The sequence below is a fragment of the Massilia violaceinigra genome (genome assembly GCF_002752675.1).
Lineage (GTDB): Bacteria > Pseudomonadota > Gammaproteobacteria > Burkholderiales > Burkholderiaceae_D > Telluria_A > Telluria_A violaceinigra.
The window spans coordinates 4,598,214-4,655,884 of record NZ_CP024608.1; the positions used below are offsets into that span (position 1 = coordinate 4,598,214).

A 57,671-nucleotide genomic window follows, 5' to 3' on the forward strand; every position below is an offset into this window, starting at 1 on the left:
CCGAGCAGGCGTAGCCGGCCTGGTTCAGCAGGCCATCGAGCGCGCCCACGGTCTGCATATCGAGGAAGTCCTCGAACGCCGCTTCGTAAGCCGAGGCGCGCAGGTCGACGTCGATCGTATGGCTGGCGGCCGCCTGCAGCGGGGCGGCCGCGTCGGCCGCGCCGATCACGCCGGCGCTGAGCGTCTCGAGCCGGTTCCACAGGCGCGAGAGCACCAGCGGCGCGTCCGGCACGAAGGTGGCCGGATCGGGCACTTCCATCGCGCTCATCATCAGGAACGGGAAGCGCCGGTTCGACTGGTCGCTGCTGGCCACGATATGGCCGGCGATGGCATTCCTGCGGCGCGGGCCGATAAAGGCGAAGTGCAGCGGCGCGACCGCGTCGTAGCTCAGTTTCCAGCGCGCGTCGGCGCTCATCAAGTCCATGGCCTGGGCCAGCCAGTCGTCCAGCACCTTGATCAGGCCTGGGTTGTCGCTACCCTTGACGAAGTCGCCCCGGCTGGGGATCTTGCCGAAATAGCCGACCGGAATCGGCGTGACGGCGCGGTTCATGGACGCACTCCCGCACCGGCCGTGACAGCGGCCGGCGCTGCCGCAGCTGGCGCGGCCGCTGGCACGGCCGTTGGCGTGCTCGAACTAATGATCGTGTCTGGCAGGCGCATGCGCTTGAAGCCGCTGCCCGGCTGTGGGGCCGCCGCGGCCGGCTTGGCGCCGGCCGGGATGATCTTCAGGTTGGAAGTGACCTTCACGCCGCTGTTCTCCCAGCTCAGCTCGAATACGCCGCCATCCTTGCGCTTGCGCTGGGCCGATTCGACCATCTTGCGCAGGCCGAAGTGACCCGGTTCGTTGAGCAGCACCACCGTCTGGCCCTGTGGCGTGATGGCGGTGATGCGCGAGCCCGGCGTACCTTGCGGGTTCGGCCAGACCATGTGCACCCACGGCTGCGGCTGGCCTTTCCAGCGCAAGGTCTGGCCATCGATCTCGATGGTGAATTCGGTGGCGCCGGTCGCGCCCAGCGCCTGCAGGTCGAACTGGGTCTGCGCTTCGCCGCTGGCGCTGCTGGCCGCGGCGGCGGCCACACCGCCGGCCGACAGCGGCGCGATCCAGCCGGGGAAGCTCGACACCGCCGATGGCGACAGGCCGATACCCATATTGGCCCAGGTGCGGGCCGCCACCACATCGCCGCGGCGCACGACCAGCGGGCCGATGGTGGTGTCGAAGAACTTGGCGATTGCGCCCGAAGGCCCGAACACCAGGCCGATTTCCTCGTTGGTCGCTTCCGAGCGCGAGTCGGCCGCGAACGGATACTTGGTGGCCAGGTTCTGGCGGAACGGCTGCAGCACCTGGGCCGCCCAGACCTTGTCGATCTCCGCTTCGGTCGGACGCACGATCACCGAGAAGGTCTGCATCAGCGGACGCACCAGGATCGGACGGATGGCCTGCTTCTGGATGTCGCTCATCCCGGTCAGCATCTGTTCATCGACGTACTTGAGCGCTTCGGCCAGTTCGGAACCGCTGCCATCCAAGGTTTGCTGCATCAGCTGCTTGGCGCCCGGACCCGGGTCGCCCTGGTTCTTGATGGTGTTGAAGCGGCTGCGCAGTTTCGACAGGTGCTCCATGTAGCCGCGCATGAGCGAGGCATCCTTGTCCTTGGCGACCACCAGCCGCGCCACGCCGGAAAATTCGCGTCCGACGGGGCCCAGCGGCAGCGGCGCGATACTGCTGCCGCTCTGCGTTGGGGGCAGGTCGACGGTGACGTGCGACGGTTTGCGGCGCAGGATCACTTCGCGGAACCAGCCCATCATGTCGCGCTTGGCGCTGGCCATGCCCTTGTCCACCAAGGACGGGTTGTCCCACGAGGTCTGTTCGTAGACGGTGGTGATCAGCTTCTGGATGGGCGAAGTTTGCGGGTCGCCCAGGCGGTTCATGGCCGCTGCCGCCGCTTCGAAGCCATTGAGGTCGCGGATGGTCACGCCCTGCACGAACTTTTGCCACTCTTTGGCGTAGTCGTTCTTGTACATCTCGACCAGCGCCTTCTGGATCTGTTCCGGGCTGCCTTCGAGTGTCAGGTCGTCCTTGGAGGCGGTTTTGAGCACCCAGTCGGCGCTTTGCAGTTCCTTGTTGGCGGCGTCCTTGAAGGCGCCCTGCACGAAGCCTTCCCAGGCTTCGCGCGTGAAGCTGCCCGGTACGGCGTAGCTGCCCAGGACCAGTTCCTTGTCCTGGTCGCCGACGATGCGGCCCACCGTCATCGACGGGAAGCGGGTGGCGGCGCGCGCCTTGACGTCGGCGTACACGCGTTCGCGCGCCGGCATGCCGCGCACCACCAGGCGCAGGGTGTCGCGGGTCTGGTCGACCAGGGCCAGCTTGCTGTCGATCTGCGGCCAGGACACGTCTTCCACCTGCGCCAGGTAGAACGAAATGGTGCGTTCGGCGCTGCGGATCATCTGCTCGCGCGGCATGGCGCCGCGGTTGGCGTCGAGCCACACGCGCCAGAAGCGGGTCAGCTGGTCGTTCAGGTGGCCGCCTTCGAAGCGCGATTTATCGCCCAGCATCAGGTAAGTCTTGAGGGCGTTGTAGGCGTCTTCGGTGCTCGTCGGCGAAGCATCCTTGAACTGGGTCGCGGCCGGCGCGGCGGCTGCCACAGCCACGGCCGGGGCGGCGGCTGGCGTGGCCGGTGTGCCCGCGGCAGCCGTGGTGGCGTCGGCGGCGGCCGGCTTGACGCCGCCCTGCAGCGCGCTGGCGTTGCTGTTGACTTCCGTGAGGAAGGTTTCGAGCGAACCGGCCACCGGTTTGAGCATGATTTCGCGCACGCCGCTGAAGTATTCCTCGCGCAGCTTGCGTTCGAGCAGTTCGCCCTGGTACAGGCCGAGGGAGAGCGAGAGCGGACGGCTGTCGCGGTATTTTTCCAGCTGTTCGATGCGGTCCTGCAGGATCTGCAGCGCTTCGAAGCGCGATTGCAGGTCGATCTTGTTGGTCTGGATCTTGACGACCTGGTCCAGGTCGGCCTGGACGTTTTCAACCAGCTTGCGGTTGCTCATGTACGACCAGCTCCAGCCGCCCAGGGTCAGGCCGACCATGGCCGTGGCCAGGAAGAAGGCGGCGTAGCGCATGCGCGTCTTGCTCGGGCTGGCGTACTGGGCGACCAGGTCCTTGTCGGCGAAGATCACGTTGCGGAACAGGTTGAGCAGGAAGAAGCCGCTCTGGTTCTGGGTTTCGGCGTGGTGCTGCGGCTGCAGCTTGATGTCGAAGCGCTGCGCCACTTTCTGCGACGAGGCCGAGATCGATTCGCCTTCCTGCAGCGCGCTGGTGAAGTAGAAGCCGCGGAACACCGGCTTGAACTGGAATGGGTTTTCCTCGAACAGGGTGGCGATGAAGGTGCGCAGCGGCGCCTTGATGGTCGAAAATTCGAGCGGGAAGGTGAATACGCCCGGCGGCATGCGCTCGCGCCACTGGAGCGCCATATTGGCCGCGCTCATGTCTTTCAGGCCGTCGTACAGCTCGTCGAAGCGGGCGTCGAACTGGGTCAGCACCTGTTCGCTGCCGGTGGCGTGGCTGTAGGGCAGGGTGGCGCCCCAGACACGGTCGCGTTCGGCGCGTTCGGTGTCCTGGAAGAATTCGTTGAAGCCGGCGATCAGGTCGGCCTTGGTGAAGACCACATACACCGGCGCGTGCACTTCAAGCCGTTCGGTCAGTTCCTGCACGCGCTGGCGCAAATTCTTGGCCAGGTTGATGGCGAACTCCGGACGGTTGCCGGTCAGTTCGGCCACGCTGACGGCGATGATGATGCCGTTGATCGGGGCTTTTTTGCGGTATTTTTTCAGCAGCGACAAAAAGCCGAACCACTCGGTGCGGTCTTCGTCGACCACCGAATAGCGCCCGGCGGTATCGAGCAGGATGCCGTCGGTGGTGAAGAACCAGTCGCAGTTGCGGGTGCCGCCCACGCCCTGGACGATCTTGCTGTCGGCGAAGGGGAATTGCAGGCCCGAACTGGCAATGGCGGTGCTCTTGCCGGCCGCCGGGTTGCCGATGATCATGTACCACGGCAATTCGTACAGGGCGGCGTCACCGGAGAGCTCGCCCAGCTTGGAGCCCTTGATGGTGGCGATCGCATCGAGCATGCGTTTCTTGATGGTCTCGTGTTCCTGGCGCTGGGCGGGATCGGCACGCACCGGCGTGTGATTGACCTGCTGTTCGAGCATCTCGCCCAGGTTGCTGGCGGCGCGCTGGCGCTTGTGGCGGCGCCACAGCCAGACCAGCAAGCCGAAGAACAGCGCCACGCCGAGCACGGCGAACGCGTACTCGGCCGGGAGGTCCAGCACCGCCGCCCCGATCAGCAAGACGGCGGCAAACGCCACCCACCCGACGACGATCAGGGTGCGACGGCTTGTCAGAAACTGCCAGATTGATTGCATCATTATCAGAAACTCAGTTTAAAAAACATTTACGACGGGACCGAAGCTGGCCGAATCAGGGCGGCGCAGCGACGGAAGGGGTCTTCCTTGTTCAGGCAACAGCGCGCGACATGCACAGTTGCTGCCGGGTGCGCATCAGCGGCGCTTCATCACGCCGGGCAGGCGCAACTCGGTATGTCCGAAATCCATCATTTTCCAGCGTCCGCCCCAGGTCAGCCCGAGCGATTCGGCGACTTCGCCGTACAGCTCGTAACCGCGCATGGCCCAGGGATCTTTTTCCGAAATTACAATTTTACCGTTACGCACGAAAGCGCAATCGGCCGCCAGTCCGTACTGGTGCCAGCTCTGGAACGCGGCCGCATTGGTCACCGACGAGCCCATCGCGGCGAGCTTGTTTTGGCGTTCCGGGCTGCGGTAGCCTTCCAGGATAGCCATATCGTAACCATGACGTTCTTTCATTATTTTAAACGCTTGGAGCAGGCGCTGGGTGTACGCCGGATTCATCAGTGACCAGTCGCGGCTGGCCGAGACGATCATCGGGCGTTCCTGCTCCACTTCCACGGTGGCGAACAGCATCGGCGGCAGGGGCGCGGGCGGCACCAGATTCTCGCCTTCGAGCAAGCCGGCGACCTGGGTATCCATTTCGCGCGTCGACTCCTCGAAGCCGCCGAGCGCCGTGCCGCCGCTGAACAGGGCCAGCAGCGGCGGCACCGACACCAGCACCAGCCCGCCGATCACCAGCAGGTAATGGCGGCGTAAAAATTGACTGGTGCCGCGCGCGGAGGCGCTGCCGGACTGTCGTATTGCCGCAACACTCTGTCCTTTGACGCGCGCCGCCTCTCCGAACCAGCCGCGCAGGCGCACGCCCGCACGTGCCAGCATCCCCAGCACGAACGCGCGGCCGGCCGGAAACAGCACCAGAAAGCTGATCGCGCACGCCAGCAGAAAGTACAGGGCTACTGCAAGGAACAGCACAGGGACCTCATCAAGACATTCAAAACAAAAAGTGCGATACTGACATAAAGGATTGCTTGGAAGTATATCTTACTGTTATAGCAATCCGACAGGTGATTCCACACTCTTTTGTGAGGGGCGCCGGGCTGTTGACATGGTAAAAAAGCTTCACGTTTTTTTTGAATAGCGTAAAGTTATGTAGAAATCAACAAGGAGCACCCTTTGCAACATGACGATCAGCCGCCGCCAGCCTACAGGCGGCCCAGTTTACTTTCCACAGAGCAACAAGAAGAAGCGGCGCGCGCGAGCGCCGACGCACGCCAGGCGTCGCAAGCGGCCTACAAGTCCACGCCCGACGCGGGCAAGGCCGGGCGCGGCAAGAAAGGCTGGCTGGCCGGCGGCGCCGTGCTGGTGGCCCTGTGCGCGGGCGCCGGCGTGTGGATGGCGCTCGACGCCGACAAGATGCCAGCCGTTGTGGCAGCCGGCCCGGCCGAACCGGTGCTTGCCGGTGCGGTGATGCCGGCGAGCGCGCCGGCGGCCGTGTCGGCTACCGCGCCGACGGCCGTGTCCAACCCGGCCGAGCCCGAGGTGTCCGCCGCCACCATCCTGGAGCAGGGCGCGCCCGCGCCCGCCGCGCCGCCGAAAGATCCTTCGCTCAAGGACATGCTCAACGCGCCGTCCGCGCCCAAGCCCAAATCCCCGGAAGAAGAATTGACCAAGCTGCTGGCCAGTTCGCCGGCCGAACCCAAAAAGGCCGCGCCCAAGGCCATTCCCAAGACGCCTGGCCCTGTGGCCAAACCGGCGGTGGCGGCGAAGGCGGGCGAGAAAAAGCCGGAGCCGCCGGCCAAGGGCGCAACCAAGGCGCCAGCCAAGCCCACCGACGACGCCAGCCTGCTGGCGGCGCTGGTTGCCCATTCGAAGGAGCAAAAAGGCGAGCAGCGCACGGCCGCCAACGCCGCCGCCGCGCCCACCTCGCTCAAGCAGTGCAAGCAGCTCAATGCGGCCCAGGCCGAGCAATGCCTGGTGCGCCTGTGCGCCGGCAGCGCCAAGGATGATCCGCAGTGCAAGTCGCGGCGCGCACCCCGGCCGGCGGAGGACTGAGCTTGGCGCCCGCGGCCTCCCGGCACGGCCCCGGCGGGCCGAGTGCAACAATCCTCGTCGGCAGCGTGATTTTCCTTCACAATAACGGCTTCACTTTCTGCAGGAGCATGACATGCTGAACAAGACCGTTTCCCGCCGCACGCTGCTGGCTGGCGCCACGCTGTGGCTGCTGGGAACATCGGCCACCATGGCCCAGACCGACAAGGTGCTCGATGTCGTGGTCTTCAATTATTCGAACCGCACCTTGCTCGACGTGACCGTCGGCGGCGTGCGCGTGGGCGGCGCCGGTCCGTATCCGTACAGCGGCCGGCGCAGCAAGATCGGCGCGCGCTTCAGCAACGGCCCGCACAAGGTCACCTGGCGCGTCGCCGCTACCCAGGGCGAGGAGGCGAGCGAGGTCGTGAACTCGTCCAACACACCCAATATGGGTGAGATTCCATCGGATGCGCGCTATGTGTCGGTGCACATCTATCCGGACGCCACGGTCGAGTTCATGTTCTCGCGCCGCGTGCCGGTTTTGAGCCGGCGCGGCGAAGGCATCGACGCCGATTACCGGCGCCGCAAGGCGGCCGAGCAATCGGAATCATGACCGGCCCCGTCGTTACGGCCGTCGTCAGCGGCCACACCCAGGGCATTGGCGCCGCCGTGGCGGCCGAGCTGATGACGCGCGGGATCGCCGTGCTGGGACTGGCGCGCGGAACGGCGCCCGAGCTGGCGGCGCGCTTCGGCCCGCTGCTGCGCGAGCACCAGGCCGACCTGGCCGACAGCGCCGCGCTGGCCGCCTGGCTGGCTACGCCGGCCTTGCGCGACTTTGTGGGCGCGAGCCCCCAGGTTTTGCTGATCAATAACGCCGGCACGGTGGAACCGGTCGGCGCGCTGCACGACCAGGACCCGCTGGCGGTCGCGCAGGCGGTGGCGCTGAACGTGGCAGCGCCGATGATGCTGGCCGCCGCCGTGGCCACCGCGGCCCGGCAAGCCGACTGCCGCATCCTGCACGTGTCGAGCGGCGCCGCGCGCAATGCCTATACCGGCTGGAGCGTGTACGGCGCCACCAAGGCCGCGCTCGACCACCATGCGCGCGCCGTGGCGCTCGATTATCCGCTCGAGCCGCAGGCACGGGATGCCGGTGCCGGCGTACGCATCTGCAGCCTGGCGCCCGGCGTCATCGATACCGCCATGCAGGCGCGCATCCGGGCCACGCCCGAGAGCCGGTTTCCCCAGCGCGAGCGCTTCATTGCCTTCCAGCGCGATGGTGCGCTCGGCTCGCCCGAGCAGTGCGCCGCCGGGATTGTCGATTACATGCTGGCAGCCGGGTTCGGCCACGCTGTCGTGGACGACCTGCGCGCCGCCGGCTCCCGCTGACGACCTTCCAAAAGCCTGCGTCATGGCAATGCGCGATGACGCCTTGACGTTGCATCGCTCATTGCGCCTGGCGCGCGTCGCGCCGAAACACCCCGCAGGACGTGTTCCCGGGCCAGATTGGCAGCCGGGAAAGATGAACCGGTACCGGGCGTTCAATCGGCGTTAAAAGCAGAACCGTCAATGATGTGCCGAAGCGCCGCGTCGATCAATCCTTATCCTTACGTCTGGAGATACAGTATTCCGGATGGCCGATGATTTAATTGGCTTATCTGAAAAATGTGACGTCGTGCAATTTCATTCACTGCGGAAGGATAAATCATGCGTGCACGTAATAATATGGAGCGCCACAGTCCGATCATATCGCGCCGGATGTGGAATCTGGTCATACGGTGTTCCGGTATGATGTTCGCGCTTGTGGCTGGCGTAAGTCACGGAAATGCCATCGCGCAAACCTTCCCCTCATCCAACGATAAAATTCCCGCCGGCTGGAAAGGTCCCGTATTCAAGCTCAGCCAGGATTATCCGGTAGCGCTCCCCCAGGAGGCACTGCCCTGGCAAGCGATCGATCCCACCAATGAGCCGGAGCAGTACGCAAAGACGGTGTACTCGTATGTCCTTGAAGGCAACATTCAGGCGGACTGGGATGTAGGGAATAACAAGGTACGCAAATGGTATCACGCGCCCTGGATGCATTATGGCGATACCGGTCGGGAATTCATTCGAGGCTTGACCCGGGAAAGGACCACGCCCGCTCCGGCCACGGCGGGGAGGGGTGAATTGGCGCCGACGCAGACGAGGTGCTTTCAAAACTGGGCGGTGGGATTCTATAATCCACCGGGAGGATATCAGGTCGGCAGAGTATGGGCCAAACCTGGCAGTCCGGACGCGGCATTGTCGCAATTTCCCAATGGAACGGTGATTGCAAAATTATTATTTACGACGGCGCCCGATGCCGAGGTTTCCTATCTCAAGGATACGATGGAATGGCGTGCCAATATCCACGTGTTTTCCGGTGCGACCTGTCCCAGCGGAGCGCTGGCCCGGCGGCCGCAAACTGTCCGCTTGATGCAAGTGGACATTGCCGTCAAAGATGCGCGCGCGCTCGAGACGGGATGGGTGTTTGCGACCTTGTCGTACAACGGCAACGCTGCCGGGGCCACGCCTTGGGAAAGAATGGAATTGGTTGGCGTGATGTGGGGTAACGATCTCGCCAAAAATCAGCAATGGATCAACAAGATGATCGGAACGCCGCAGCACCTGGGCGCGGATGGAAGACTCAACGGTCCAGTGGATAATCCCAGGTCATCGTGCATATCTTGCCATGCGACGGCACAAACCCCATCGAGGTCTCCCATGATTGCTCCCTCGCAAGCCGAGTCGGCGCGCTGGTTTGCCAACTACCTGGGGAGCCAGCCGTTTGATGCGGGCTCAACTCCGACAGATTATTCTCTGCAAATCGCCATGGGCATTCAAAACCTGAACCGCTCGAGAACGCCGGTAAGAAGCATGTCCGCCAAGGACCCCAAGCCGATGCTCATTCCCGCCGAAGACATCAAGCTCATGAACCGGGCGTTTGATTCCGGCAGGGATATACCGCTGCCGATTGTCATCGACAAGACCTTGGAATATCCGTTCGGACGCTGATCGAGCCCGTGCCTGCCGGTCGTGCCGCGCCAGAGGCTTGGCACGGCAGGGCGGGCAGGCAACGCGCCCGCCTCTGCGCTGTTGCTTTTTTAACTCCGCACAAAGTATCGTTGACATTGAAAAACATTGAGTGATATATTTTGCTCATCGATTGGGAGCGTTTCCAATCAGTGTGGAGGTGCCGGAACAGCCGATCATGGATGAGCTGCCCGAGGCGGCGGCAGGGTGTAGTGGAGTGCAGACGCGGCGCCGTCCCGGCCGCGGACTAAAAACGATAATCAAAAAAATCAACGAGGAGACGCAATGTTGTATCCGAAGACAAGAAGGACCCTGGTCAGCCTGGCCGTTGCCAGCGCGTGCGGGCTGATCGGTATGTCCGCCCATGCCCAGGCTCCGGAGCCGGCCCCGGCCAGCGAAAGCGAAAAGGAAGTCATTCCCGAAGTGAAGGTCACCGCCACCCGCTACTCGACCTCGTTGCTGAAAACCCCGCTGGCGGTCACCGCCTACAGCCAGGATAACCTGAACCGCATGGGCATCACCAGCGCCAAGGACCTGGCCAACGAAATTCCCAACGTAACGTTCCAGGCCACCGGCGACTCGGCGGTGCAGATCACCATCCGCGGCGTGACCTCCTCGAACACCACCGAAATCGGCGACCCCGCCGTCGGCTTTCACATCGACGGCCTGTACTCGCCCCGTCCGCAGGGCGCCCAGGCGCTCATGTTCGACGTCGACCAGGTCGAAGTGCTGCGCGGCCCGCAGGGCACCCTGTTCGGCCGCAACTCCACCGGCGGCAGCGTCAACGTCATTTCGGCCAAGCCTGATTTCTCGGGCAACTACGGCAAGGCCGAGGTCGACATCGGCAACTACCGCAAGAAGCAGGTCAACCTGATCCAGAACATCGCCGTCAACGACAAGCTGGCGCTGCGCGGCTCGTTCACCAAGGTCACGCGCAACGGCTGGGCCAACCAGATGTCGGACACGCGCGAAGCGAACGTGCCATTCAAGGGCTGGATTCCGGATGGCATTCCCGATGTCGACCAGCGCTACAACCACCCGGTGAGCGCCAAGGATTTCTACACCAACCAGGATGAGTACGCAGCGCGCCTGGCGGCCAAGTTCAAGATCACCCCGGACCTGACCCTCAACGCCGCCTACGAGCTGTTCCAGGACAATGGCGCCGGCAACACCAGTTTCCGCGACTGCGACCAGGCAGCCGGCACGCGCTACGCCTGCACCGGCGGCCAGTGGGACCTGCTGATCAACGTGCCCGGCAAGACTGACATGACCATCAAGTCGCTGCGCGCCGGAGTCAGCTGGAACGTCAACAAGAACACCAGCATCGACTACAGCTTCATGCTGGCCAACCAGCAGCGCTCGCAGCTGTACGACGCCGACAAGGGCTTGACCGCCGCGCTGCCGTTCCAGGTGACGGCCGACTACCCGAACCGTCCGGACGCGGCCAACTGGAGCACCTGGCCGCTGGACGACCGCTACCAGGCTACCTGGGACTCGAAATACAAGTCCTCGGTGCAGGAACTCCAGCTCAAGCAGCAGTTCGACACCCTGCAATACGTGGCCGGCCTGTTCTGGATGCATGAGAAAAACCAGATCAACTACGAAGTCGTCGATTTCTTCCGCAAGCCGCACGGCATCGCATCCGGCGCGTTTTACTCGCAGCCGGACCGCCAGGTCGACGCCAAGGCGGTATTCGCCCAGGCCGACTGGAAATTCATCCCGACCTGGACCGCCACCGCCGGCGCGCGCTACAGCGTCGACACCAAGGAAGACAAGAATGGCCTGAACCTGGGCGGCTGGGCCGGCGAGACGGCGTTCTACCGCGGCCAGTACAACGGCGGCATTCCGAACACGCCCGGCTACCGTTTTCCGCAAGCAAATGACCTGAAACCGGGCATGGGCGGCAGCGTCGAGGCGTATTCCGGCTACGGCCGGCCGTCGCCGAACGACCACAAGGAAGAATGGAAGAAAGTCACCTGGCGCCTCGGCCTGCAGAAACAGGTCACCGACAACCAGATGGCCTACACGGCGCTGTCGACCGGCTACAAGGCCGGCGGCTTCGGCGACAAGGTCGACAGTTGCGGCGGCCACACCTGCGTCGATGGCAAAAAGGGCGTGGAAACCTTCCTGCCTTACAAGCCGGAACTGGTCACCAATCTGGAATTCGGCTACAAGGGCAAGTTCCTGGAAAACCGCCTGAGCGTGTCGGCCGTCGCCTTCATGATGCGCTACAAGGACCAGCAGCTGACCAACACCTATTTCGTCTCGAAATACCGTCCGGACGACGGCAAGCCGTGCGCCAGCGACCAGCCCAAGTGCGATGTGTACGAAACCTGGCGCACCATTAACGTCGGCAACAACCGCATCTCGGGTATCGAAGTCGAGTGGGATTACAAGCCATGGAAGGGCGCCAAGGTCGGCGGCGCGTTCTCTAACCTGAACACCTCGATCCGCGACTACGGTTCCTACAGCGATGACTACCTGTGCGACGAGCGCATCGAATTCAACCAGGAGCGCTGCCCGGCGCCGTACGCCGGCGCCGGTCCGGACAACGGCAAGCGCCTGTACGACGTGACCAACAACCGCTTGCCGAACGCGCCGAAGTACACCTTCATGCTGCACGCCTCGCAAGCGTTCGTGCTCGACGGCGGCTACAAGCTGACGCCGTACTTCAAGGTCAACTGGCGCGACAAGGTCTACTTCGACGTGCGCAACGACGAGTTCGAGCACATCGGCCGCTTCCAGAAGGCCAATGCGGTCGGCGACGCCTCGTTCCGGGTCGACGCGCCGAATGGCAACTGGCATGCGGAACTGTATGTGCGCAACGTGACGGACAAGAAGGTGAAAACGTCCGGCAACAGCGGCCTGGGCGGGCAGATGATCGCCAGCTACAACGAACCACGCATGTTCGGACTGCGCGCCGGATTCAGCTACTGATGCGCTACTGACATTAACCGTTTGGCGAGCCCCGCGTGCCGCAAGGCGCGCGGTGGGCCGGTGTGTCCTGTCCCCCAGGCCACACCGGTTTTTTTGCATGCGCACTTATTTTAGTCGCACCCTTTGTCACAGCATCGACCGGAGAACCAGATGACAGACCAGCGCATCAAGCAGATCGTGATCGTCGGTGGCGGCACCGCCGGCTGGATGAGCGCCGCGGCGCTGTCGCAGCTGCTGCCCGTGGGCCACCACTACCGGCTGATCGAGTCGGACCAGATTTCCACCATCGGGGTGGGGGAGGCGACCATCCCCAGCATCCGCAATTTCAACCTGCACCTGGGCATCGATGAGAACGACTTCATCCGCGCCACCCAGGGCACCTTCAAGCTCGGTATCGAATTCGTCAACTGGGGGCAGCAGGGCAGCAACTACATCCACGGCTTCGGCTCGGTCGGGCGCGACCAGCCGACCGCCAATTTCTTCCACTACTGGCTGAAAATGCACCAGGCCGGACAGGCCGACAGCCTGGAGCCGTACTCGATCAACACCATGGCCGCGCGCCTGGGCAAGTTCAGCCGCGGGCGTCCGGACCTGCCCAATTCGCCGCTGGCGGACCTGTCCTACGCCTTCCATTTCGACGCCGGCCTGTATGCGCGCTACCTGCGCAGCTACAGCGAAGCGCGCGGCGTGCAGCGCACCGAAGGCCGCATCGTCGAGACCGTGCTGCATCCGGACGGATCGATCGCGGCGCTGATGATGGAAAATGGCGAACGCATCGCCGGCGATTTTTTCATCGATTGTTCCGGCATGGTGGGTTTGCTGATCGAGCAGGCCCTGCACACCGGCTATGAAGACTGGAGCCACTGGCTGCCGTGCGACCGCGCCATTGCCGTGCCTTGCGAATCGCACGGCCCCATGGCGGCGCTGACGCGCTCGACCGCGCACACAGCGGGCTGGCAGTGGCGCATTCCGCTGCAGCACCGCACCGGCAACGGCCATGTGTTTTCGAGCAAGTTCATGAGCGCCGACGAAGCCCAGGCCATCCTCATGAACAATCTCGACGGCCAGCCGCTGGCCGAACCGCGCCTGCTCAAGTTCACCACCGGCAAGCGCAAGCGCGCCTGGAACAAGAACTGCGTGGCGATCGGCCTGTCGGGCGGCTTCATGGAGCCGCTCGAGTCGACCAGCATCCACATGGTCAAGACGGCGCTGATGCGCCTGATCAGTTTTTTCCCCGACCGCGGCTTCGACCAGGTCGACATCGACACCTTCAACCGCCTGTGCGACAAGGAGTACGAGCAAATCCGCGACTTCCTGATCCTGCACTATAAAGTGAGCACGCGCGACGATTCGCCCTTCTGGCGCTATTGCCGCGACATGGAGGTGCCGGCCAGCCTGCGCCGCAGGCTCGACCTGTACGCCAGCCACGGGCGCATCTTGCGCGAGAACGAGGAGCTGTTTCCCGAGGATAGCTGGCTGCAGGTGATGCACGGGCAGGGCTTGCGCGCGCGCGGCTACAACCCGGTGGTCGACCAGCGCGCACCGGACGAGATCGCCGACTTCCTGCAGGGGACGCAGGCGGTGATCCGCAAGTGCGTGGACGCCATGACCAGCCACGAGGCATTCATCAAGGCCAACTGCCAAGCGGCGGCGCTGCGCCGCGCGGCCTGACGTCCCGGCCTGTCGGCGCGGCGCCGAGGGACGTAAAAAAACCGGCACGCAGCCGGTTTTTTTGTGGAGCTGGCAGCTTAGAACGAGAAACGCATGCCGGTCGACAGGATCGTCGCTTTCAGCGAACCATTTTTGCCTTTTGCGACGGCGCCGTAGTTTTCATATTCGACGAACGCGGCGATGGTCTTGGTCACGGCGTAGGTTGCGCCAACGCCCAGCAGCGCATCGGTCTTTTTCTGCTTGTCGTCGCCTTCGCCGACCAGCAGCTGCATGGTGCGGTTCTTGGCGATACCCAGCTTGCCGGTAATGGCGAACTTCTCGCCCAGCGGCAGGGTGAGGGTGCCGGCGGCGAAGTACGAACGCGCGCGCGAACCGCTGCGCTTGCCGCCGGTTTCGGCGGTGCCGAAGTGGGTGAAGCCGGCTTCGACGCCGAAATTCTTGTCGAATTTGTAACCGGTGAATACCTTGGCTGCAAGGTCGTGGTCCTTGTAGGTGCCTTCGGTGATGCTCAGAACTTGCTCTGCGGCACCAATGCCAACACCAACGTAGGAGCTTTCGGCCTGCGCTGCCATAGGAGCGGTGGCGGCGGCCAGCATGGCGATAGCGAGTTTGTTTTTCACGTGAAATCCTGTAATGGGTTTGTAAACATAGATCGCCAAATGTCGCCATTCGGCAAAAACAGCCGAAATTATATATCGACCAACCTTATAAGATGCTTTTGGGTATCGTTATGGGCCTCAGTTTGGCTCAAATTTGCTGTAAAACAACGCGGCAATGGCTTGTCATGCCCGCCGATGGCGGCTCAGGCGCTGCGTTTGCGGAAGCGAAAGAAGCCATTCATGGTGAGCCGGCCGCGCGCCGGGTCGCTGTGGAGCAGGGCGGGCGCCGCGATCTGGGCCGCGTGGAAGATCTCGCCATCGTAGAAAATAGCCCGGTTGAAGCGCGCGGGAATGGTGCAGATTTGCTCGAAGTGCGCGTTCGAGGCGATCAGGTAGCCGGCGCCGCCGGCGTCTGCGGGGGTGCCGGCATGGGCTGCGCGCAAGAGGCGCGCCGTGGCTTCGGGGGCCTGGGTGGGGCGGTAAAAGCTGGTGCCGCCCATGCGCGCGTCGTCGAACAGGTACACCACGGCCGCCGCCGCACCCACGCCCGGCGCCAGGTCGGCGCAATCGCGGTGGCACAGGCGCTGCAGGGGATGGAGCCGGTCCGGGGGCAGGGTGGCCAGTGCCAGGCGCGCCGCCACGCTGACGGTGCGCTGGGCGCCCAGCGCGCGCCGCACGTGCTGGATGAAGAATTCGTCGAGGCGGAAGGCCGTCTCCTGGCCCAGGTCCAGTTCCGGGCCGGGATAGTAGTTGTCCGGGTCGACGGCAAAGCGGGCCTGCGCGGCGACGGCCTGCGCGACCAGCGCGCGCGGATCGAGCAGGAAATCGTCCACTACGACGCACGGCGCCTGTCCGGCGATGGCGATAAAACGGACTTGCGGGCGCGGATTGAACACGGAAGCTCGATGCGAAGAGGGATGAAAACAAAGAGGATGAAAACGCTATCGCGACGCGCCATGATAGCCTTGCGCGTTGACACTGAAATTCTTTGAATGATATAGTCAACCGACAAGATTGGAAAGCCTTCCAATTCAAGACGGGCACAGACCTGCTTTCACCGGAGACCATGTTGAAACAACGAATTCTGGCTGCCGCGCTGGCGCTGGCAAGCGCCGGTGCCGCCTTTGGCGCCGACCCCAAACCGGAAGTGATCCACTGGTGGACTTCCAGCAGCGAAGCGGCCGCGGTGCGCACCATCGCCGACGCCTACCGCGCCGCCGGCGGCGCCTGGACCGATACCGCGATCGCCGGCGCCGACCAGGCGCGCGCGGTGGCGATCAACCGCATCGTCGGCGGCAATGCGCCGATGGCGGCCCAGTTCAACACGACCAAGCAGTTCACCGACCTGGTCGAGCAGGGCATGCTCAATAACGTCGACGACGTCGCGCTCAGGGAAGGCTGGGACAAGTTCCTGCCCGAGCCGGTGCTTAACGTCATCCGCGTCAAGGGCCATTACTACGCGGTCCCGGTCAACATCCACATGCAAGCCTGGATCTGGTATTCCAAGGCGGCCTTCCAGAAGGCCGGCATCGCCAAGGAGCCGGCCAGCGTCGAGGAACTGTTCGCCGCGCTCGACAAGCTCAAGGCGGCCGGATTGATCGCGCTCGCGCACGGCGGCCAGCCGTGGCAGGAAAACATCCTGTTCCTGTCGATGCTGGCCCACATGGGCGGCACCGACCTGTATCTGAAGGTGCTGCGCGAGCGCGATCCGGCGGCCATCAATTCCGAGGCCTTCCGCCGCGTTCTGCTCAATTTCAAGCGCCTGCAATCGTACGTCGACGCCGGCGCGCCGGGCCGCAACTGGAACGATGCCACCGCCCTGGTCATCTCCGGCAAGGCCGGCATCCAGGTGATGGGCGACTGGGCCAAGGGCGAATTTGGCGCGGCGCGCCAGAGCGCCGGCAAGGAATACGGCTGCATCCCCGGCTTCGGCCCGCGCTCGCCCTATCTGATCCAGGGCGACGCCTTCGTCTTCCCCAAGACCGGCAATGCGCAGCAGATCAAGTACCAGAAGCTGCTGGCCAGCGTGATCGTCGCGCCGCGCACCCAGATCGCTTTCAACAAGCTCAAAGGCTCGATTCCGATCCGGGGCGACGTCGATGCGTCAGGCATGGACCCGTGCGCCAAGGCCGGCATGGCGATCATGAAGGACCGCACGCGCCACGTCGGCATCGGCGAGGTGTATCTGACGCCGGACCAGAATGGCGCCATGCAGGATGTATTGACATCGTTCTGGAATACCAAGATGCCGGCCGAGAAAGCGCAAAAGCTGATCGCCGCCGCCCTCAGGAACGAGCAGTGACGGGGATCGGGCTGCGCGCGCTTGTGAGAGAGCGCCCGAATGCAGTATGCTGCGATTTTTGCAGTCCCCATTTTTGAACGGAAGAACCGCGCGTGGCAACTCTCAAAGACGTAGCACTGCGGGCCGGCGTCGGCCTCGGAACCGCATCGCGTGTCGTTAGCGGCAAGGGGGCGGTGTCGCCCAAGACGCTGGCGCGGGTCCAGAAGGCGATCGAGGAACTCGAATTCCATCCCTCGTACGCGGCCCGCTCGCTGATGCTGGGCAGCTCGCAGATGATCGGCGTGTACATTCCCTACCTGAGCGGCACCTTCTACACGCCGATTCTCAAGCTGATTTATTCGGAATTGCGCGCCGCGGGGTTGAATATGGTGGTCGGATTCGGCATCGGCAGCGATGACGAGCGCACCCAGGCCGTGCAGGGGATCGATTTTCTCAAGGAGCGCGGCTGCGATGGCGTGCTGGTCATGAGTAACGTGCTGCGCGACGAAGACATCGAGGCGCTCGGGCCCCGCAAGTCGCGCCTGGTGCTGCTCAATCACAGCGTGCCATCGATCGCCAGCCAGAGTTTCACCATCGACCATCTGCACGGCGGCCGGCTGGCGGCGCAAGCCCTGTTGCGCGAGGGGCACCGCGATATCGCCGTCATCGCCGGGCCGCGCGGCGCGCCCGACAACGTCGAGCGCATCGACGGTTTTCTGGGCGAGCTGGCGCATGCCGGCATCGACACCGACGGCATGTGGGTGGCCGAAAGCGATTTCGCGCCGAAGGGCGGGTGGGAAGCGGCCAGGGAACTGGCCGAATCGGGCTATCCGTTTACCGCCGTGTTTTGCGCCAATGACGACATGGCGGTGGGCGCGCTGTCGTATTTTCAGCAGGCTGGCGTTGCGGTGCCGGAGCAGGTATCGGTGCTCGGGTACGACGACACCAACAGCGCCGAGTACACGGCCCCGCGCCTGACCACGGTGCACATGCCGTGGACCGAGATGACGCTCAATGGCTTGAACTGCCTGCTCAATCGCTGCTATGACATGGACCGGCCGGTGACGCATGCATATCCGGTGACGATTGCGTTGCGGGCGTCGTTGGGGAAGGCGAAGGATATTTAGAGCCGCCGGCCGGCGGCGCTGCGCGTAGCCTTACTGTCGTCAAGCGTCAAGCGTCAAGCGTCAAGCGTCAAGCGTCAAGCGTCGAGCCATCAAGCCGTCAATCCGTCGTCCCCGCCTGCGCGGGGACGACGGATATTGGATCAGCGCCCAATGGTCAAAGCAGCGCAACTCAACGATCAAATAATCCCCCATCGCCCTTGCCGTCGCTTTTTTTTGTGGTAAAGTGGAAGCGATTCCAATTTTTCATCGAGCAACTTTAATACTGACCGATCTCCCTATGACCAACCAGAAAAACGACCCGCACCAGCCTCTCGCACGCGCCAGTTTCGGCGACGACTTCCTGTGGGGCTGTTCCACCTCGGCCTTCCAGATCGAAGGGGCGGGCAGCGCCGACGCTCGCGTGGCGTCGATCTGGGATACTTTCTGCGCCACCCCCGGCAAGATCCGCGACGGCTCCAACGGCGCCGTGGCGTGCGACCACTACCACCGCTGGCCGGAAGACTTCGACATCGGCCAGTCGCTCGGCCTGAACGCCTACCGCTTCTCGATCGCGTGGCCGCGCATCTTCAGCGGCAGCGGCGCCGCCCCCAACGAAGCGGGCCTCGACTTCTACGAGCGCCTGGTCGACGGCATGCTCGAACGCGGCCTGCAGCCGTGGGCCACCCTGTACCACTGGGACCTGCCGCAATCCATCCAGGACCAGGGCGGCTGGGCCAACCGCGATACCGTGGCCGCCTTTGTCGACTATGCCGACGTGGTTACGCGCCGCCTGGGCGACCGCGTTCGCCACTGGATCACCCACAACGAGCCGTGGTGCACCGCCATGCACGGCAACCTCGATGGCATGCACGCACCGGGCCTGCGCGACGCGCCGACCGCGCTGCAGGTGTGCCACCATGTGCTGCTCTCGCACGGCCTGGCCACGCCGGTCATCCGCGCCAACGTGCCCCACGCGCGGGTCGGCATCGCGCTCAGCCTGCACCCGATCCGCGCCGCCTCGGACAGCGAAGCGGACCTGCAGGCCTTGCAGCGCCACGATGGCTTTCGCAACCGCTGGTTCCTCGATCCGCTGTACGGCCGCGGCTACCCGCAAGAGACGCTGGCGCTGCTGGGCGAGGCTGCGCCCGTGGTGCTGGAGGGCGACATGCAGGCCATCGCGGTGCCGACCGATTTCGTCGGCCTGAACTATTATTTCCCCGAGATCGTGCGCGACGCGCCCGCCGCCGGCTTCCTGCGCACCGAGGTCGTCCCGCCGCAGGACCGCGAGCGCACCGCCTTCGGCTGGGAAGTCGCGCCCGACGGGCTGACCGAGTTGCTGCTGCGCATCGCCAACGAATACCAGCCAGCTGAAGTCTATGTAACCGAAAACGGGTCTTCCTACGACGACGTGGTGCAGGCCGACGGCAGCGTCGACGACGAGGCGCGCCGCCACTACCTGGTGCGCCACCTGGCGGCCATGCGCGCGGCCCAGGAGCAGGGCGTGCCCGTGAAAGGCTATTTTGCCTGGAGCCTGCTCGACAATTTCGAATGGTCGGAAGGTTACCTGCGCCGCTTCGGCATTGTCCACGTCGACTTCGAGACCCAGCAGCGCACCCTGAAAAGCAGCGGACGCTGGTACCGCGAGTTTCTGCACGGATGCAATGAGCGCTAGGCTTGCGTGAGTGCAGGGTGGCGCGTGCAGTTGGCCGACACGAAAATGAGGCGGCGTCCTACGCGGGCGGAAGGTGGCTGTCTTTAAGATAAGGGCACGACTTTTCAGGAGAAAGAATCATGTTTTCTTTGAATAAATTGAGCCCTTCCGTGACCGATATGATCCGCTTCGATCATTCGCATGTGCTGGTCACCTTCCACCAGTACACCACCGCCGCGCGTCCCAGCGTCAAGAAGGCGCTGGCCGAAACCATTTGCGACGCGCTGGAAATCCATGCGACACTGGAAGAGGAAGTGTTCTATCCGGTGCTGCGCCGTTTGAACGGGACCGAGCCGGTGATCCAGAAAAGCCAGCCGGAGCATGATGAAATGCGCCGCCTGATCGCGGAGCTGCGCGCAACCGGTCCCACCGACCGACGTCACGACCAGCTGCTGCACGAACTGATGCGCGACGTGATGCACCATGTGGCCGACGAGGAAACCATGCTGCTGCCCGAAGCTGAGCGCATGCTGGACAAGAACCGCTTGAACGAGCTGGGCGCGCAAATGACCAGGCGCCGGCTGGAATTGCTCAAACCTAAGGTTGGCAAGATCGCCGCCGACACGGCAGTGGGTTTTTCCGGCAGCACCACGGCGATCGTGGTGGGGCTGGCCAGTGCACTGGTCGCCGCGCGATTCGTAACGAAAAAAGCCACGGCCTGAGGGAATCGTTCCGGCGTCGTGGTCCAACCGGGGAGACCATGACGCCATTCGCCAACGCTGCCGTGCAGCGCACCTTCGACACCTATCCCGCCCCGGTGCGGGGCAAACTGATGGCGCTGCGTGAATTGATTTTTGCGACAGCGGCGTCGACCGGGGGAGTTGGTCCGCTCGAAGAAACGTTGAAATGGGGTGAGCCGGCCTATCTTACTAGCGAAAGCAAAAGCGGCAGCACGATCCGCATCGCCTGGAAAAAAGCGGCGCCGTCACGCTACGCCATCTACTTCAACTGCAAGACGACCCTGGTCGACACCTTCCGCAGCCTGTTTCCGCATGACTTTGAGTTTGAAGGCAACCGCGCGCTGGTGTTCGACGAAGCTGCCCCCGTGCCCGCCGATGCGCTGGCGTTCTGCATCGCCAGCGCGCTCACCTATCACCGCGCGTAGGCGCTCACAGCATCAGCTGGTGCTTGCGCAGGATGGCGCCGATCTGTTCGCGGTCGCGGGCGACGATGTCGTACAGTTTTTTGTAGTGATCGCTGCTCCAGAACGTGAGCAGGCGGTCGTGTTCGGCCTTGCCCAGTACCCTTTCCACGCCGTCGAGCTCGAGGAAGATCACCAGCAAATGCTCTTGCGACGCGGCCAGGCTGTCGGCGCCGTCCGGATAGCCGACCGGCAGGGCAGGGTAGCGCTTCCTGATCTCGCGCAGCGCCTGGCGCGTCTGACGCGGATGCTTCGACAGCCACCAGTGCATCTGCTCGTGGATGAAGGTCGACACGAGCGCGCCATCGTCGTTGAAGTGCCTGGTGTGGAGGGTCAGCACCGGATGGCTGTGCGGAATCGTCTTCTCGTCGACGACGATCTTGTCGGTCTGGATCCACGTGCTCAGGTCATGGGCGGCGGTCAGGCGCTCGAGCTGTTTCTGTAAGTCCTGCTCGTGCGCGCTGCCATGCTTGAGGGAGATGTTCAAGCCGGCGGCGGAGGCGGGCAGGGCCAGCGCCGTGGCGATCAGGAGGGCGACGATGCTGCGTACGGGTGAAGTCGACATAAGGCTCCGCAAAAGTTAGCCCCGCCGCGAACCGGCAGGAAGACGCGCGATCGCGCGCCTTCGCATCCTGCCATACCCTTGCAAATTTGCAAAGCTTTCCTGCGCTTAGAACTCTTCCCAGACATCCTCGCCGCTGGTGGCCGGTGCGGGCTGCCTGGCCGGGGCGCGCTGGGCCGCCGGCAAGGCCTGGCGCGGCGCCGCCGGACGCACCGATGGTGGCGGGGCGGATGGTCGGGCGACGGGGGCGTGGCGCACCATGGCGGCGCCATCGAGTTTGAACACGCTGACCACCTCGGCCAGCTGCACGGCCTGGTCCTGCATCGAGGCCGACGCTGCCGCTGCCTGCTCGACCAGCGCCGCGTTCTGCTGGGTCGCCTCGTCCATCTGGGTAATCGCTTGGTTGACCTGTTCGATGCCGGCGCGCTGTTCTTCGCTGGCATTGGCGATCTCGCTGATGATGCTGGTGACGCGGCGTACGCTGCCGACCACCTCGTCCATCGTCAGCCCGGCCTGGTCGACCAGGCGCGTTCCCATGTCGACTTTTTCCACCGAGGTATCGATCAGGGCCTTGATTTCCTTGGCCGCGCCGGCCGAGCGCTGGGCCAGGTTGCGCACCTCGGAGGCTACCACCGCGAAGCCACGGCCCTGTTCGCCGGCGCGGGCCGCTTCCACCGCGGCATTCAGGGCCAGGATGTTGGTCTGGAATGCAATGCCGTCGATCACGCCGATGATGTCGACAATTTTCTTGGCCGAATCGTTGATCGCGCCCATGGTCTGGACCACCTGCGACACGGCCGTGCCACCGCGCACCGCCACTTCCGACGCCGTCGCGGCCAGTTCGTTGGCCTGGCGCGCGTTGTCGGCATTTTGCTTGACGGTGGCGGTCAATTCTTCCATGGACGAGGCGGTCTCCTCGATCGACCCGGCCTGCTGTTCGGTGCGCGACGACAGGTCGAAGTTGCCGGATGAAATTTCGGCCGAGGCGGTCGATATCGTGTCCGTGCCGACCCGCACCTCGCCCACGATACGGGCCAGCGAGGCGTTCATGGCCTTGAGCGCACGGAGCAGCTCGCCGATTTCATCGCGCGAACCGGCATCGACGCGGGCGGTCAGGTCGCCCTGGGCCACTTGCTGGGCGAACGCTACGGCGCGCCGCAGTGGCACGGTGATATTGCGGGCAAGCCATACCGCGATGATGCCGGCCATGGCCGCCGCCAGCACGCCGCCCCCGACCAGCGCGGTGACGGTCAGCGTATCGAGGGCCTTGGCATCCTTGGCGCGCTGCGCCAGCAAGACTTCTTCCGCCGCGACGATCTCGGCAATCAGGCCGCGCATGGCATCCATGCCTTTCTTGCCCTTGCCTTCCCTGACAGCGGCGACCACGGCCGCCATGTCGCCGTCGGCCGCGCCTTTGCGCAGGGCGATGGTCGGCTCGATCGCCGCCGCCATCCATGCCTCCTGCTCGCGTTGCAGACGCTGCAGGCGCTCCTGCTGGCGCGGATTGTCCGCTGTCAGCGAGGTGGCCCGAGCCACGCGCTTGAGAAAGTCGGCCTTGCCGCTATTGTAGGGTTCGAGGGAGGTGGGATTGCCGGTCAGCAGAAAGCCGCGCTGGCCGGTCTCAATGTTGATCAGCTGCTCCAAGGCCCCGTGGACCTCGGCGGTCACTTGATACGTGTGCACATTGATATCGTTAGCCGCGCTGAGCTTGGTGAAGTTGGCATACGCCACCGTCACGAGTACCGCCAGCAACAGCACAACGGCGGCGAATCCAAGATACAGGCGCGTGCCGATTTTCATGTCAGTCAGTGTCATCAAAGTTCCCTTGTAAAAGTGAAACATCGCTATCGCTGGGGCCATGGCTGTGCGTTTCAGCTCGCCATCGCGGCAACCATTATGCGTTTTGCGCAGCCGCCACACGGCGAAAATTCACATTTGGTCGTGTATACGCCACACTTGAATCGCTCGCTTGCGTAAGGCCCTGCAGGTCCGTTTTGCCCGAGCTCATCTTGTGCGTCGTATATAATCGGATATAGCGCTGTGTGCGGCGCGTTTGCCCCTTACCGGAGTTTTTGCATGAAACGATTTGCCAGCGTGTGGCTTGCATTGATGGTGGCCGGCATGGCCCGCGCCGAGGACGTGCACGTGGCCGTAGCCGCCAATTTCAGCGCCCCGATGAAAGACATCAGCGCCCGCTTCGAGCGCGACACCGGCCACAAAGTGCTCGCGACCATCGGCGCGACCGGCAAGTTTTACGCCCAGATCAAGAACGGCGCCCCGTTCGAGGTGCTGCTCGCGGCCGACGACGAAACCCCGGCCCGCCTCGACCAGGAGGGCAGCGCTGTCGCCGAGACCCGCTTTACCTACGCCATCGGCAAGCTGGTGCTGTGGAGCGCGCAAGCCGGCCTGGTCGATCCGCAGGGACAGGTGCTCGCGCAAGGCCAGTTCGCCCATCTGGCCATCGCCAACCCCAAGCTGGCGCCGTATGGCGCGGCCGCCATGCAAACCCTGGGCAAGCTCGGCTTGCAGGAGCGCCTGGTGCCGCGCCTGGTGCAGGGCGACAGCATCGGCCAGGCCCATCAATTCGTCGTGTCGGGCGCCGCCACGCTCGGTTTTGTCGCCATGTCGCAGGTGTACAGCGGCGGCAAGCTGCAATCGGGATCGGCGTGGGTCGTGCCGGCCAGCATGTACACGCCGATCCGGCAAGATGCCGTGCTGCTGGAGCGGGGCAAGGGCAACCCGGCCGCGCTCGCCTTTCTGCGCTATCTCAAGAGCGAGCCGGCGCGCGCGGTGATTCGTTCCTACGGTTACGATTTGTAGGGCCGCATGCTGAGCGCGGACGACTGGGGCGCCGTCTGGCTGACCCTGAAACTGGCGACCACGGTCACCGTGCTGCTGCTGTTGCTGGGCACGCCCGTCGCATGGTGGCTGGCGCGGACGCGCTCGCGCGCCAGGAGCGTGGTCGGCGCCGTGGTTGCGCTGCCGCTGGTGCTGCCGCCATCCGTGCTCGGTTTTTACTTGCTGATCGCGATGGGGCCGGACGGCCCGCTCGGACACCTGACGCAGTGGCTCGGGCTGGGTTTGTTGCCGTTCACGTTTTCCGGGCTTGTGATCGGCTCGCTGCTGTACTCGATGCCGTTCGTGATCCAGCCGCTGCAAAATGCCTTCGAGGCCATCGGTCCGCGTCCGCTGGAAGTGGCCGCCACCTTGCGCGCCAGTCCGCTCGACACCTTTTTTTCAGTGGTGCTGCCGCTGGCCCGGCCCGGCTTCATCACCGCCGCCACGCTCGGCTTCGCCCACACGGTCGGGGAATTCGGGGTCGTGATGATGATTGGCGGAAACATACCGCAGCAGACGCGGGTGGTGGCGGTCCAGATTTACGGCCATGTCGAAGCGATTGAATATGCCCAGGCGCACTGGTTGTCCGGGGGGATGCTGGTGATCAGCTTCGTCGCCTTGTTCCTGCTGTACCGCTTCAATCCGACGCGGAGGGCATTATGACGGCCGCTTCCACGATCCGCATGCGTTTCGACATCCGGCGCAGCGGCTTCGCCATGCAGGTCCAGCTCGACTTGCCGGGGCGTGGCGTGAGCGCCTTGTTCGGGCATTCCGGCTCCGGCAAGACCACCTTGCTGCGCGCGATTGCCGGGCTGGAGCGCCATGCGGGCGGCTACCTCGAAGTCAACGGCCAGCTGTGGCAGGATGATGCGGCCGGCGTGTTCGTGCCCACGCACCAGCGCGCGCTCGGCTATGTATTCCAGGAAGCGAGCCTGTTCGCGCATTTGTCGGTCCAGGGCAATCTTGATTTCGCCCGCCAGCGGGCCCGCGCCGCCGGTGGCGACAAGGTGATGGCGCACGCGGTGGCGCTGCTTGGCATCGGCCATCTGCTGGAGCGGCGTCCGGATGGCCTGTCCGGCGGCGAGCGCCAGCGCGTGGCGATCGCGCGCGCCATGCTCACGGCCCCGCAGCTGCTGCTGATGGACGAACCGCTGGCCTCGCTCGATGGGCGGCGCAAGGACGAAGTGCTGCCCTACCTGGAACGGGTGCAGGCCGAGCTGGCCATCCCCATGCTGTACGTGAGCCACTCGACCCGGGAAGTGGCGCGCCTGGCCGACCACATCGTGCTGCTCGACGGCGGCCGGGTGGTGGCCAGCGGGCCGGTGGCCGACACCCTGGTCCGGCCCGAGGTGACGCGCGCCATGCAGGACGATGCCGGGGCGCTGGTGGACGCCGTGGTCGAGTCCGTCGATGCCGTCTACGGCCTGCTGTGCCTGAGGGCGGCGGGCGGTGCCATGTACATCGCGCACACGGCGCTGGCGCCCGGCACGCGGCTGCGGCTGCGGGTGCTGGCACGCGACGTCAGCGTGACCCTGCTGGCGCAGGCGGGGAGTTCGATCCTCAACCAGCTGCGGGCGACGGTGGTCCAGATGACCCCCGGCAACGACCCAGCCCATGTGATGGTGCTGCTCGATGCGGGCGGCACGCAGCTGCTGGCGCGCATCACGCGGCGCTCGCGCGATCAGCTGGGGCTGGAAGTGGGGATGCCAGTGTGGGCCCAGGTCAAGGCAGCGGCGCTGCTCTCGGGCGGCTGAGGCGCGATGAACGATCGGAACGACGACAGGGCGGGGCGGATGGGCGCGGGCATCGACGTCAAGGTGCGGCTGTTGCAGGGCGGCGAGATTGCGATGGGACCGGGCAAGGCCGACCTGCTCGACGCGATTGAGCGGACTGGATCGATCAGTGCGGCGGCGCGGGCGATGGGCATGTCGTACCGGCGCGCGTGGCTGCTGGTGGACGTCATGAACCGCAGCTTTGGCGCGCCGCTGGTGCGCAGCGCGGCCGGCGGCAGCCAGGGCGGCGGCGCCAGCGTGACCGAGACGGGCCTGGAAGTGTTGACCCACTACCGCGCCATGCAAGCGGCCGCGAGCGTCGCCGCTGGCCAGTACGCCGCCGCCCTCACCAAACTCCTGCGCCCCGACGATTAGTCCCACAACCGGGGTCAGAGCTCTGACTCGAAATATTTCAAGTCAGAGCTCTGACCCCGGTCGTGTCGCCACATGCCCGATGGCAACGAACACGGCTTTCTGCTATGGCGCCGCCTGCTGACGTGTCTTACATGCATGATGGCGAATCCAAATTGTTGCGTGAACGAGCGCAGTTTCTGCGTTCAATCGCATAAATGTTTCAAGTCAGAGCTCTGACCCCGGTTGTGTCGCCACATGCCCGATGGCAAACAACACGGCTTTCTCCTATGGCGCTGGCTGCTGCCGTGTCTTACATCCACGTTGGCGAAGCTAAATTGTTGCTTGATCGAGTGCAGTTTGTGCGTTTAACCGCATAAATGTTTCAAGTCAGAGCTCTGACCCCGGTTAGGAAACAGATGTGCTGATGCAGGCATTGGAACTACGCAACAGGCGCAGACGCGATATAGTTGACGTTCATCGCCTATACAATTTGACCCGTACCAATGACAGCATCCTTAACTCAGCAATTGCCTCCTTCCACCACCGACGACAGCGACGACGATGCCCTCATCGCCGAACTGGGCTTCGACCATCAGCAGGTGCGCCTGGTGAAGATGGAGGGGCGGGTGTTCCTGCAATTTTCCGGCGAGGTCGATGAAGGCGGCCTGAATGTGCCTTACCACCTCGTGCCTGCCCAGGGCGTGCTGGCCAAGCCGAGCAAGTGGCGCAAGATGGATCCGGACGCCAAGCGCGCCCTGCTGCGCGAACGGGTCACTCCGCGCGCCATCGATGACCTGCACCAGAGCGTGCGTGTGTTCGTGCGCGATATGTCCGGCGAGTGCGAGGACCAGAACCTCGATGCCGCTACCTTCCTCGGCCCGCTGTTCGAGGTCGATACGTCCGAGCCGGCCAGCTATCTGTTCGAGCGCATCGAGCAGCGCGTCGCCCACGCCGTCGAGCGCGCCCAGGAGGAGCGTCACGCCGAGCGCACCCGCGCCAGCATCAACCTGGCCGAGTATCCCGATTCCTTCGAGGTGGCGCGCCGCTTGCCGCGCAAGTTCATCGCCTTGCTCGGCCCGACCAATTCCGGCAAGACGCACCGCGCGATGGAAGCCTTGGCCAAGGCCAAGAGCGGGGTCTATCTGGCGCCGCTGCGCCTGCTGGCGCTGGAAAACTTCGAGCGCCTGCAAAGCGCGCGCCCGCACGGCAAGCCGCTGGCGGTCAGCCTGGTCACGGGCGAGGAGCGCCGCATTGCGGACGATGCCACCCACGTGGCCAGCACGGTCGAAATGCTCGATACCCGCACGCCGGTCGAGGTCGCCATCATCGATGAAATCCAGATGCTGGCCGACCGCGACCGCGGCTCGGCCTGGACCGCTGCCGTGTGCGGCGCCCCGGCCTCGGTGGTCTACCTGGTCGGCGCCCCGGAAGCGCGGCGCGCGATCGAGGCGCTGGCCGAGCGCCTCGAATGCCCGCTGGAGGTGCACATGCTCAAGCGCATGGCGCCGCTGTCGATGGAGCCCGGCGCGGTGCGCAAGTTGCGCAACCTCAAGCGCGGCGATGCGGTGATCTGCTTTTCGCGGCGCGAGGTGCTGATGTGGCGCGACATGATCACGGAAATGGGCTTGTCGGTGGCGACCGTGTACGGCAACCTGGCGCCCGAGGTGCGGCGCGCCCAGGCCGAACGCTTCCGCGAGGGCAAGGCCGATATCGTGGTCGGCACCGATGCGCTGGCCATGGGCCTGAACATGCCGATCGAGCGCATCGTGATGACCACCAGCGTCAAGTACAACGGCGTGGAGGAAGAGGAAATTTCAGCCTCGCTGGCACGCCAGATCGCCGGCCGCGCCGGACGCTACGGCGTGCACGAGGAGGGCAAGGTGGCCGGTTACGATGACGAGACGCACGAGGTCATGCGCGCGCTGCTCAAGGAAAAGCTGGCACCGCTCAACGCCACCGGCTTTTCGGTCGCGCCATCGGTCGAGCATCTGCACCGCATCGCGGCCGTGACCGGTGAAACGTCGCTGGTGCGCCTGCTCAGGCGCTTCGTCCACAATATCGATGTGCCGGACGGTTTTTTCTATCCGCGCATTACCGAGGAGCAGGCCGAGCGCGCCGTGTGGCTCGATACCTTGCCGCTGTCGGTGGCCGAGAAATTCATGCTGTCGCTGGTGCCGGTGTCGACCAAGGTGCCGTCGCTGCAGCGCGCATGGGAAATGTGGGCGCAGTCGCTGGCGAAGAAAAAAATCTGCAAGCTGCACGAGGATACGGGCCAGCAGGCCTGGCAGAACCTGCAGGAGGTGGAGGATAGCTGCCGCCTGTATTCGGCGTACGCCTGGCTGGCTTACCGCGCGCCGGATTTCTTTCCGAGTGTCGCGCTGGCGCAGGAGCTGGCACGCAGCGCGTCGGAACGGGTCGATTCGATCCTGCAGTCGCAAAAGGCGGCGGCTCGCAAGCGTCACGACAAGAAGTTCCGATAAACGCCGGCGGCGCCATTGTTGCGCGTCCGCGTCGCCAGCGCCAGTTTCCGTCGCCGCAATGAACGGCAGAATGACGATAGCCTGCACGAGGCAGGCTATCGTCTTGCATTACCCCGCGTGAACGGGGCAGGGTGCGGCTAGCTTATTTGGAGCCCTTGCTTCCCGAGCCTGAGCCTGAACCGGAACCCGATTTCGAACCGCCCGAGCTGGCATTGTTGGAGCCGCCCGATTTGCCGCCTGAAGACGAATCGTCGTCCGAGGAGCCGCTTTGCTTGTTGCCGCCGCGCGAGGTGCCGCTGTCGGAATCGCTCTTGTTACTGGCCGATGAGCCACGCGAGGAACCGCTGTCCGAATCGCTCTTGTTGCTGGCCGACGAGCCACGCGACGAACCACTATCCGAATCGCTCTGCTTGTTGCTGCCGGAGCCGCTTTGCTGGTTGCCGCCGCCGCTGTGGCTCAGCTTGCCTGCTTCGCGGGCTTCTTCCGAGGTGAACTCATGGGCATTGCCCGAAGCGTGGGCTGCGCGGCCGCCTTCGGCTGCGATTTCGCGCTGCTGCTCAGGATCCATCGAGGCAAAGCCGCGGTTGCTGGTATCGCTCTGGTTGTTACCCTGGCCGCCCTTGCTGCCGCTTTGCGAACCGCTGTCCGACTGGTTGTTACCTTTGTTGCTACCTTGATTGTTGCCGCCTTGGTTGTTGTTCGATGCCATGATGATTTCTCCTAATGTTTTAATTAAAGAAACTGCAAGAACTACCTTGTGTTCGCCGTCGGACTTGTTGTTCGTCAGCGAGTAGAGACATCTTAGGTCAGCGGGCCGAGCATTAGAGTAGGAGCACTCGCAACTGGCGTGTAGGACTAAAGTAAGCTGAGTCCGCCGGGTTGGCTGACCAAATTTGTCGCCGGAAAGTCATCTGTACGCGCACAAACTTTCCCCGGAGCCCAGCCATGCTGGCGCCACTTCAAGCGAAGTTTCCCTATAGCTTTTTATATTTACGTTGACGCCGCATGGCGAAGTCCATACTATCGACTGCACGGGATGGGAACGTTTCCATTTCGGGTGATGTGATCCTTGTCTTCCCCGGCGGCACGGCCTGGAACCGGGCTGCTTCTTATAACAACAGGAGACTTTCCATGGAACCTACCCTTCACAGGGACTTGAGCATCGGGCTGCCGCGATTGGCCTGTGCCGTGGCCGGCGCCTTGTTCAGCGCGGCGTGCGCTGCACAGACAGCCTTGCCCGGCAAACTCGAAGCGGAGAGCTTCGCGTCGATGCAGGGCGTGGCCACCGAAGCGACGTCGGACGCGGGTGGCGGCGCCAACGTGGGCTGGATCGAGACCAACGACTGGATGAATTATTCGGTCAATCCGGCCACCAGCGGCTGGTACACGGTGCAGTACCGGGTGGCCTCGGGTGGCAGCAGCGGCCAGCTGGTGCTCAGCCAGAATGCCAAGGACATCAGCGAGGCGGTGGGCGTGCCCAACACCGGCGGCTGGCAGACCTGGTCGACCATCAGCTCGCGCGTGTTCCTCAATGCCGGGCCGCAGAACCTGGCCGTGTTCGCCAAGGGAGGCGGATTCAACCTGAACTGGATCAACTTCACTGCCGAGAACGCCCCGGCCGCCCTGCCGGCGATCCGCCAGAACGGACGCTACTGGGTCGACAGCAGCGGCAAGCGCGTCAATCTGCGTGGCGTCAACCTGGGCAACTGGCTGCAGATGGAGTTCTGGATGCTGAACAACAGCATGTCGACCAGCAACGGACCGGTCAACGACCAGTGCACGCTCGAAGGCACGCTGGCGGGGCGCTTCGGTAATGCGGAGAAGGAACGCCTGATGGGCGTGTACCGCGACAGCTGGATCACCACGCGCGACTTCGACCTGATCAAGGGCATGGGCATGAACGTGATCCGCGTGCCGTTCTACTTCAGTCTGGTGGAAAACGAATACAGCCCTTACAACCTGCGCGCGGACGCCTGGAAGCATCTCGATTTCGCCATCAACGAGGCGGAAAAACGCGGCATGTACGTGATCCTCGACCTGCACGGCACCGTCGGCGGCCAGGCGGGGGAGAAGGAGCAGCACGATGGCTGCGTCGGGCCGGCGCAGCTGTGGTCGAACGCGGGCTACCGCGACCGCACCAAGTGGCTGTGGGACAAGATCGCCGAGCGCTACAGGGGCCGCAACGCCGTGGCCGCCTACGACTTGCTCAACGAGCCGTGGGGGACGGACGCGACCACCCTGGCCAATTACGCGTACGAACTGTTCAACGTGGTGCGCGCGAAAGACCCGAACCACGTGATTCTGCTGCCGGGCCACAACAGCGGCATCGATGCCTACGGCAATCCGAACACGCGCGGGCTGACCAATGTGGCGTTCTGGATGCACTTCTATCCCGGCCTGTGGGGCTGGAACGAAGTGCAGGGCGCCGCCAACCAGGCCAACATGCACGCCAACTGGCTGCACTGCAATCCCAACGGCACGGGTGAGAGCTGCGACTGGAACGCCAAGCTCACCGGCTTGAACACGCCCTTCCTGATCGGCGAATTCCAGCCCTGGACTTTGCTGGGCAGCTACGGCGGACAGATTACCCGCAAGACCTACGATGCCTACAATATGTACGGCTGGGCGGCGACCAACTGGGCGTACAAGAACGTGACCTACGGCGGCTCGAATGGCGATACCAATGCCTGGGGCTGGGGCATGGTGACCAACAGCAGCAATGGCGGCGCGATGGGAAGCCTGAACGTCAGCACGGCGTCGAGCGCGCAGATCGAGAGCTATTTCCGCGCTTTCGCCACGCAGCCGCTGGTACGCAATGAAAGCATTGCGTACTGGATGAACTGGAAACCGGAAGTAGGTGCGCGCATCGAGGCGGAAATGTTTACCACGCACAGCGGCATGCGCATGGAAACGACGACCGACGCGGGCGGCGGATTCAATGTGAGCAATATCGATAACAATGACTGGATGAGCTATCCGATCAATGTGCCCAAGGCCGGGTGGTACAAGCTGCAATTCCGGGTTGCCAGCATCTACAACGGTGGGCAATTCGCATTGAGCAAGAACGGCAGCGACCTGGCGACGGTGACCGTGCCCAATACCGGTGGATGGCAGAACTGGCAGACGGTGACTGGGCGGGCGTATCTGGAAGCCGGTCAGCAGGACCTGGCGATTTACGCGCGCGTTGGCGGCTGGAACATGAACTGGCTGCAGATGAACGCGGAGTAGGGTGGTTTGAGGCGCGCCGGAGAACGATCCGGCGCGCTTTTTTTCTGTGCCTCTGCAATGCCGTTGGCGCGCAGGCGGCACTAAGCACGAAGGGCTACAACGCAAACGATTCCCCGACAACCCGCGCTTGCGCCAGCGGGCTATGGAGGAACCGTGTGCTAACCCGCCTCAGCGGGGTGAATCCGACTTACACCGTGATCTGCGCCTTGCGCTCGGCAATCTGCTGCCCCAGCGCTTCCAGATCCAGGCCGGCATCGCGTGCCTTCGGAAACATTTCGTTTTCTTCTTCCTCGACGTGATGCTCGATCATCTCGGACAGCACTTTCACTTTGGCATCGAACAGCTCTTCGGTCGCTTCCATTTCCATGATCTGCGCGATCAAGTCTTTCGCTGATGCGTGCTCGACAGTTGCTTCGTCCACCAGATCTTCATTCTTCTTGGTGGCGGCGCGCACTGCTGGGTAGAAAATTTCTTCTTCGGCCGTCGCGTGCTTGGTCAACTCGGTACAGATCTGCATGGCCAATTTTTTCTTGGTTGCATGAGCACGGTCGCCCAGGCCTTCAAACTGTTCGAACATCTGCTTGACGTTCTCGTGGTCTTCAATCAGCAGCGCAATCGCATCCTGGGCTTCCTGGCCGCCTGGGACTGCCTTTGGCGTAGTACGGGTGGTCGACGATGAGGTTCTCATAATAGTGCTCCTGATATTTTCTATGGTAACTAATGCGCTACCGGGTGGCTGGGATATTTCCTGGCTGCCTGTCTTGTAGCAGAAAGGTCATGATAGGCGGCCTCAGTCGTGCGGGGAGTAGGCGCACTGGCAACCTTCGCGTAGGACAAAACCACCTCGGCCTATCAGGAACCATGCTCGTGCATGTCGGACCCTCCGATCGACGCGTGCGGCCCCGTCCCCTCGGATATACTGTCAGGCAAGTTAATGACTATTAAGCAAGGAAATAACAGTGGGTGAAGAACGCAATCTGGCAGGACGGCTGCAGCAGGGCCTGCGCGCCGCTGGCGAGCAACTTGGCCGCGGCCGCGCGTATCTGATGGCGCAGCCGGTGTATAAACGCATCGGACTGACGCTGCTGTGGTGTATTGCCGCACCCGTGGCGCTGCTGCTGGTGTGGGTGCTGATCCTGATCCCTTTCACCCCCGGCGTGGCCGACCTGAAGCAGGCGCGTGCAGCCAAGGCGTCAATCCTGGTCTCGGCCGACGGCAAGGAGCTGGCCAGCTTTGAAGAGGGTTTGCAGGAACGCGTGACCCTGGCGCAGATTTCACCCCACATGATCGCCGCGCTGATCGCCACCGAAGACCACCGCTTCAAGGACCACCACGGTATCGATTACAAGCGCACCCTGGCCTCGGTTGTTTACACGCTCGGCGGCGACCCGCAGGGCGGCTCGACCATTACCCAGCAGCTGGCGCGCAATATGTTCCCGGAAGAGATAGGCCGCTCGCGCAACCTCAACCGCAAGCTCAAGGAAATGATTACGGCAGTCAAGATCGAATCGGCCTACAGCAAGGACGAGATCCTGGAAGCCTATCTGAACACGGTGCCTTTCCTGTACAACACCTTCGGCATCGAAATGGCAGCGCGTACGTATTTCGATACCACGGCCTCCAAACTCGATATTCTGGAAAGCGCCACCCTGGTGGGCATGCTCAAGGGCACCAACTACTACAATCCCGTGAGCAATCCCCAGCGCTCGGTGCAGCGCCGCAACGTGGTGCTGGCCCAGATGCGCAAGCACGGCATGCTCGACGAGAAGCGCTACGAGAGCCTGCGCAAAAAGCCGCTGCGCGTATCCTTCTCGCGCCAGGCCGAGCGCAGCCCGACCGACACCCATTTCACCGCCTACGTGCGCAAGTGGCTGATCGAATGGGCCGACAAGAACGACTACAACGTGCAGAGCGACGGCCTGGTGGTGCACACCACGCTCGACTACGCCATGCAGGAAGCGGCCATGAAGGCGGTCGAGCGCCAGGGCAATGCCTTGCAGATCATTGCCGACGTCGAATGGTCGCAGCCCGACAGCGGCGGTTCCGGCTCGGCCGGCGCCTACGCGGGCATGCACGGATCGATCACGCCGTTCGAGTATTTCTGGCGTTCCAAAGGGACGCTGGTCAACGCCTTCATCCGCGAAACGCCCGAGTACAAAAAAGCCATCGAAAACGGCGACACCGGACTGGTGGCGCTCAAGCGGCTCAAGTCGGACCGCGCGTTTATTGCCCGCTTACGCGCCGCCAAGACGCGCCTGGAGACCGGCTTTGTGGCGATGGACCCGGACAGCGGCCACATCAAGGCATGGATCGGCAGCCGCGACTTTCATAAAGAACAGTACGACCACGTGGTGCAGGCCGCGCGCCAGCCCGGCTCGACCTTCAAGCCGATCGTCTATGGCGCCGCGCTGGAAAAAGGCTTCGCGCCCAACCGTCCGTATCGCGACGCGGTGATGAACATCAAGGCGGGCGACGGCACCATCTGGCGCCCGACCGACATGAGCGGTTCGAGCGGCAACCAGATGACCATGCACGATGGCCTGGTGTTTTCCAAAAATACCATTACCGCCCAGGTGATGCAGGATGTCGGGCTGCCCGGCATCATCAAGCTGGCGCGCGACCTCGGCATCCGCGAGAGCAAGCTGGAAAAGGTACCCTCGCTGGCCCTGGGCACAAGTCCCGTGACCCTGCTGGAAATGGTCAATGCCTACAGCAGCATCGCGGCCCAGGGGCAGTACCGCAAACCTGTGTTCGTCACCAAAATCACGGACCGGGCGGGCAAGGTGGTGGCGCATTTCGGCGAACCGGTGTCGGAGCAGGCGATGACGGCGGAGAACGCGGCCAGCCTGATCGACATGATGCGCGGCGTGATCAACCGCGGTACGGGCACGGCCATCCGCTATCGCTTCGGCATCAATGGCGACGTTGCCGGCAAGACGGGCACCACCCAGAATAATGCCGATGGCTGGTTCATCATGATGCATCCCAAGCTGGTGGCAGGCGCCTGGGTCGGCTTCAACGACAACCGCGTCACCATGCGCAGCAATTACTGGGGGCAGGGCGGCCACAATGCGATCCTGGTGGTGGGCGACTTCTTCAAGGCGGCGATTGCTGATGGGAAAGTTGATGCCGCCGCCGTGTTCCCGGGCGGACGTCGCCCGGCGCCGGTGGTGCAGGAAGAAGATCCGGGCGATATCAGCGAAGAAGCGGGCGAAATGCAGCAGGAAGGCGTGCCGCCACCGCCGCCGCCGCCGACCGATCCGGACGACATGGAAGCGGAAGGAGAAGAGCCGATGACGGGCGATCGCGCCGATCCTTCGTCCGGTCAGCTGCCCTTGCCGCTACCAATGCCGCCGTCCGCGCCGCCACCTGAATCCGATTCCGGCGCGCCGCCGCTCCAGCGCGAATAAGAAAATGGCCAGCGGGCAAATGATGCCCGCTGTGTCGCGGCGGCGACGAAGAAAAAGCAATATTTCCTCGTGGCTATGATAAGGAGTGATATTTACGCTATCATCGACGTTTCCGTCGGAGACGCTGCACATGAAACGAACGCTGTACACCATTCTGGGTGTCGATCCCCTCGCCACTTCTGAAGAGATTGCTGCCGCGTACGCGCGCTTGCATGCGGCGTTCCAGAGCGGTTCGTACGACCGCAACGACTGGGTCCTGGTGCGCGAAGCCTATGCCGTGCTGTCGAACACCGACAAGCGCGCGATGTACGACCGCAGCCAGATCGCACCGCCGCTGACGCGCAGCGTCGAGCAGGCGCCCGCGCAGCAAGGTTTCAGCCTCGACTGGCGCTATGGCCTGGCCGCAGGCCTGCTCGTGGCCGGGCTGGTGTATTTTGCCAAGGGCCGCCCGCCGGCACCGGCGCCGGTTATTGCGACCCAGGGCGCCACCCAGAACGCCACCCCGGTGCTGATGCAGGACAGCGGTACGCGCGCCGATCCATTCGCGGGCCAGTCCCAGGGCGCGCAAGCACCCGCTGGCGGCAGCTCGTCCGGCGCGCTGGGCATGGAAGACCTGTTCGCCAAACTGTCGCCGTATGTGGCGCGTATTAATATGTACAGGGGCGGCATCCAGACCGGCACCGGCAGCGGCGTGGCACTCGGCGGCGACGCGATCATTACCAACTGCCATGTGGCGCTGGCGGGCACGCGCCTGCAGGTCAAGCTCGGGCAGGACAGCTACGAAGCGACCGTCGCCGTGGCCGACGAAGAACGCGACCTGTGCAAGCTGTCGGTCAAGGGCCTTAATGCCCCGGCCGTGGTGATCGGCGCGTCGAGCGACGTGCGCACCGGCCAGCGCGTGATTGCCATTGGCGCTCCGCACGGGCTCGATTTGACGATCAGCGACGGCATCGTGTCGTCGCTGCGTCCGCTCGACGGCGGCACGCTGATCCAGACCACGGCGCCGGTCTCGCCCGGATCGAGCGGTGGCGGGCTGTTCGACAGTGCGGGCCGGCTGGTCGGGATCGTCACCTTCCAGATGCGCACGGGACAGAATCTGAATTTCGCCGCGCCGGCCGAATGGATCGGCAGCATGCGTTCGCGCAGCGGCAGCGGACTCATCGGCAAGATGAGCGCGGAACGCGCCCAGAGTGACCCGGCCCAGAGCGCGCGCAATGGCGATATGGTGGTGGGCCAGTGGCATTGCCACGATACGATCGGCGGTACCTCGGTGCTGATTTCCTTCCATGACGACCGCACGCTGGAAATGCGCTATGAGAACCGGGTGTCGCCAGGCCGCTGGATGTACCGCGACGGCCAGCTGGGAATTCAGTTCGCGAACGTGGCCGATACCATGCGGATGGAAGAGCTGTCGCGCGACAAGATGATCCTCAAGTTCAACGTGGGTCAGCGGCTGGTCTGCGCGCGGCGTTAAGATTCGTCGCGGCGGTCCCCTTCACGCTGTTGTTCCGTGCAGGGGTGGCCCGGTCGCCATGCGGAACCGTGTGGCCGCGCGACGCTCCCAGCGCCGCGCGAAGCCGGTTCCCCCCCATGGCTGAAACGACGGCGCTGGAGGCAATAGTCGTCATCGCCCCCATCAACGCAGCAAAAAATTCCCTTTCCCTGCCGTAATCACGCCCTGATCCGCAACCGTATCATCCTTGAGCAACACTCCAGACATTCCGCGCTGGCGCGCCTGCGTCAGCAGGTGATGCAACCGGTACGCCGCCTCGTCGTAACCGAGCCCGGCCGGCCGCACATTGGAAATGCAGTTGCGGTCGGCATCGGTCAAGCCGACGCGCGGCGCCCAGCTCATGTAAATGCCCATGCTGTCCGGTGAACTGAGGCCGGGCCGCTCGCCGATCAGCACGGCCACCGCGCGGGCATTCAGCAATTGCCCGATCTCGTCGCCGATGGCCACGCGCGCCTGGCGGGCAATGACAATCGGTCCCACACTCCATTGCTCCTGTTGCAAGCGCTCCAGCACCAGCGCCAGGAACGGCTGCGCGTTCTGTTCGATCGCCAGCGCCGACAAGCCGTCGCCAATGACCAGTGCCAGGTCGCACGAAGCCGGCGCCGCGGCCATCAAGGCGGCACGCGACGGCGCATCGAGCACGCGGCCCAGGTCCGGACGCTGCAGGTAAGTGGCGCGGTCCGGGCAAGCGCTGTGCACGGCGACGCAGGCGTGCCCGTTCCCGGACAATGCCGCCGCCAGCGCACCGGCATCGAGCGCCATGTGCACCGCGTCGCGCGCACGCGCATGCGCCAGCTGGAAATCGAGCTGCGCCGAAGTCGGCACGCTCACGCCGCTACGCCCGAGCGCGATGCGCGCCTGGGTCAGTCCGCGCAAGGCCTGCCAGGGGTTGGACAGCACATGTTTGGGTTGGTTCATAAGCGGAGCAAGGCTTGCTGAAAGGCCGGCGCCAGGGCGTCCGGCAGTTGCGCGGCGCCATCGCCGCAAAAGATCTGCATGCGGTGCAGCCAGGCTTCGAATTCGGGTGCGGCGCGCAAGCCCAGCACACGGCGCGTGTACAAGGCGTCGTGAAAGGAGGTGCTCTGGTAGTTGAGCATGATGTCGTCCGACCCCGGCACGCCCATCACGAAATTGCAGCCGGCCGCGCCGAGCATGGTCAGCAGCACGTCCATGTCGTCCTGGTCGGCTTCGGCATGGTTGGTGTAGCAAACGTCGCAGCCCATCGGCAAGCCGAGCAGCTTGGCGCAGAAGTGGTCTTCCAGCCCGGCACGGATGATCTGCTTGCCGTCGTACAGGTATTCGGGGCCGATGAAACCAACCACCGAGTTCACCAGCAGCGGCTTGAACGCGCGCGCCACCGCGTAGGCGCGCGCTTCGCAGCTTTGCTGGTCGACCCCGTGGTGGGCATTGGCCGACAGCGCGCTGCCCTGGCCGGTTTCAAAATACATGACGTTGTCGCCCACCGTGCCGCGCCCCAGCGACAGGGCGGCGCCGCGCGCTTCGGCCAGCAGCGCCAGGTCGATGCCGAAGCCGCGGTTGGCGGCCTCGGTTCCGGCCACCGACTGGAACACCAGGTCGACCGGGGCGCCGCGGTTGATCGCCTCGATGGTGTTGGTGACGTGGGTCAGCACGCACGACTGGGTGGGGATCCGGTAGCGGGCGATGACGGCGTCGAGCATGCCAACCAGCGTGACGACCTGGGCCACGTTGTCGGTGGCCGGGTTGATGCCGATCACGGCGTCGCCGCTGCCGTACATGAGGCCGTCGAGCATGCTGGCCGCGATGCCGGTGGCGTCGTCGGTCGGGTGGTTCGGCTGCAGGCGCGTGGCCATGCGGCCTTCCAGGCCGAGCGTGTTGCGAAAGGCCGTGACCACGCGGCATTTGCGCGCCACCAGCACCAGGTCCTGGATGCGCATGATTTTTGATACGGCGGCCGCCATTTCCGGCGTGATGCCGGGCGCGACGGCGGCCAGGGTGGGGCTGTCGGCCGCGTCGCTCAGCAGCCAGTTGCGCAGGTCGCCGACGGTCAGATGCGCGATGGGCGCGAACGCGGCGGCATCGTGGCTGTCGACGATCAGGCGCGTGACTTCATCGTCTTCGTAGGGAATCAGGGGATTGTCGAGGATGGTGCGCAGCGGCAGGTCGGCCAGCGCCATCTGGGCGGCCACCCGTTCTTCGGCGCTGGCAGCGGCCACGCCCGCCAGCAGGTCGCCCGCGCGGGCCGGCGAGCTGCGGGCCATCAAGTCCTTGAGGTCGCGAAACGCGTAGGTGCGCGGCCCGACCATGTGCGAAAACCGCTGTGTTGTCACGAGATGTCCGGCGGTGGTTAGCTTGGAAACAGCATAGCACGGTCCCGCGCTACAGCAGATCCGCGCGCGGATAGTCCCACGCCGGCACGCCCGTGGGGCAGGGCTGGCCGTTTGCCTGGTCGAGCGGAAAGGTGGTGAAATTGCCCGCCGGAGTGTTGCTGAAGCGGGCGTCGGACGCATTATCCGGACCCAGCGCGGGCATGCGCGCGAAGCGCAGCCAGGCATCGAAGCGGCAGTTGCTGGTCTGAAGTTTGCGCAAGCGGGCCAGCGGCGCTTCCTCGCTCCAGTTGACGACGAGCTGCGCTTTCAGCGGCCGTATGCCTTCGGCGAGGGCCGTGGGACAGGCATCGAGCGCGAGCACGCTTGGTGCCACGCTGACCATGCCGCGCCGCAGCCGGTAGGTGCCGGCGACGGCATCCCGTTCGGCCGACACGAAAATCCAGCATGCCGGGTTGGTGGGGAATGCCGTCATGGCGGTATCGAGCAGGGTGCTGGCCGGATCGAGCTGGCGCAGGTGGTCGGCCACGATGGTTTTGCCGCGCTGCATCGCCGCACCCTGCATAGCCACGAAGCCGACGCCGCCCAGCAGCGCGGCGCACAAGGCCAGCTTGCCACTCTTGCCGACGCGCTGCTGCAGCATGGTCAGCACGGCACCGAACGCCAGCAGGGCCGTGAGCGAACCCCAGTGCAGATACCCGCGCATGGTGAAATAGCCGAGCACGGCGGCCAACCCGCCCAGCAGCAGCCCGCGCCAGACGCGGCTGCCCAGCGTCATCGCCAGCGGCACGGCGCCGGCCACCCAGAACACCGGTTCGAGGATGAAGACCGCGTCGCCGTAGAACCAGCGCGCATCGAACGGATAAAACGGATGCACGCCGTACGAGTTCAGCGCATCCATTCCCAGATGCAGCAGGAAGCCGGCGCCGACGGCCGCGAGCAGGCCGGCGCGGGCCGGTTTGCTGGCGCGCAGCAGGGCGCGCGCGCCGGGCCACAGCATCCACAGCAGCGCGATCAGCAGCAGCGCCTGCGGCACTTCGTACAGCAGCGTGTGGGTGTGGCCGCGGTGATGCAGCAGGTAGCCCAGCGGCTGGGGCAAGAGCCCGGTGAGCACGAGGTCGAGGTCGGGAAAATTGCTGGCGGCCCAGCACGACACGAGCATCAGGCGGCGCCGGGTGCGCTGGTGGGCCGGATCGGCTTCCGCAGGCAAAGTACGGTGAACCAGTTCGCCAACGGCCAGTCCAACCAACGAGTGACTTAAATTATCCATGCCGGCGATCTTACCGTGCCTGCATCGTTCATGCAGATGAGTTTGATGCCGGTGGAGCCGTCATGGCGGGAGAAACGCAGCATCAACCGGGGAAACAGATAATGAAACTATCCATCTCATTTGCAGCAGCCGCCGTGCTTGGTTCGCTAAGCGGCTGGGCATGTGCGCAGTCGTCCGTGACCATGTACGGCGTTGTCGACGCCGGCCTCGTGCGCGAGCAGGGCGGCGCCGGCGGCAACCTCACGCGGGTCAGCAGTGGTGTCGGCTCGGCGTCGCGCATCGGGTTCCGCGGATCGGAAGACCTGGGGTATGGCTGGAGCGCCAACTTCCTGCTGGAAGCGGGTGCGCGTATCGACACCGGCCAGCAGGAGGAAGCCGGGGCGCTGTTCCACCGCCAGGCTTACGTGGGGGCGCGTCATCGGGAGTATGGCGGGCTGACCCTGGGGCGCCAGTACACGCCTTACTATAATGCGCTGACCGGCGTGGCGGACCCGTTCGGCGGCGGCTACGCGGGCACTGCCAAGAACCTGTTCCCGGCCGGCGGCCAGAATACGCGCACCAGCAACGCCATCGTGTATTCGATGCCGGAAATCATGGGCGTGACGGGGGAGGTGTCCTACGCGCTTGGCGAGCAGCCCGGCGGCAGCACGGCCGGACGCCAGTTCGGATTGTCCCTCGGTTACAGCCGGGGTGGACTCAATGCGCGCCTGGCCTACAACCACCGCAACAATGACGTCACCACGGCTGCCGGCGCGGCTTCGGTGCCGCCGCTGCCTGCCGCCGAGCGCGAGATCGGGCGCAATACGCTGCTGGCAGCCAATTACGACTTTGGCGTTGCCCGCGCTTACGCGGCATATGGGGTGGACAAGGGGACCAACAGCGCGCTGCTGCCCAACAGCGGCAATCCGTATGGGGGCGTGCGGCCCACCGCCTCGACGGACAGCCGCGACATGCTGCTGGGAGCCTCGGTCCCGTTCGGCATGACCACGCTGATGGCATCGTATATCCGCAAGAACGACCGGACAGCCTACAACCAGGATGCGCATCAGTGGGGCGTGGGGGTGAGCCATGTGCTGTCGCGGCGCACCAGCCTGTACACGGCGTATGCGCGCATCAAGAACAAGCGCGGCGCTGGCTACACCGTCGGCAACAACACGGAACCAGGCAGCGGCGACAGCGCCTTCAACCTGGGTGTGCGGCATGTGTTCTGACGGCCCATGGCATGTTATGCGGACCCGGATAAGTTCCATTTAATCGGGCGAACGCGTTTGACATCGCGCAAATTGAGGCGAGCGCACAAGGCTAGTCTGGTTTGTGCGGTGCATGCCCGGCGCTGCGGGAGTTCATCTGTTCGAGACGTGGCCCACGCTCGGTACTCTTGCGGGAATTGCAGCGTGCCCGGTGATGCGCTGCCTGTCGGGCGCGACCGGTCGCAACGGAGTCAAAAAGGAGGCCAACATGGAGTACAAAACGATCGTGGTGCATGTCGACGAGTCGCCCCAGGCCGCTGTGCGTATTGACGCCGCGGCCCGACTGGCCATCGAGCACAATGCGCATCTGATCGGCAGCGCGCTGACCAACCTGCCGCCGCGCCTGCTCGCGCTGAGCGGGCTCGATCCCAGCCTGCCGCCGGTGCAGGCTCCGCTGGCCGAGTTGCGCCGCCTGGCCGACAGCGCGCTCGATGCCTTTGAGCAGCGGGCTAACGCGCTGGGCGTGCTGTCGTTCGAACGGCGCCGGCTGGAGGAAGAAATCGGGCTGGGCATGAGTCTGCAGGCGCGCTATTGCGATCTGCTCGTGATCGGGCAGCACGATGCCGCGCATCCCTTGCCGGGCATGCGCGCCGATTTTCCCGAGTACGTCCTGCTCAACTCCGCCAAACCGGTGCTGGTGGTGCCCGCGGGGGCGCGGGGCGCCTCCATTGGGGCGCCGCTGGGGCAGCGGATCGTGGTCGGCTGGAACGGCAGCGCCCCGGCCAGCCGTGCGATCGCCAGTGCTATTCCGCTGATGCAACGCGCGCGCCAGGTGGACATTGTGGTAGCCGATGCGCGGGCCCAGGGCGATCTGCACGGTGCCACGCCGGGCGCCGACCTCGCCTTGTACCTGGCACGGCACGCGATCCGGGTCAACGTGCGCGACGTCGACAGTCATGCGGACGCCGGCCGGGCGCTGCTGGCGGCGGCGGGTGAGGCGGGCGCCGACCTGATCGTGATGGGCGCTTACGGCCGCTCGCGCTTTCGCGAAGTCTTGCTGGGCGGCGCGACCAGGACCTTGCTCCGCTCATCGACATTGCCGCTCTGGATGGCCCACTAGACGCGGGCGGCAGGAAACAGGAGCACGGCCTCGAACCTTGTGAATAGCGGTGGCTGGGGCACTCAGCGCGGAAGGCCTGGAGCCAGACCTTGCGCATGGCGGTGGCTGGGGCACTCAACGCGGATGGGATGGAGCCGGGCCACGCCGTCCCGGGCTTGCCAATAGCGCTGGCGGTGGGGCAGGGCGTGCCGCACTGCCGAGGCGCGGGAGAGGGGCGCACCCGTGTTGCCGCTGGCGCGCACCGATTTGCTGCACGGGCATGCGCACTGGCGGCCTCGCAAGAGAATCAGGCACGCCTGCGCGAGGATTTGATCTTGGCGCGCAGGCGTTTTGCGCCTTACACTGGCGGCTGACGAACCCGCCACAGAGGAGCCGATGCCAACGCCGCCGAGCAGACAAGACCGCATGATCGCCTTGCTGGGCAGGCTGGCGCCGTCCGAGGGCTATACTGCGTCCGCGCTCGACGACGTGCGCTTCATGCGCGCGAACCGGGCCGTGGCACGCGTGCCTGTGCTGTACGAGCCATGCATCGTGATCGTCTGCCAGGGCCGCAAGCGGGGGTATCTGGGCGAGCAAAGCTTCATTTACGATGCCCAGCAGTTTCTGGTGCTGTCGGTGCCTTTGCCTTTCGAGAGCGAGACCGACGCCAGCGAAGCCGAGCCGCTGCTGGCGCTCAAGATGCACATCGACCTCGCAGTCGCTGCCGAGCTCGCGCTGGCGCTCGGCCCCGCGCCGTCAGCCCACACCACGCCCGTCAGCATGTGCTCGACGGCGATGGACGAGGCCATGGGTGACGCCGTGCTGCGCCTGCTCGAAGTGCTGTTGTGCCCGGTGGAAGCGCGCGTACTGGGACCGGGCATCCTGCGCGAAATTCTGTATCGGGTCCTGACCGGCGAACAGGGCGGCTCTGTGCGTGCGGCCTTGGCCCAGCACAGCCAGTTCGGCAAGATCGGCAAGGCGCTGCGCCGCATCCATGCGGGTTTCAGCGGCGAGCTGGACGTGCCGATCTTGGCGCATGAGGCAGGCATGAGCGTGGCGGCTTTCCACGCCAACTTCAAGGCGGTGACGCAAACCTCGCCGATCCAGTATCTCAAGAGCACGCGCCTGCACAAGGCAAGGCTGTTGATGGTGCAGGAGGGCATGAGCGCCTCGTCTGCCTCGAACCGGGTCGGCTATGAAAGCAGTTCGCAGTTCAGCCGCGAATTCAAGCGCTTTTTCGGCCGCAGTCCGGTGCAGGAGGCGGCGATGATGAAAACGCTCCTGAGCCAGGCGCCGAGCGAGCCGCCCGGCTACGTGAGCGCGCATTAGCCGGAACGGCTGAAGAAGCTGGCAATCCCGCTCAAGCTCTCAGACTGCTCAAGTACTGGCAAATAAGCGGGTTGGTGGCGCAGGTACCGGTGCAAGGCGCATCCCGCTGGCTGTCGCAGCCAAGCGACGTTGAAAGCGCCAACCGGGACGCGCGGTCATGCTCGTATCCGCTAACGGCAGCGTCGTACAATTCGTCAAGGCGCCACGGTATGCAGCAATACCGTCGTCACGCTGCCATCCTTGTCGACGATGAGCTGATATAGCCGGTCGAATTCATCATCCCCGATGTCGCTACCAGGTTTGCCGCCGAACAAGCGCACCAGTTCGGGCACGGTATTGGAATGGCCCACCACCAAGGCCGTACCGCCCGCCGCCTTGACCTGCGCGACCAGGTTGGCGCTTTGCGCGGGATCGTACACCTGCACCTGTAATCCCAAGTCGGTGGCGAGCGGCTGGGCGGTCTGGCGTGTACGCTGCGCCGTGCTGCTGTACACATGCGCGATGCCGGTCGACTTGAGAATGGCGGCGATATTGCGTGCGCGCGCCTTGCCCTGGGCGGTCAGATCAGGATCTTTCTCGACCGCTGCCTTTTCGCCATGCCGCACCAGATAGATGATGGTTGGGTCGGCTACAGCCAGACCGGGCGCCAGCAAGGCGGAAGCCAGGAACAGGCCGCCAAGAAGGGAAGAGCGCATGCGCATGGTCGGCTTTCAGATATAAAAACAGCAATGTATCCCAGCCTGGCGAGGAAGCGCAACTGTTCCCGCTGCGCCATTCCGTTCGAGCCGCCCTTGGAGCAGCAGATCGTGCTGGCGCATATCTTGCTTGTATTGTAAGGATATGGCCTCACTCTCAACCAATAACATGTCCAAAACCCCCGCGCATCCCCCACGCAAGCTGCGCATTGTCGTCGTCAATACGATCGTTCCGGAAGGCGGCGAGCACGATGCCGCCCTGGCGGTCCAGGTCATGCGCGGTAACGCGCTGCGCATCGGCCTGCTCGAATCGGGCTACGACATCGTCGCTTCGCTACCCGCCGATATCTATTTGCCCGAAAGGATCGCTCAACTTCAACCCGACATGATTATCATCGATGCCGAATCGGACGCCCGCGACGTGCTCGAACACATCGTCATCGCCACCCGCGACGAGCGCCGCCCGATTGTGCTGTTCACCGAGGACGACACCACCAGCAGCATGGACGCGGCGATGGCCGCAGGCGTGTCGGCCTACATCGTGGCGGGCTTGCAGTCCGAGCGCATCAAACCGGTGCTGAACGTGGCGCTGGCGCGCTTTCGCCAGGAGCAGAAGCTGCTTGCCGAGCTGAGCGAGACTCGCCACAAGCTGGCCGAACGCAAGGTGATCGACCGCGCCAAAGGCATCCTGATGACCCATCACCGGCTGACCGAAGACCAGGCGTACCAGAAACTGCGCAGCATGGCGATGAACAAGAATTTGAAGCTGGCGGAGATTGCCCAGCGCATTCTCGATGTCGAGGATCTGCTCGGTTGAGTCGCCGCGTAGCTACAGGAAAGCAAGGAGTTGTATGGCAGAGATAAATGTAAAGCAATTGCGTACGGTCAGGATCGGCTTCATGCCGCTGACCGACTGCGCCTCGCTGGTGATGGCGGCCGAGTGCGGGTTCGACCGCCAATATGGCATCAGGATCGTGCTCAGCCGCGAAACCTCGTGGGCGAACGTGCGCGACAAGCTGGGCTCGGGCGCGCTCGACGCCGCCCATGTGTTGTACGGGCTGATGTACGGGGTGCAGTTGGGCATCGGCTGCCAGCAGCAGGCGATGGCCGTGCTGATGAACCTGAGCCGCAACGGCCAGGCCGTGACGCTGTCGCGCGCGCTGGCGGAGCAGGGCGCCGTGGATGGGCCGAGCCTGGCGCGGCACATGCGGAATGCGCCGCGCGGCTATGCCTTCGCCCACACTTTCCCGACCGGCAATCACGCAATGCTGCTGTATTACTGGCTGGCGGCGCACGGGATCGACCCGCTGCGCCACGCGCGCGCGCTGACGGTGCCGCCGGCCCAGATGGTGGGCAGCCTGCGCGCCGGGATGATCGATGGTTTCTGCGCCGGCGAGCCGTGGGGCCAGCGCGCCATCGACGACGGTGTCGGGGTGACGGCGGTGACCAGCCAGCAGATCTGGCCCGATCATCCGGGCAAGGTGCTGGGAACGACGGCGGCGTTTGCCGGGAGCGATCCGGGCACTTGCCGCGCGATGATTGCGGCGGTGCTCGACGCCAGCCGCTGGATCGAGGCCTCGAAGGCCAACAAGGAGCAGACGGCGACGGTGCTGGCCGGGTCGGCGTATCTGAATACGGGCCGGGAAGCCATCGCGCGGCGCCTGGTGGGGCAGTATGACAACGGTGTGGGCGGCCAGTGGACCGATGAAAAGGCGCTGCGTTTTCATGGCGATGGCGAGGTGAATTTCCCGTATCTGTCGGATGGGATGTGGTTCATGACGCAGCAGCGGCGCTGGGGGTTGCTCAGGGACGAACCGGATTATCTGGGGCAGGCGCAGGCGGTAAACCGGATCGATCTGTACCGCGGCGCAGCGGAAATGACAGGGACTTCGGTGCCATCGTCGCCGATGCGCAGTTCCACGCTGATCGACGGCCTCGAGTGGGATGGCAGCGATCCGCGGGGGTATGCGCAGTCGTTTCGGATTCACCTGGGGTAGGGCTTATTCCCCGTCCCGGCGTGACGACAAAGCAGGAAGAAGGCGCCGCACCCTCCCACGCATCATTTTCGGGCATTTGTGCACCGCAATGTAGCGTTCGCTTCTTTTTCCTGCCTCAGACCTCCGATCCCGCCCCGCACCCACCCTGGCACGGCGTTTGCTAAACAGTACCTATCGGATCAATGGCGATCCCCTGAACAACTTGCGCTGATCTAACGACGGATCGGCAGGACAACGGCGTCCGTCCAACCTGGTTTTTGACAACCGGGTCTGGCCGGACGCCTTTTTGTTTTTAACGGGATAAACAATGGCCACCAAAGCAAACACCATCGAACTCTTTAGTATCAGCACACCGCAGATGCGCGCCTTCCACCTGACCTGGATGGCCTTCTTCGTCTGCTTCTTCGCCTGGTTCGCCTGCGCGCCGCTGATGCCCATCATCAAAGGCGAATTCGGCCTGACCCTCGCGCAGGTCGCCAACATCAACATCGCCGCCGTCGCCATCACGATCCTGGTCCGTCTGATCGTCGGCCCCATGTGCGACCGCTTCGGGCCACGCAAGGCCTACACCGGCCTGCTGCTGCTCGGCGCCATCCCGGTCCTCGGCGTGGCGGCGTCGCAAAGCTATGAAAGCTTCCTGTTTTTCCGCCTCGGCATCGGCGCCGTCGGCGCGAGCTTCGTCATCACCCAGTACCACACCTCCGTCATGTTCGGCCCCAAGGTCGTCGGCACCGCCAACGCGGCCGCAGCCGGCTGGGGCAATGCCGGCGGCGGCGCAGCGCAGGCGCTGATGCCACTGCTGGTCGGCGCACTGCTGATGCTGGGCGTGCGCGAAGCCCTCGGCTGGCGCGTGGCCCTGCTGGTGCCGGGCGTGCTGATGGTCGTCATGGCTGGCTTGTACTGGAAATTCACCCAGGATTGCCCGCAAGGTAATTACGACGACATGCGCGCGGCTGGCATCGCCATCGAAGGCGGCAAGGCGGGGCATGCCCCCGCCGGCGGCTGGGAGAGCTTCAAGGCCGCCAGCGCCAACCACCGCGTGTGGCTGCTGTTCGTCACCTACGGCGCCTGCTTCGGCATCGAGATATTCATCCACAACATCGCCGCCGTCTACTACGTCGACCATTTCAAACTGAGCCTGAAGGAAGCCGGCATGGCCGCCGGCAGCTTCGGTCTGCTGGCGCTGTTCGCCCGTGCCCTCGGCGGCTGGGTATCGGACAAGCTGGCGATGCGCGGCACCATTAACAGCCGCGTCACGCTGCTGTTCGTGCTGATGATCGGCGAAGGCGCCGGCCTGCTGTGGTTCGCCAAGGCCGACGGCGTTGTCTTCGCGGTGATCGCCATGCTGGTGTTCGGCCTGTTCACCCACATGGCTTGCGGCGCCACCTACGCGCTGGTGCCCTTCATCGACAGCAAGGCGCTGGGCGGCGTGGCCGGCATCATCGGCGCCGGCGGCAACGTGGGCGCGGTCGCGGCGGGCTTTCTCATGAAAGGCACCGGCGACATCGCCCAAACCCTCACCATCCTCAGCGGCCTGGTGCTGCTGTCGGCGCTGTGCGCCATCGCGGTCAGGCTCACCGCCGCCGTGGACGACCGTCCGGTCGCCGTCAACAACGCTGTCGCGTAAGGAGAATCAGCATGAAGATCATCGTCATCGGCCACGGCATGGTGGGCCACAAATTCCTCGAGTCGCTCGGCGCCACCGCCGCGCCAGGGTTGGAGGTGACGGTCCTGTGCGAAGAACCGCGCGCCGCCTACGACCGCGTGCACCTGTCGGAATTTTTCTCCGGTAAATCGGCCGACGACCTGTCGCTGGTGCCGGCCGGCTTCTTCGAGGGTGGCAATATGCTGCTCAAGCTGAACGCGAAAGCCGTCGCCGTCGACCGCGCAGCCAAAACCGTCACCGTCGGCAGCGGCGAAGTGCTGGCCTACGACAAACTGGTGTTCGCCACTGGCTCGTACCCGTTCGTGCCGCCGCTGGCCGGCAAGGACCGCAAGGACTGCTTCGTCTACCGCACCATCGAAGATTTGGAGGCGATGCTCGAATGCGGCAAGCGCTCCAAAACCGGCGTGGTGATCGGCGGCGGCCTGCTCGGCCTGGAGTGCGCCAAGGCCCTGCGCGACATGCAGCTGCAGACCCACGTGGTGGAATTCGCGCCGCGCCTGATGGCGGTGCAGGTCGATGATGGCGGCGCGCGCGTGCTGCGCGCAAAAATCGAAGACCTGGGCGTGACCGTCCACACCCAAAAGAACACGCTTGAAATCGTCGACGGCGAAGAGGGCACGCACCGCATGCGCTTTGCCGACGGCAGCCATCTGGACACCGACATGATCGTGTTCTCGGCCGGGATTCGGCCGCGCGACGACCTGGCGCGCCTGTGCGGCCTGACGATCGGCGCGCGCGGCGGCATCGCCATCGACAACAGCTGCCTGACCTCAGACCCGGATGTCTACGCCATCGGCGAGTGCGCGCTGTGGAACGGCCAGCTGTTCGGCCTCGTGGCGCCGGGCTACGACATGGCCCGCGTGGCCGCGCGCCATCTGCTGGGCGAGCAGGCCGCCGCCTTTACCGGCGCCGACATGAGCACCAAGCTCAAACTGATGGGCGTGGACGTTGCCAGCATCGGCGATCCGCACGCGGTCAGTCCGGGCAGCCGCTCCTATCAGTTCACCGACGAACGCAAACAGGTGTACAAGAAGATCGTCGTTTCCGACTGCGGCAAATTCCTGCTCGGCGGCGTGATGGTGGGCGACGCGAGCGAATACGGCACCCTGCTGCAGATGATGTTGAATAAAATCGAGCTGCCCGAGTCGCCGGAATTTCTCATCCTGCCGCAAAGCGACGGCAAGGCGCGCCCGGGCCTGGGCGTGGACGCCTTGCCCGACACGGCCCAGATATGCTCCTGCAACGACGTCTCCAAGGGCGACCTGTGCGCCGCCGTTTGCGGCGGCGCCACCACCATCGGCGCGCTGAAAAGCTGCACCAAGGCCGGTTCCACCTGCGGCGGCTGCGTGGCGCTGGTCACGCAGGTGATGAAGGCGGAAATGAAAAAGCAGGGCATGGCCGTCAACAACCACGTCTGCGAACACTTCCCGTACTCGCGCCAGGAAATCTACCATCTGGTCAAGGTCGGCAAGATCACGTCCTTCGAGGACCTGCTGGCGCAGCACGGCACGGGCCGCGGCTGCGACGTCTGCAAGCCAGTGGCCGCCAACGTACTGGCGTCGACCTGGAACGACTTCGTGCTGAAACCCGAACACGCCAGCCTGCAGGATTCGAACGACTACTTCCTCGGTAACATCCAGAAGGATGGCACCTACTCGGTGGTGCCGCGCATGCCGGGCGGGGAAGTGACGGCCGATGGCCTGATCGCGGTCGGCATGGTGGCCAAAAAATATGGCTTGTACACCAAGATCACCGGCGGCCAGCGGGTCGACCTGTTCGGCGCGCGCGTCGAGCAGCTGCCGCTGATCTGGGAAGAGCTGATTGAAGCCGGTTTCGAGTCGGGCCATGCGTACGGCAAGTCGCTGCGCACCGTCAAATCGTGCGTCGGTTCGACCTGGTGCCGCTACGGCGTGGCCGACAGCGTCGGTTTCGCGATCGAGCTGGAAAACCGCTACAAGGGCTTGCGTACGCCGCACAAAATCAAGTTCGGCGTATCCGGCTGCACCCGCGAATGCGCCGAAGCGCAGGGCAAGGACGTGGGCCTGATCGCCACCGAAAAAGGCTGGAACCTTTACGTGTGCGGGAACGGCGGCATGAAGCCGCGCCACGCGGAACTGATTGCCTCGGACCTGGATCAGGAAACCGTGGTGCGCTACATCGACCGCTTTTTGATGTTTTATGTACGTACGGCCGACCGCCTGCAGCGCACCAGCGTCTGGCGCGACAACCTCGAAGGCGGCCTCGATTACCTGAAATCGGTCGTCATCGACGACAAGCTGCACCTGGCCGCCGAACTGGAAGCGGACATGCAGCACGTGGTCGACACCTACGCCTGCGAGTGGAAGAACGCCGTGAACGATCCGGCCACGCGCCAGCGCTTCCGCCATTTCGTCAACAGCGACCAGGCCGACCAGAACGTGGTCTTCATGCCCGAGCGCGGCCAGATTCGTCCGGCCACGATCGAAGAACGCAAGCGCGTCATTCCACTCATCGTCAAAACCGCCTAAGGAGAAGCTCATGCACCGCGATATCGAACTGACCAACTGGACTGCCGTCTGCTCGCTCGACGAGATCGTCCCCAACACCGGCGTGTGCGCGCTCCTGAAAGGCGAGCAGGTCGCCGTATTCCACGTGCTTGACAGCGAAGAGCGCGTGTTCGCGATCGGGAACTACGATCCGAACAGCGGCGTCTCGGTACTCTCGCGCGGGCTGGTGGGCAGCCTGGGCGACCGCATCGTGGTGGCGTCGCCCATCTACAAACAGCACTTCGACCTGTTCACCGGCGAATGCCTGGAAGCGCCGGAACACTCGGTGCCCAGCTACCGCGCGCGGGTCGAGGACGGCAAGGTATGGGTCTGCGCATGACAAAGGTCACGACAGCGCCCGTCGCCAGGCAATCGCTGGTCGTTATCGGCAATGGCATGGCCGGCATGCGCACGGTCGAGGAAATGCTCAAGCTGGCGCCGGAGCTGTACGACATCACGGTGTTCGGCGCCGAGCCGCATGGTAATTACAACCGCATCCTGCTTTCCCCGCTTCTGGCCGGCGAAAAGAACATCGACGACATCATGCTGCACACGCGCGAATGGTATGCCGCCAACGGCATCACCCTGCATGCGGGCGATCCGGTGGTGCATATCGACCGCCGCAAGCGCATGGTGCGTTCGCAATCGGGCCGCGAGGTCTGGTACGACCGGCTGCTGCTGGCCACCGGCTCGAAGCCGTTCATCGTGCCGGTGCCCGGCCACAAACTGGCGGGTGTGATCGGCTTTCGCGACATCCAGGATGTCGATACGATGCTCGAAGCGGCCCGCAGCGGCGGCCATGCGGTCGTCATCGGCGGCGGCCTGCTCGGACTGGAGGCGGCCAACGGCCTGCTGCGGCGCGGGATGCAGGTCACCGTGGTGCACGTGATGGACAGCCTGATGAACCAGCAGCTCGACAAGCCGGCCGCGCTGCTGCTCAAGTCCGCGCTGGAACTGAAAGGCCTGCGCTTCCTGCTTGAAGCGCACACCAGCGAGATCGTGGGCGACCTTCGCGTCAAGGCAGTGCGCTTCAAGGATGGCAACGAAATCCCCGCCGATCTGGTGGTGATGGCCGCCGGCGTGCGCCCGAATATCGAACTGGCCAAATCGGCCGGCCTGCACTGTGAGCGCGCCATTGTCGTCGATGACACCTTGCAGACGTACGATCCGCGCGTCTATGCCGTGGGCGAATGCGTGCAGCACCGCAGCGCCACGTTTGGCCTGGTGGCCCCGATCTGGGACCAGGCCAAGGTGTGCGGCGCGCACCTGGCGCGCAACGGCCACCGCCGCTACGTGCAGCAGGCCACACCCACCAAGCTGAAAGTGACCGGCGTCGACCTGTATTCGGTGGGCGATTTTATCGGCGGCGAGGGCAGCGAAGACCTGGTGCTGCGCGATCCGCGCCGCGGCATCTACAAACGCTTGGTGCTGGCCGGGAACCGCATCGCCGGTGCGGTCCTGTACGGCGACGTGCAGGATGGACCGTGGTACTTTGGTCTGATCCAGAACCGCACCGACATATCGGCCATGCGCAGTCGCCTGCTGTTCGGCGAAGCCTTGTGCGCCCAAGCCGCCTGACACGGAGCCTGAATTGAACCTTTCACCTATACCACTCGCGGTGCGCAGCACCTGTCCTTATTGCGGCGTGGGCTGCGGCGTGACTGCCACGCCCTTGCCCGACGGCGCCATCGCCATCGCGGGCGACGCCAGCCATCCGGCCAACCGGGGCCGCCTGTGCGTGAAGGGGGCGGCGCTGGGCGAAACCATCGGTCTTGAAGGCCGCCTGCTGCATCCGGCTGTGCGCGAAGACGGCGTGCTGCGCCAGGCATCGTGGGACGAAGCGCTGGAGCGCGTCGCCGGCGGCCTGCGCGCCATCATCGACGAACACGGACCCGATGCGGTGGCGCTGTACGTGTCCGGTCAGCTGCTGACCGAAGACTACTACGTGGCCAACAAGCTGATGAAAGGGTATATCGGCAGCGCCAACATCGACACCAATTCGCGCCTGTGCATGTCGTCGGCCGTGGCGGGCCACAAGCGGGCCTTCGGAGCCGACCTGGTGCCGGGCTGCTACGAAGACTTCGACCTGGCCGACATGGTGGTGCTGGTCGGCTCGAACACGGCATGGTGTCATCCGATCCTGTTTCAGCGCATCGCGCGTCTCAAGGAAGCGCGCCCGGAAGTGCGGATCGTCGTTATCGATCCGCGCCGCACCGCCACCTGCGAGCTGGCCGACCTGCACCTGCCGGTCAAACCCGGCACCGATGTGTGGCTGTTCAACGGCTTGCTCAGCTATCTGGCGCGCACCGGCGTGCAGGACGCCGCCTTTATCGAGGCCCACACCAACGGCCTGCAACAGGCGCTCGATGCGGCGCAGGTCGATTGCGCCGATCCACTGGCGGTGGCGCGCCACTGCCGCATCGATCCCGACGACCTGATGGCCTTTTATGGCGGCTTCGCGGCGACCACGAAAGTCATCACGGCATTCTCGCAAGGCGTGAACCAGTCGTCGGCGGGCACCGATAAAGTCAACAGCATCATCAACTGCCACCTGCTCACGGGCCGCATCGGCCAGCCGGGCATGGGGCCGTTTTCGATCACCGGCCAGCCGAATGCGATGGGCGGGCGCGAAGTGGGCGGCCTGGCCAACATGCTGGCCGCGCACATGGACCTGGACAATCCGCAGCACCGCGACACGGTGCAAACCTTCTGGTCGTCGCCGCGCATCGCGGCCAAGGGCGGCCTCAAGGCGGTCGACCTGTTCAAGGCGATCGAAGCGGGCACCGTCAAGGCGGTGTGGGTCATCGCCACCAATCCGATGGTGAGCATGCCGGACGCGAACCAGGTGCAGCGCGCGCTGGAAAAATGCGAGCTGGTGGTGGTGTCCGACATTATCGCCAGCACCGACACGAATGCCTTTGCCGACGTGCTGCTGCCGGCACTGGGCTGGGGCGAGAAAGATGGCACGGTCACCAATTCGGAGCGCCTGATTTCGCGCCAGCGCGCGTTCCTGCCGGCGCCGGGCGAAGCGCGTGCCGACTGGCGCATCCTGGCGGACGTGGCGCGGCGGCTGGGCTTCGACGGTTTCGATTTCGCCAGCGCCCACGAGGTATTCGACGAACATGCGCGCCTGACCGTGTTCCGCAACGAAGGCGCGCAGCGGCGCGTGTTCAATCTGTCCGGCCTGTGCGGCCTGCAGGCGCCGGAATACGACAAGCTCGAATCGGTGCAGTGGCCGGTGCGGCGCGGCGCCGAGGGCGCCCTGGAAGGCAGTGCGCGCCTGTTCGCGGACCGCCGCTTTGCGCACGCCGACGGCAAGGCGCGCTTCATCGCCACGGCGCCGCGCGCACCGGCCAACCCGGTCGATCCCGAGTATCCGCTGGTGCTCAATACGGGGCGCGTGCGCGACCAGTGGCACACCATGAGCCGCACCGGCCGCGCCCCGCGCCTGGCCGATCACACGGCCGAAGCTTTCATCGACATGCATCCGCAAGACGCGCTGCTGTACGGCGTGCGCGAAGGAGAGCTGGCGCGCGTATCGAGCCAATGGGGCGCCATGGTGGCGCGCGTGCAGCACGGCGGCGGCATCGCGCGCGGGTCGGTGTTCGTGCCGATTCACTGGAACGGCCAGACGGCGTCCGACGCGCGCGTTGGCACCGTGGTCAATCCGGTGGTCGATCCGGTGTCGGGCGAGCCGGAATTCAAGCACACGCCGGTGCAGGTGGAGCGCTTCGGGGTGGCGTGGCATGCGTTTGTCCTCAGCCGCAGCGAACTGGCGCTCGATCAGGTCGCGCACTGGACGCGGGTGCAGGGACGCGGCTTTGCGCGCTACGAGATGGCGGGGCGCGGCCAGTTGCGCGACCGTGCCGCATGGGCCCGTGCGCTGCTCGGCGTCACCGATGACGCAGACTGGCTCGACTACGAGGACGCCAGCGATGGGGTGTACCGCGCCGTGCACGTGGTGGGAGAGCGCATCGAACAGTGCATCTTCCTGTCGCCGCGTACCGACCTGCCGGCGCGCGCCTGGCTGGCCAGCCTGTTCGCCAGCGAGTCCCTGACGCAGCTCGACCGCGCCGGCCTGCTGGCCGGGCAGGCGCTGGGCATGCGCGCCGACACCGGGCCGACCGTCTGTTCCTGCTTCGGGGTGGGCCGCAACACAATTTGCGATGCCATCGTCACTCACGACCTGAAGACGGTGCCGGAAGTGACGGCCTGCCTGAAAGCCGGCGGCAACTGCGGTTCCTGTGTGCCGGAAATCAAAGTGTTGCTAATACAGACCCGGGCACGCGAAGCTGCCTGAAATTGTTGTCCGACGCTATGATGAGAATGATATTATTGCCCGCATAAAACAATCTTATCTGCGGGAACACAACGATGGCGATGGAACTGGAAGCGGCGGGGGGATTGGCCGCAGCGCCGTTGGTGGCGCGCGAGGTCGATGGCGTGCACATGCCCGCGCACGGTGCTCACGAACACGCGACGAGCTGCGCCAATTGCAACGCGACGTTGGCGGGCGCGTTTTGCCATCAGTGCGGGCAGCACGCGCACGTTCACAAGTCGCTGCTGCACCTGGGTGAAGAGGTGCTGCACGGCATCCTGCATTTCGACGCCAAGGGCTGGCGCACCCTTCCGATGCTGGTCGCCCGGCCGGGCCAGCTCACGCGGCGCTACATCGATGGCCAGCGCACCCGGTTTGTGTCGCCGCTGGCCTTGTTCCTTTTCCTCGTGTTTTTTCTGTTCTTCGTTGCGTCGCTGACAGGTGGCAAGTCGGGTGTGAACCGGTCCGGCTCGCCGGAAGCGACCGCACAAACGCGCGCCGGGTTGGTGCGCGATGTGGAGACATCGCAGGTGACGCTGCGTACTGCAGAGGCCAACCGGCCGGACAAGGAGGCGCTGGCGGAAGCCAAGGCCGAGCTGTTTGTTGCCGAGAATGTGCTGAAGGAATTCGATAAAACCGGCGTCATCGCCAGTAAAGGCGGCATTACGCTCGGGTCGAACAAGTTGTCGGTGGAAACCGGCTGGCCGGCGGTCAATGCCGCCGTCAAGCATGCGGCCGACAATCCCGAATTGACTTTGTATAAACTCAAGAGCAGCGGCGCCAAGTTTTCCTTCTTGCTGGTGCCGATCTCGCTGCCCTTCCTGTGGCTGCTGTTTTTCTGGCGGCGCGGCGTGACAATGTATGACCACGCGGTATTTTCCCTGTACTCACTGTCGTTCATGTCGCTCATGTTCGCGCTGGTGTTCGCGATCGGCCATGCCGGCTTCGGCACGCTGGCCGGGGCGGTGGTGGTGTGCCTGCCGCCGGTGCATATGTTTCTGCAACTGCGCGGCGCCTATGCGCTCAGCCGCGGCGAAGCTTTCTGGCGCACCCTGGCGCTGTTGTGCATCGCGGGCGTGGTATTCCTGCTGTATATCGGCTTGATCCTGATGCTGAGCGTCGCATGAACAAGGTCGCCATCATGGAATGGTCCGGTTATCTGATCAGTATCGCCGGCCTGCTCATCGTGCTGATGACGTTCGACCGTCCTGGATGGATGTGGCAAGCGGGCGGCGCGGTGCTGATAACGAGCGGCATCCTGTTGATTTACCGCTGCAATCGCCGCCGACGTAGCGACTGCGGATATTATGATTGCCTCGGCTACCGCATCGATGACGATATCGCCGATGTCATGAACGGGGATTAACAGCGGTGCATTTCGAGCTCTAACCCGGATATTTCATGAGTCTGCCAATCTGAGGGCCGGGGTGCGCCGAACATGGCTGCGGCATGTTGATTGCTCGCTTCCTGGTGTCGGTTCTGCCGCGCGGCCTGATTGCAGACGTAACTCCCCCTACCCCCGTTGCTTTATAGCGTGCCGGGGACAGCACTTGGCGGGCTTATGGTGCCAGCGCGCGGGCGGCAGTGAGGAAGACGTGCTTGAGTGGATGTTGGGATGCGAGCATGACGCGCACGCGCCGCGTGTTGCGCACGACGGCCGCGCCGATCTTGAGCAGTTTGATGCGGATCGTCGCCGTGCAGGCGCGTGCCAGTTCCGTGCCAACCAAAGCCAGGCGGCGCAAATTGATCATCAGGGTATAGGCGAACGCTGCCAGTAGCAGCCGCAGTTGGTTGGCCTGGAATTTATGGCAGCTCGCACGGCGTCCGAACAAATCGAGCTGCGCCTCCTTGATACGGTTCTCTGCTTCGCCACGGGCGCAATACACGCGTTCGTACAGTGCCTTGGGACCCCCAGTCAGGTTGGTGACGATGAAACGCGGGTTGGCGCCGCGCGCATCGTGTTCCAGCCGCGCGATGACGCGCCGTTGCCGATCCCACGTCCCCGCCGCATAAGTGAATTCTCCAATCATGCGCTGCTTGGAACCGGCCTTCTGATACATCTCGGCCAGTGCCAGTTCGGCCAACTCTACTCGTTGCAGCAACGCTGAGTTCTTTTGCAAGCCGACGATATAGTGCAGCCCCCATTTCTCGAAGCGGCGCAGAGCTTGATGACGGCAGAACCCG

45 protein-coding genes (2 of these 45 cut by a window edge) are annotated in these 57,671 nt (G+C 64.5%); 31 read left to right on the forward strand and 14 right to left on the reverse strand.

Going from position 1 to position 57,671, the window contains the following annotated elements; translation table 11 throughout:
- The 3 genes from tagF to CR152_RS20175 form a co-directional block, all read right to left on the reverse strand.
- On the reverse strand, positions 1–550 hold the 5' portion of the coding sequence (gene tagF / locus CR152_RS20165) for a type VI secretion system-associated protein TagF (protein WP_099877670.1). Its footprint begins 437 nt before the window's first position; the window shows 550 of its 987 coding nt (coding positions 1–550); the start codon lies at positions 548–550; its stop codon lies off the left edge, out of view.
- Entirely contained in the window at positions 547–4,410 is a 3,864-nt protein-coding gene (gene tssM, locus CR152_RS20170) for a type VI secretion system membrane subunit TssM (protein ID WP_099882562.1), read from the reverse strand. Before tssM ends, tagF begins: the two co-directional genes overlap by 4 nt.
- A gap of 135 nt (positions 4,411–4,545) precedes the next feature.
- The gene (locus CR152_RS20175) at positions 4,546–5,385 is read right to left on the reverse strand and encodes a M15 family metallopeptidase (protein WP_208640163.1); all 840 of its coding nucleotides are present in this window, start codon (positions 5,383–5,385) and stop codon (positions 4,546–4,548) included.
- Between the two features lie 201 nt (positions 5,386–5,586).
- Here CR152_RS20175 and CR152_RS20180 point away from each other — a divergent pair, with 201 nt between their 5' ends.
- The 6 genes from CR152_RS20180 (at position 5,587) to CR152_RS20205 (ending at position 14,097) form a co-directional block, all read left to right on the forward strand.
- Positions 5,587–6,465 carry a hypothetical protein gene (locus CR152_RS20180; protein ID WP_099877674.1) on the forward strand — a complete coding sequence of 293 codons (879 nt, stop codon included), beginning with the start codon at positions 5,587–5,589 and terminating at the stop codon, positions 6,463–6,465.
- Between the two features lie 112 nt (positions 6,466–6,577).
- The gene (locus tag CR152_RS20185; RefSeq protein WP_099877677.1) at positions 6,578–7,054 is read left to right on the forward strand and encodes a hypothetical protein; all 477 of its coding nucleotides are present in this window, start codon (positions 6,578–6,580) and stop codon (positions 7,052–7,054) included.
- Positions 7,051–7,827, forward strand: coding sequence for an SDR family oxidoreductase (locus CR152_RS20190; RefSeq protein WP_099877680.1), 777 nt, complete (start codon positions 7,051–7,053; stop codon positions 7,825–7,827). The genes CR152_RS20185 and CR152_RS20190 overlap by 4 nt, the downstream gene beginning before the upstream one ends.
- A 318-nt stretch (positions 7,828–8,145) precedes the next feature.
- A complete protein-coding gene (locus CR152_RS20195; protein ID WP_157778625.1) occupies positions 8,146–9,471 on the forward strand; it encodes a hypothetical protein in 1,326 nt (441 codons plus the stop codon).
- Positions 9,472–9,774: 303 nt separating this feature from the next.
- Complete coding sequence (locus CR152_RS20200; RefSeq protein WP_099877685.1) at positions 9,775–12,426, forward strand: TonB-dependent receptor; 2,652 nt, start codon at positions 9,775–9,777, stop codon at positions 12,424–12,426.
- Between the two features lie 150 nt (positions 12,427–12,576).
- Positions 12,577–14,097: a tryptophan halogenase family protein gene (locus CR152_RS20205; RefSeq protein WP_099877688.1), complete on the forward strand. Its 1,521-nt coding sequence runs from the start codon at positions 12,577–12,579 to the stop codon at positions 14,095–14,097.
- A 77-nt stretch (positions 14,098–14,174) separates the two neighbouring features.
- Here CR152_RS20205 and CR152_RS20210 read toward each other — a convergent pair whose 3' ends face one another.
- A complete protein-coding gene (locus tag CR152_RS20210) occupies positions 14,175–14,717 on the reverse strand; it encodes an outer membrane beta-barrel protein (RefSeq protein WP_099877691.1) in 543 nt (180 codons plus the stop codon).
- Positions 14,718–14,899: 182 nt separating this feature from the next.
- A complete protein-coding gene (locus tag CR152_RS20215) occupies positions 14,900–15,592 on the reverse strand; it encodes a DUF6445 family protein (RefSeq protein WP_099877694.1) in 693 nt (230 codons plus the stop codon).
- Positions 15,593–15,762: 170 nt separating this feature from the next.
- On the opposite strand from CR152_RS20215, the gene CR152_RS20220 reads away from it, so the two are divergent.
- The 5 genes from CR152_RS20220 to CR152_RS20240 all read left to right on the forward strand — a co-directional run bounded on the left by CR152_RS20220 (position 15,763) and on the right by CR152_RS20240 (position 20,899).
- The gene (locus CR152_RS20220) at positions 15,763–16,998 is read left to right on the forward strand and encodes an ABC transporter substrate-binding protein (RefSeq protein ID WP_099877697.1); all 1,236 of its coding nucleotides are present in this window, start codon (positions 15,763–15,765) and stop codon (positions 16,996–16,998) included.
- 92 nt (positions 16,999–17,090) lie between these two features.
- A complete protein-coding gene (locus CR152_RS20225; RefSeq protein WP_099877700.1) occupies positions 17,091–18,104 on the forward strand; it encodes a LacI family DNA-binding transcriptional regulator in 1,014 nt (337 codons plus the stop codon).
- A 277-nt stretch (positions 18,105–18,381) separates the two neighbouring features.
- Positions 18,382–19,755, forward strand: coding sequence for a GH1 family beta-glucosidase (locus CR152_RS20230; RefSeq protein ID WP_099877703.1), 1,374 nt, complete (start codon positions 18,382–18,384; stop codon positions 19,753–19,755).
- 119 nt (positions 19,756–19,874) lie between these two features.
- Complete coding sequence (locus tag CR152_RS20235; RefSeq protein ID WP_229413474.1) at positions 19,875–20,456, forward strand: hemerythrin domain-containing protein; 582 nt, start codon at positions 19,875–19,877, stop codon at positions 20,454–20,456.
- Positions 20,457–20,494: 38 nt separating this feature from the next.
- A complete protein-coding gene (locus CR152_RS20240) occupies positions 20,495–20,899 on the forward strand; it encodes a DUF1801 domain-containing protein (protein ID WP_099877710.1) in 405 nt (134 codons plus the stop codon).
- 4 nt (positions 20,900–20,903) lie between these two features.
- Here the strand turns inward: CR152_RS20240 and CR152_RS20245 are convergent, their stop codons facing one another.
- Together CR152_RS20245 and CR152_RS20250 are read right to left on the reverse strand one after the other, a co-directional pair.
- A complete protein-coding gene (locus CR152_RS20245) occupies positions 20,904–21,500 on the reverse strand; it encodes a hypothetical protein (protein ID WP_099877713.1) in 597 nt (198 codons plus the stop codon).
- Positions 21,501–21,605: 105 nt separating this feature from the next.
- The gene (locus tag CR152_RS20250; protein WP_099877715.1) at positions 21,606–23,312 is read right to left on the reverse strand and encodes a methyl-accepting chemotaxis protein; all 1,707 of its coding nucleotides are present in this window, start codon (positions 23,310–23,312) and stop codon (positions 21,606–21,608) included.
- 261 nt (positions 23,313–23,573) lie between these two features.
- On the opposite strand from CR152_RS20250, the gene modA reads away from it, so the two are divergent.
- The 5 genes from modA to CR152_RS20275 all read left to right on the forward strand — a co-directional run bounded on the left by modA (position 23,574) and on the right by CR152_RS20275 (position 28,941).
- The gene (gene modA, locus CR152_RS20255) at positions 23,574–24,317 is read left to right on the forward strand and encodes a molybdate ABC transporter substrate-binding protein (RefSeq protein ID WP_099877718.1); all 744 of its coding nucleotides are present in this window, start codon (positions 23,574–23,576) and stop codon (positions 24,315–24,317) included.
- Between the two features lie 6 nt (positions 24,318–24,323).
- Positions 24,324–24,998 carry a molybdate ABC transporter permease subunit gene (gene modB / locus CR152_RS20260; RefSeq protein ID WP_099877720.1) on the forward strand — a complete coding sequence of 225 codons (675 nt, stop codon included), beginning with the start codon at positions 24,324–24,326 and terminating at the stop codon, positions 24,996–24,998.
- The gene (gene modC, locus CR152_RS20265) at positions 24,995–26,089 is read left to right on the forward strand and encodes a molybdenum ABC transporter ATP-binding protein (protein ID WP_099877723.1); all 1,095 of its coding nucleotides are present in this window, start codon (positions 24,995–24,997) and stop codon (positions 26,087–26,089) included. The genes modB and modC overlap by 4 nt, the downstream gene beginning before the upstream one ends.
- A gap of 6 nt (positions 26,090–26,095) precedes the next feature.
- Positions 26,096–26,482, forward strand: coding sequence for a winged helix-turn-helix domain-containing protein (locus CR152_RS20270; RefSeq protein ID WP_229413475.1), 387 nt, complete (start codon positions 26,096–26,098; stop codon positions 26,480–26,482).
- A gap of 482 nt (positions 26,483–26,964) precedes the next feature.
- Entirely contained in the window at positions 26,965–28,941 is a 1,977-nt protein-coding gene (locus CR152_RS20275) for a helicase-related protein (protein ID WP_099877730.1), read from the forward strand.
- A 142-nt stretch (positions 28,942–29,083) separates the two neighbouring features.
- On the opposite strand, the gene CR152_RS35065 is transcribed toward CR152_RS20275, so the two are convergent.
- Complete coding sequence (locus CR152_RS35065) at positions 29,084–29,650, reverse strand: KGG domain-containing protein (protein ID WP_099877733.1); 567 nt, start codon at positions 29,648–29,650, stop codon at positions 29,084–29,086.
- 422 nt (positions 29,651–30,072) lie between these two features.
- On the opposite strand from CR152_RS35065, the gene CR152_RS20285 reads away from it, so the two are divergent.
- The gene (locus tag CR152_RS20285; protein WP_167399926.1) at positions 30,073–32,169 is read left to right on the forward strand and encodes a carbohydrate-binding protein; all 2,097 of its coding nucleotides are present in this window, start codon (positions 30,073–30,075) and stop codon (positions 32,167–32,169) included.
- Positions 32,170–32,356: 187 nt separating this feature from the next.
- Here the strand turns inward: CR152_RS20285 and CR152_RS20290 are convergent, their stop codons facing one another.
- Entirely contained in the window at positions 32,357–32,857 is a 501-nt protein-coding gene (locus CR152_RS20290) for a hemerythrin domain-containing protein (protein ID WP_099877736.1), read from the reverse strand.
- Positions 32,858–33,128: 271 nt separating this feature from the next.
- Here CR152_RS20290 and CR152_RS20295 point away from each other — a divergent pair, with 271 nt between their 5' ends.
- Positions 33,129–35,579 carry a penicillin-binding protein 1A gene (locus CR152_RS20295; RefSeq protein ID WP_307718588.1) on the forward strand — a complete coding sequence of 817 codons (2,451 nt, stop codon included), beginning with the start codon at positions 33,129–33,131 and terminating at the stop codon, positions 35,577–35,579.
- 130 nt (positions 35,580–35,709) lie between these two features.
- A complete protein-coding gene (locus CR152_RS20300) occupies positions 35,710–37,053 on the forward strand; it encodes a trypsin-like peptidase domain-containing protein (RefSeq protein ID WP_099877739.1) in 1,344 nt (447 codons plus the stop codon).
- 162 nt (positions 37,054–37,215) lie between these two features.
- Here CR152_RS20300 and eutC read toward each other — a convergent pair whose 3' ends face one another.
- The 3 genes from eutC to CR152_RS20315 all read right to left on the reverse strand — a co-directional run bounded on the left by eutC (position 37,216) and on the right by CR152_RS20315 (position 40,668).
- A complete protein-coding gene (gene eutC / locus CR152_RS20305) occupies positions 37,216–38,010 on the reverse strand; it encodes an ethanolamine ammonia-lyase subunit EutC (protein WP_099877742.1) in 795 nt (264 codons plus the stop codon).
- Complete coding sequence (locus tag CR152_RS20310; protein WP_099877744.1) at positions 38,007–39,377, reverse strand: ethanolamine ammonia-lyase subunit EutB; 1,371 nt, start codon at positions 39,375–39,377, stop codon at positions 38,007–38,009. Before CR152_RS20310 ends, eutC begins: the two co-directional genes overlap by 4 nt.
- 73 nt (positions 39,378–39,450) lie before the next feature.
- Positions 39,451–40,668, reverse strand: a complete 1,218-nt coding sequence (locus CR152_RS20315; protein WP_099877747.1) for a metal-dependent hydrolase — start codon at positions 40,666–40,668, stop codon at positions 39,451–39,453.
- 101 nt (positions 40,669–40,769) lie between these two features.
- Between CR152_RS20315 and CR152_RS20320 the strand changes: the two genes are divergently transcribed.
- The 3 genes from CR152_RS20320 (at position 40,770) to CR152_RS20335 (ending at position 44,286) form a co-directional block, all read left to right on the forward strand.
- Positions 40,770–41,879 carry a porin gene (locus CR152_RS20320; RefSeq protein ID WP_099877750.1) on the forward strand — a complete coding sequence of 370 codons (1,110 nt, stop codon included), beginning with the start codon at positions 40,770–40,772 and terminating at the stop codon, positions 41,877–41,879.
- Between the two features lie 247 nt (positions 41,880–42,126).
- A complete protein-coding gene (locus tag CR152_RS20325; RefSeq protein ID WP_167399927.1) occupies positions 42,127–42,978 on the forward strand; it encodes a universal stress protein in 852 nt (283 codons plus the stop codon).
- Positions 42,979–43,353: 375 nt separating this feature from the next.
- Positions 43,354–44,286: an AraC family transcriptional regulator gene (locus CR152_RS20335; RefSeq protein WP_099877758.1), complete on the forward strand. Its 933-nt coding sequence runs from the start codon at positions 43,354–43,356 to the stop codon at positions 44,284–44,286.
- A 194-nt stretch (positions 44,287–44,480) separates the two neighbouring features.
- On the opposite strand, the gene CR152_RS20340 is transcribed toward CR152_RS20335, so the two are convergent.
- Positions 44,481–44,981, reverse strand: coding sequence for a SixA phosphatase family protein (locus CR152_RS20340; protein ID WP_229413476.1), 501 nt, complete (start codon positions 44,979–44,981; stop codon positions 44,481–44,483).
- Positions 44,982–45,150: 169 nt separating this feature from the next.
- Between CR152_RS20340 and CR152_RS20345 the strand changes: the two genes are divergently transcribed.
- From CR152_RS20345 to CR152_RS20385, 9 genes are all read left to right on the forward strand, one after another.
- A complete protein-coding gene (locus CR152_RS20345) occupies positions 45,151–45,798 on the forward strand; it encodes an ANTAR domain-containing response regulator (protein WP_099877761.1) in 648 nt (215 codons plus the stop codon).
- Positions 45,799–45,832: 34 nt separating this feature from the next.
- Complete coding sequence (locus CR152_RS20350; protein ID WP_099877764.1) at positions 45,833–46,978, forward strand: CmpA/NrtA family ABC transporter substrate-binding protein; 1,146 nt, start codon at positions 45,833–45,835, stop codon at positions 46,976–46,978.
- Between the two features lie 307 nt (positions 46,979–47,285).
- The gene (locus tag CR152_RS20355; protein ID WP_099877766.1) at positions 47,286–48,605 is read left to right on the forward strand and encodes an MFS transporter; all 1,320 of its coding nucleotides are present in this window, start codon (positions 47,286–47,288) and stop codon (positions 48,603–48,605) included.
- A gap of 11 nt (positions 48,606–48,616) precedes the next feature.
- Entirely contained in the window at positions 48,617–51,151 is a 2,535-nt protein-coding gene (nirB, locus tag CR152_RS20360) for a nitrite reductase large subunit NirB (RefSeq protein WP_099877769.1), read from the forward strand.
- A 10-nt stretch (positions 51,152–51,161) separates the two neighbouring features.
- Entirely contained in the window at positions 51,162–51,509 is a 348-nt protein-coding gene (nirD, locus tag CR152_RS20365; protein WP_099877771.1) for a nitrite reductase small subunit NirD, read from the forward strand.
- On the forward strand, positions 51,506–52,747 hold the full coding sequence (locus tag CR152_RS20370; RefSeq protein ID WP_229413477.1) for an NAD(P)/FAD-dependent oxidoreductase: 1,242 nt from the start codon (positions 51,506–51,508) through the stop codon (positions 52,745–52,747). Before nirD ends, CR152_RS20370 begins: the two co-directional genes overlap by 4 nt.
- Positions 52,748–52,760: 13 nt before the next feature.
- Positions 52,761–55,469, forward strand: coding sequence for a nitrate reductase (locus CR152_RS20375; RefSeq protein ID WP_099877777.1), 2,709 nt, complete (start codon positions 52,761–52,763; stop codon positions 55,467–55,469).
- Positions 55,470–55,543: 74 nt separating this feature from the next.
- On the forward strand, positions 55,544–56,614 hold the full coding sequence (locus CR152_RS20380; RefSeq protein WP_099877780.1) for a DUF3667 domain-containing protein: 1,071 nt from the start codon (positions 55,544–55,546) through the stop codon (positions 56,612–56,614).
- On the forward strand, positions 56,611–56,853 hold the full coding sequence (locus CR152_RS20385) for a hypothetical protein (RefSeq protein WP_099877783.1): 243 nt from the start codon (positions 56,611–56,613) through the stop codon (positions 56,851–56,853). The genes CR152_RS20380 and CR152_RS20385 overlap by 4 nt, the downstream gene beginning before the upstream one ends.
- A gap of 193 nt (positions 56,854–57,046) precedes the next feature.
- Here the strand turns inward: CR152_RS20385 and CR152_RS20390 are convergent, their stop codons facing one another.
- On the reverse strand, positions 57,047–57,671 hold the 3' end of the coding sequence (locus CR152_RS20390) for an IS1380 family transposase (protein WP_099875410.1). The gene runs 686 nt beyond the window's last position; the window shows 625 of its 1,311 coding nt (coding positions 687–1,311); its start codon lies beyond the right edge, outside the window — the gene reads right to left on this strand; it ends in the stop codon at positions 57,047–57,049.

Bases quoted from the DNA above. Each gene is read 5' to 3' on its own strand.
- CR152_RS20300 (WP_099877739.1), top strand. From the start codon at position 35,710: ATGAAACGAACGCTGTACACCATTCTGGGTGTCGATCCCCTCGCCACT.
- CR152_RS20220 (WP_099877697.1), top strand. From the start codon at position 15,763: ATGTTGAAACAACGAATTCTGGCTGCCGCGCTGGCGCTGGCAAGCGCC.
- CR152_RS20355 (WP_099877766.1), top strand. From the start codon at position 47,286: ATGGCCACCAAAGCAAACACCATCGAACTCTTTAGTATCAGCACACCG.
- modB (WP_099877720.1), top strand. From the start codon at position 24,324: ATGCTGAGCGCGGACGACTGGGGCGCCGTCTGGCTGACCCTGAAACTG.
- modA (WP_099877718.1), top strand. From the start codon at position 23,574: ATGAAACGATTTGCCAGCGTGTGGCTTGCATTGATGGTGGCCGGCATG.
- CR152_RS20230 (WP_099877703.1), top strand. From the start codon at position 18,382: ATGACCAACCAGAAAAACGACCCGCACCAGCCTCTCGCACGCGCCAGT.
- nirD (WP_099877771.1), top strand. From the start codon at position 51,162: ATGCACCGCGATATCGAACTGACCAACTGGACTGCCGTCTGCTCGCTC.
- modC (WP_099877723.1), top strand. From the start codon at position 24,995: ATGACGGCCGCTTCCACGATCCGCATGCGTTTCGACATCCGGCGCAGC.
- CR152_RS20285 (WP_167399926.1), top strand. From the start codon at position 30,073: ATGGAACCTACCCTTCACAGGGACTTGAGCATCGGGCTGCCGCGATTG.
- CR152_RS20290 (WP_099877736.1), bottom strand. From the start codon at position 32,857: ATGAGAACCTCATCGTCGACCACCCGTACTACGCCAAAGGCAGTCCCA.
- nirB (WP_099877769.1), top strand. From the start codon at position 48,617: ATGAAGATCATCGTCATCGGCCACGGCATGGTGGGCCACAAATTCCTC.
- CR152_RS20195 (WP_157778625.1), top strand. From the start codon at position 8,146: ATGCGTGCACGTAATAATATGGAGCGCCACAGTCCGATCATATCGCGC.
- CR152_RS20275 (WP_099877730.1), top strand. From the start codon at position 26,965: ATGACAGCATCCTTAACTCAGCAATTGCCTCCTTCCACCACCGACGAC.
- CR152_RS20315 (WP_099877747.1), bottom strand. From the start codon at position 40,668: ATGGATAATTTAAGTCACTCGTTGGTTGGACTGGCCGTTGGCGAACTG.
- CR152_RS20310 (WP_099877744.1), bottom strand. From the start codon at position 39,377: ATGGTCGGGCCGCGCACCTACGCGTTTCGCGACCTCAAGGACTTGATG.
- eutC (WP_099877742.1), bottom strand. From the start codon at position 38,010: ATGAACCAACCCAAACATGTGCTGTCCAACCCCTGGCAGGCCTTGCGC.
- tssM (WP_099882562.1), bottom strand. From the start codon at position 4,410: ATGCAATCAATCTGGCAGTTTCTGACAAGCCGTCGCACCCTGATCGTC.
- CR152_RS20335 (WP_099877758.1), top strand. From the start codon at position 43,354: ATGCCAACGCCGCCGAGCAGACAAGACCGCATGATCGCCTTGCTGGGC.
- CR152_RS20200 (WP_099877685.1), top strand. From the start codon at position 9,775: ATGTTGTATCCGAAGACAAGAAGGACCCTGGTCAGCCTGGCCGTTGCC.
- CR152_RS20340 (WP_229413476.1), bottom strand. From the start codon at position 44,981: ATGCGCTCTTCCCTTCTTGGCGGCCTGTTCCTGGCTTCCGCCTTGCTG.
- CR152_RS20325 (WP_167399927.1), top strand. From the start codon at position 42,127: ATGGAGTACAAAACGATCGTGGTGCATGTCGACGAGTCGCCCCAGGCC.
- CR152_RS20245 (WP_099877713.1), bottom strand. From the start codon at position 21,500: ATGTCGACTTCACCCGTACGCAGCATCGTCGCCCTCCTGATCGCCACG.
- CR152_RS20350 (WP_099877764.1), top strand. From the start codon at position 45,833: ATGGCAGAGATAAATGTAAAGCAATTGCGTACGGTCAGGATCGGCTTC.
- CR152_RS20345 (WP_099877761.1), top strand. From the start codon at position 45,151: ATGTCCAAAACCCCCGCGCATCCCCCACGCAAGCTGCGCATTGTCGTC.
- CR152_RS20370 (WP_229413477.1), top strand. From the start codon at position 51,506: ATGACAAAGGTCACGACAGCGCCCGTCGCCAGGCAATCGCTGGTCGTT.
- CR152_RS20270 (WP_229413475.1), top strand. From the start codon at position 26,096: ATGAACGATCGGAACGACGACAGGGCGGGGCGGATGGGCGCGGGCATC.
- CR152_RS20240 (WP_099877710.1), top strand. From the start codon at position 20,495: ATGACGCCATTCGCCAACGCTGCCGTGCAGCGCACCTTCGACACCTAT.
- CR152_RS20250 (WP_099877715.1), bottom strand. From the start codon at position 23,312: ATGACACTGACTGACATGAAAATCGGCACGCGCCTGTATCTTGGATTC.
- CR152_RS20205 (WP_099877688.1), top strand. From the start codon at position 12,577: ATGACAGACCAGCGCATCAAGCAGATCGTGATCGTCGGTGGCGGCACC.
- CR152_RS20185 (WP_099877677.1), top strand. From the start codon at position 6,578: ATGCTGAACAAGACCGTTTCCCGCCGCACGCTGCTGGCTGGCGCCACG.
- CR152_RS20235 (WP_229413474.1), top strand. From the start codon at position 19,875: ATGTTTTCTTTGAATAAATTGAGCCCTTCCGTGACCGATATGATCCGC.
- CR152_RS35065 (WP_099877733.1), bottom strand. From the start codon at position 29,650: ATGGCATCGAACAACAACCAAGGCGGCAACAATCAAGGTAGCAACAAA.
- CR152_RS20320 (WP_099877750.1), top strand. From the start codon at position 40,770: ATGAAACTATCCATCTCATTTGCAGCAGCCGCCGTGCTTGGTTCGCTA.
- CR152_RS20380 (WP_099877780.1), top strand. From the start codon at position 55,544: ATGGCGATGGAACTGGAAGCGGCGGGGGGATTGGCCGCAGCGCCGTTG.
- CR152_RS20385 (WP_099877783.1), top strand. From the start codon at position 56,611: ATGAACAAGGTCGCCATCATGGAATGGTCCGGTTATCTGATCAGTATC.
- CR152_RS20190 (WP_099877680.1), top strand. From the start codon at position 7,051: ATGACCGGCCCCGTCGTTACGGCCGTCGTCAGCGGCCACACCCAGGGC.